Annotated in this window: 36 protein-coding genes (2 of these 36 cut by a window edge); 22 read left to right on the top strand and 14 right to left on the bottom strand. The window is 60.8% G+C overall.

Going from position 1 to position 57,671, the window contains the following annotated elements; genetic code table 11:
* Positions 1 to 863, top strand: the end of a protein-coding gene (locus tag QRN50_RS17950; protein WP_096126591.1) for an Hpt domain-containing protein. The gene continues 5,116 nt to the left of window position 1, outside the view; the window shows 863 of its 5,979 coding nt (coding positions 5,117-5,979); its start codon lies beyond the left edge, outside the window; the stop codon is at positions 861 to 863.
* Complete coding sequence (locus QRN50_RS17955) at positions 856 to 1,326, top strand: chemotaxis protein CheW (RefSeq protein ID WP_003404582.1); 471 nt, start codon at positions 856 to 858, stop codon at positions 1,324 to 1,326. The genes QRN50_RS17950 and QRN50_RS17955 overlap by 8 nt, the downstream gene beginning before the upstream one ends.
* A gap of 121 nt (positions 1,327 to 1,447) precedes the next feature.
* Here QRN50_RS17955 and selO read toward each other — a convergent pair whose 3' ends face one another.
* Both selO and QRN50_RS17965 read right to left on the bottom strand, forming a co-directional pair.
* Positions 1,448 to 2,911: a protein adenylyltransferase SelO gene (gene selO, locus QRN50_RS17960; protein WP_096126592.1), complete on the bottom strand. Its 1,464-nt coding sequence runs from the start codon at positions 2,909 to 2,911 to the stop codon at positions 1,448 to 1,450.
* A 138-nt stretch (positions 2,912 to 3,049) separates the two neighbouring features.
* Positions 3,050 to 3,715 carry a GntR family transcriptional regulator gene (locus QRN50_RS17965; protein WP_080266962.1) on the bottom strand — a complete coding sequence of 222 codons (666 nt, stop codon included), beginning with the start codon at positions 3,713 to 3,715 and terminating at the stop codon, positions 3,050 to 3,052.
* A gap of 253 nt (positions 3,716 to 3,968) precedes the next feature.
* Here QRN50_RS17965 and QRN50_RS17970 point away from each other — a divergent pair, with 253 nt between their 5' ends.
* Genes QRN50_RS17970 through QRN50_RS17990 form a run of 5 tightly spaced genes read left to right on the top strand, consistent with a single transcriptional unit; the run spans position 3,969 to position 10,122 of the window.
* Positions 3,969 to 5,201: an NRAMP family divalent metal transporter gene (locus tag QRN50_RS17970; RefSeq protein WP_011266439.1), complete on the top strand. Its 1,233-nt coding sequence runs from the start codon at positions 3,969 to 3,971 to the stop codon at positions 5,199 to 5,201.
* A gap of 15 nt (positions 5,202 to 5,216) precedes the next feature.
* Positions 5,217 to 5,981, top strand: coding sequence for a LamB/YcsF family protein (locus QRN50_RS17975; protein ID WP_024641081.1), 765 nt, complete (start codon positions 5,217 to 5,219; stop codon positions 5,979 to 5,981).
* 2 nt (positions 5,982 to 5,983) lie between these two features.
* On the top strand, positions 5,984 to 6,778 hold the full coding sequence (locus tag QRN50_RS17980) for a putative hydro-lyase (RefSeq protein ID WP_057456927.1): 795 nt from the start codon (positions 5,984 to 5,986) through the stop codon (positions 6,776 to 6,778).
* A 9-nt stretch (positions 6,779 to 6,787) separates the two neighbouring features.
* Positions 6,788 to 8,392: a 5-oxoprolinase subunit B/C family protein gene (locus QRN50_RS17985; protein WP_096126593.1), complete on the top strand. Its 1,605-nt coding sequence runs from the start codon at positions 6,788 to 6,790 to the stop codon at positions 8,390 to 8,392.
* Entirely contained in the window at positions 8,389 to 10,122 is a 1,734-nt protein-coding gene (locus QRN50_RS17990; protein WP_096126594.1) for an ATP-binding protein, read from the top strand. The genes QRN50_RS17985 and QRN50_RS17990 overlap by 4 nt, the downstream gene beginning before the upstream one ends.
* A gap of 58 nt (positions 10,123 to 10,180) precedes the next feature.
* Here QRN50_RS17990 and mscK read toward each other — a convergent pair whose 3' ends face one another.
* Together mscK and QRN50_RS18000 are read right to left on the bottom strand one after the other, a co-directional pair.
* On the bottom strand, positions 10,181 to 13,570 hold the full coding sequence (gene mscK, locus QRN50_RS17995) for a mechanosensitive channel MscK (RefSeq protein ID WP_003404597.1): 3,390 nt from the start codon (positions 13,568 to 13,570) through the stop codon (positions 10,181 to 10,183).
* 38 nt (positions 13,571 to 13,608) lie between these two features.
* Positions 13,609 to 15,351, bottom strand: a complete 1,743-nt coding sequence (locus tag QRN50_RS18000) for a potassium/proton antiporter (protein WP_003414375.1) — start codon at positions 15,349 to 15,351, stop codon at positions 13,609 to 13,611.
* 249 nt (positions 15,352 to 15,600) lie between these two features.
* On the opposite strand from QRN50_RS18000, the gene QRN50_RS18005 reads away from it, so the two are divergent.
* A complete protein-coding gene (locus QRN50_RS18005; RefSeq protein ID WP_096126595.1) occupies positions 15,601 to 18,735 on the top strand; it encodes a dermonecrotic toxin domain-containing protein in 3,135 nt (1,044 codons plus the stop codon).
* A gap of 99 nt (positions 18,736 to 18,834) precedes the next feature.
* Positions 18,835 to 21,483 (top strand): dermonecrotic toxin domain-containing protein, encoded by a 2,649-nt coding sequence (locus tag QRN50_RS18010; RefSeq protein ID WP_096126596.1) that lies wholly within the window; start codon positions 18,835 to 18,837, stop codon positions 21,481 to 21,483.
* A gap of 22 nt (positions 21,484 to 21,505) precedes the next feature.
* Here the strand turns inward: QRN50_RS18010 and QRN50_RS18015 are convergent, their stop codons facing one another.
* Both QRN50_RS18015 and putA read right to left on the bottom strand, forming a co-directional pair.
* On the bottom strand, positions 21,506 to 23,308 hold the full coding sequence (locus QRN50_RS18015; protein ID WP_032655155.1) for an acyl-CoA dehydrogenase: 1,803 nt from the start codon (positions 23,306 to 23,308) through the stop codon (positions 21,506 to 21,508).
* Positions 23,309 to 23,536: 228 nt separating this feature from the next.
* The gene (gene putA, locus QRN50_RS18020) at positions 23,537 to 27,490 is read right to left on the bottom strand and encodes a trifunctional transcriptional regulator/proline dehydrogenase/L-glutamate gamma-semialdehyde dehydrogenase (RefSeq protein WP_096126597.1); all 3,954 of its coding nucleotides are present in this window, start codon (positions 27,488 to 27,490) and stop codon (positions 23,537 to 23,539) included.
* Between the two features lie 448 nt (positions 27,491 to 27,938).
* Between putA and putP the strand changes: the two genes are divergently transcribed.
* Positions 27,939 to 29,426: a sodium/proline symporter PutP gene (gene putP / locus QRN50_RS18025; RefSeq protein ID WP_024641089.1), complete on the top strand. Its 1,488-nt coding sequence runs from the start codon at positions 27,939 to 27,941 to the stop codon at positions 29,424 to 29,426.
* A gap of 83 nt (positions 29,427 to 29,509) precedes the next feature.
* Here the strand turns inward: putP and QRN50_RS18030 are convergent, their stop codons facing one another.
* Positions 29,510 to 30,181 carry a polysaccharide lyase family 7 protein gene (locus QRN50_RS18030; RefSeq protein ID WP_003404605.1) on the bottom strand — a complete coding sequence of 224 codons (672 nt, stop codon included), beginning with the start codon at positions 30,179 to 30,181 and terminating at the stop codon, positions 29,510 to 29,512.
* 317 nt (positions 30,182 to 30,498) lie between these two features.
* Here QRN50_RS18030 and QRN50_RS18035 point away from each other — a divergent pair, with 317 nt between their 5' ends.
* The 3 genes from QRN50_RS18035 to QRN50_RS18045 are packed head-to-tail and all read left to right on the top strand — an operon-like array spanning position 30,499 to position 33,517.
* The gene (locus QRN50_RS18035; protein WP_024640337.1) at positions 30,499 to 32,637 is read left to right on the top strand and encodes a two-component system response regulator; all 2,139 of its coding nucleotides are present in this window, start codon (positions 30,499 to 30,501) and stop codon (positions 32,635 to 32,637) included.
* 32 nt (positions 32,638 to 32,669) lie between these two features.
* Positions 32,670 to 33,194 carry a M48 metallopeptidase family protein gene (locus tag QRN50_RS18040; RefSeq protein ID WP_003404609.1) on the top strand — a complete coding sequence of 175 codons (525 nt, stop codon included), beginning with the start codon at positions 32,670 to 32,672 and terminating at the stop codon, positions 33,192 to 33,194.
* A gap of 26 nt (positions 33,195 to 33,220) precedes the next feature.
* A complete protein-coding gene (locus tag QRN50_RS18045) occupies positions 33,221 to 33,517 on the top strand; it encodes a winged helix-turn-helix domain-containing protein (RefSeq protein WP_003404612.1) in 297 nt (98 codons plus the stop codon).
* 7 nt (positions 33,518 to 33,524) lie between these two features.
* Here QRN50_RS18045 and QRN50_RS18050 read toward each other — a convergent pair whose 3' ends face one another.
* Positions 33,525 to 33,983: a GNAT family N-acetyltransferase gene (locus QRN50_RS18050; protein WP_003404616.1), complete on the bottom strand. Its 459-nt coding sequence runs from the start codon at positions 33,981 to 33,983 to the stop codon at positions 33,525 to 33,527.
* A 226-nt stretch (positions 33,984 to 34,209) separates the two neighbouring features.
* Between QRN50_RS18050 and QRN50_RS18055 the strand changes: the two genes are divergently transcribed.
* The gene (locus QRN50_RS18055; RefSeq protein ID WP_096126598.1) at positions 34,210 to 34,965 is read left to right on the top strand and encodes a substrate-binding periplasmic protein; all 756 of its coding nucleotides are present in this window, start codon (positions 34,210 to 34,212) and stop codon (positions 34,963 to 34,965) included.
* Here the strand turns inward: QRN50_RS18055 and yccS are convergent.
* The 5 genes from yccS to aceE form a co-directional block, all read right to left on the bottom strand.
* Positions 34,928 to 37,126 (bottom strand): YccS family putative transporter, encoded by a 2,199-nt coding sequence (yccS, locus tag QRN50_RS18060; RefSeq protein WP_011266454.1) that lies wholly within the window; start codon positions 37,124 to 37,126, stop codon positions 34,928 to 34,930. The genes QRN50_RS18055 and yccS overlap by 38 nt on opposite strands.
* A gap of 137 nt (positions 37,127 to 37,263) precedes the next feature.
* On the bottom strand, positions 37,264 to 38,442 hold the full coding sequence (locus QRN50_RS18065) for a BaiN/RdsA family NAD(P)/FAD-dependent oxidoreductase (RefSeq protein WP_096126599.1): 1,179 nt from the start codon (positions 38,440 to 38,442) through the stop codon (positions 37,264 to 37,266).
* A 280-nt stretch (positions 38,443 to 38,722) separates the two neighbouring features.
* Complete coding sequence (dbpA, locus tag QRN50_RS18070) at positions 38,723 to 40,102, bottom strand: ATP-dependent RNA helicase DbpA (RefSeq protein WP_010440122.1); 1,380 nt, start codon at positions 40,100 to 40,102, stop codon at positions 38,723 to 38,725.
* Positions 40,103 to 40,422: 320 nt separating this feature from the next.
* Complete coding sequence (gene aceF / locus QRN50_RS18075) at positions 40,423 to 42,084, bottom strand: dihydrolipoyllysine-residue acetyltransferase (RefSeq protein WP_024640332.1); 1,662 nt, start codon at positions 42,082 to 42,084, stop codon at positions 40,423 to 40,425.
* Positions 42,085 to 42,226: 142 nt separating this feature from the next.
* The gene (aceE, locus tag QRN50_RS18080; protein ID WP_096126600.1) at positions 42,227 to 44,872 is read right to left on the bottom strand and encodes a pyruvate dehydrogenase (acetyl-transferring), homodimeric type; all 2,646 of its coding nucleotides are present in this window, start codon (positions 44,870 to 44,872) and stop codon (positions 42,227 to 42,229) included.
* A gap of 384 nt (positions 44,873 to 45,256) precedes the next feature.
* On the opposite strand from aceE, the gene glnE reads away from it, so the two are divergent.
* The 8 genes from glnE (at position 45,257) to QRN50_RS18120 (ending at position 55,327) form a co-directional block, all read left to right on the top strand.
* Positions 45,257 to 48,214, top strand: a complete 2,958-nt coding sequence (gene glnE / locus QRN50_RS18085) for a bifunctional [glutamate--ammonia ligase]-adenylyl-L-tyrosine phosphorylase/[glutamate--ammonia-ligase] adenylyltransferase (protein WP_096126601.1) — start codon at positions 45,257 to 45,259, stop codon at positions 48,212 to 48,214.
* A 129-nt stretch (positions 48,215 to 48,343) separates the two neighbouring features.
* Positions 48,344 to 49,378 carry a lipopolysaccharide heptosyltransferase II gene (waaF, locus tag QRN50_RS18090; RefSeq protein ID WP_024641054.1) on the top strand — a complete coding sequence of 345 codons (1,035 nt, stop codon included), beginning with the start codon at positions 48,344 to 48,346 and terminating at the stop codon, positions 49,376 to 49,378.
* Positions 49,379 to 49,380: 2 nt separating this feature from the next.
* Entirely contained in the window at positions 49,381 to 50,445 is a 1,065-nt protein-coding gene (waaC, locus tag QRN50_RS18095; protein ID WP_024640329.1) for a lipopolysaccharide heptosyltransferase I, read from the top strand.
* A complete protein-coding gene (locus QRN50_RS18100) occupies positions 50,445 to 51,566 on the top strand; it encodes a glycosyltransferase family 4 protein (protein WP_011266461.1) in 1,122 nt (373 codons plus the stop codon). The genes waaC and QRN50_RS18100 overlap by 1 nt, the downstream gene beginning before the upstream one ends.
* A complete protein-coding gene (gene rfaP, locus QRN50_RS18105; protein WP_096126602.1) occupies positions 51,566 to 52,372 on the top strand; it encodes a lipopolysaccharide core heptose(I) kinase RfaP in 807 nt (268 codons plus the stop codon). Before QRN50_RS18100 ends, rfaP begins: the two co-directional genes overlap by 1 nt.
* The gene (locus QRN50_RS18110; protein ID WP_024659676.1) at positions 52,372 to 53,106 is read left to right on the top strand and encodes a lipopolysaccharide kinase InaA family protein; all 735 of its coding nucleotides are present in this window, start codon (positions 52,372 to 52,374) and stop codon (positions 53,104 to 53,106) included. Before rfaP ends, QRN50_RS18110 begins: the two co-directional genes overlap by 1 nt.
* Positions 53,103 to 53,882 (top strand): lipopolysaccharide kinase InaA family protein, encoded by a 780-nt coding sequence (locus QRN50_RS18115; RefSeq protein WP_060400204.1) that lies wholly within the window; start codon positions 53,103 to 53,105, stop codon positions 53,880 to 53,882. Before QRN50_RS18110 ends, QRN50_RS18115 begins: the two co-directional genes overlap by 4 nt.
* Positions 53,882 to 55,327, top strand: coding sequence for a lipopolysaccharide kinase InaA family protein (locus QRN50_RS18120; RefSeq protein WP_003404658.1), 1,446 nt, complete (start codon positions 53,882 to 53,884; stop codon positions 55,325 to 55,327). Before QRN50_RS18115 ends, QRN50_RS18120 begins: the two co-directional genes overlap by 1 nt.
* Before the next feature lie 127 nt (positions 55,328 to 55,454).
* On the opposite strand, the gene QRN50_RS18125 is transcribed toward QRN50_RS18120, so the two are convergent.
* Positions 55,455 to 57,671, bottom strand: partial view of a membrane-targeted effector domain-containing toxin gene (locus QRN50_RS18125; protein ID WP_096126603.1) — the 3' portion only. Its footprint extends 3,912 nt past the window's final position; the window shows 2,217 of its 6,129 coding nt (coding positions 3,913-6,129); its start codon lies beyond the right edge, outside the window; the stop codon is at positions 55,455 to 55,457.

The following is a 57,671-nucleotide window of genomic DNA, read 5'->3' on the forward strand; positions in this document are numbered from 1 at the left end:
GCCTGCCGATTTCGGTGTCCGTCAACCGGGCGTTGATGGTGACGTGCGGCGAAGAACAGTATGCGGTGCCGCTCAATACCGTCGATGGCATCGTGCGCGTCATGGCCAATGAGCTGGACGGCTATTACCAGACCAGCCCGCCGCGCTATCAATATGGCGGGCGCAGTTACGAGTTGCGCTATCTGGGCGAGTTGCTGGGCAGCAGTCCGCCCAGGCTGGCCGGGCAATTGCAGCCGCTGCCGGTGTTGCTGGTGCATCTGCAGGATCAGTGGGTGGCGGTGCAGGTCGATGCGCTGGCAGGCTCGCGCGAGATCGTGGTCAAGAGTCTTGGCCCGCAGTTCTCCAGGGTGCAGGGCATTTCCGGTGCGACCATTCTGGGTGACGGCCAAGTGGTGCTGATTCTTGATCTGATGGCGCAGATTCGTAACTTGCAGGGCTTGCCTTTCCGAGGGCTTATGGCGCCTGCCTATCACGAAGTCGAGCACGCCAGACCGTTGCTGGTGATGGTGGTGGACGATTCGGTGACGGTGCGCAAAGTTACCAGCCGTCTGCTGGAACGCCACGGTATGCACGTGCTGACCGCCAAGGACGGTGTTGATGCCATGACCCTGTTGCAGGAGCACACCCCCGACATCATGCTGCTCGATATCGAAATGCCGCGCATGGACGGCTTTGAAGTGGCCAGTCAGATCCGCCAGGACGAACAGCTCAAGGACCTGCCCATCATCATGATCACCTCCCGATCGGGCCAGAAGCATCGCGATCGGGCGATGGCGGTAGGCGTCAACGAGTACCTGAGCAAGCCGTATCAGGAAACCGTGTTGCTGGAGAGCATCGCTTACTGGAGTCAGGCGCATGTCTGAAGGCACGTTCCAGACCAGTCGTCTGACCAGCCTGACCGGCTTGCTGGTGCCGTTGAGTGACCGGCATCTGCTGCTGCCCAACGTCGCGGTCGCAGAGTTGATCGATTACCAGGATTGCAGCGCAGAGCCGGGCGCCCCCGAGTGGTATCTGGGGCCGATCATCTGGCGCGAACTGACCTTGCCGCTGCTCAGCTTCGAAGCCGCCTGCGGAGGCCGCACCCGTGTCGGCGGCCGAGCCCGGATCGTGGTGCTCAACGCACTGGGCGGACGCAACGACGTCAGGTTCATCGCCCTGCTGACCCAGGGCATCCCGCGCTCGTGCAAGGTCGACAGCCAGTTGAGCTACGTCGACGTCCCGCTGGCCGAACTGGAACTGGCCGCCGTACAGATCGGCGAAACCATAGCCCGTATTCCCGACCTCGAAGGGCTGGAGCAATGGCTGGTGGATGCAGGGCTGTCGTAGTTAAAGAGGACGCGGAGCGTCCAGAACGGCATGCGACGCGGAGCGTCGCAAGATAGTTACAGGAGAGCGTCCAGAACGGTATGCCTACGCTGGAGCATGGCCACGATAGGGGTCAAATGCCTCACGACGAACAGCTGATTTCCAGGTGCTTGCCCCAGTCCGGCGGGCGTTGGGCGTAGCCTTGCATGCCGGGTTGTTCGGTGAAGGGGGTGCAGAGCACCTGATGCAGGCGGCGGACTTCTGCGTAGTCGCCTTTTTCCGCTGCGGCGATGGCGTTCTGCGCCAGGTAGTTGCGCAGGATGTACAGCGGATTGACCGCATGCATGCGGTTCTGACGCTCCTGCTCGGTGCCGTTGTCCTCAAGGGCAATACGCGCTTGATACGCTTGCGCCCAGCCATCGAAGCCCTTGATCTCGACAAAGTCGTCGCGCAGCGTGCGCAACGCCTCGGCGGCTGGCTGGTCACCCAGGCGGCGGAAGAACAGGGTGTAATCCACGCCACTGTTCTGCATCAATTTCAGCAATTGGCTGACCAGTTGTTCGTCCTGCTCATTCGTGACGGTCAGGCCCAGTCGACGGCGCATCAGGTCCAGGTAGTGCGCCTGATACAGCGGCAGGAACAAACCGATCGCCTCGCGCAACGCGTCCACGCTGATGAAAGGGGTCAGCGCCTGTGCCAGTGCGCTGAGGTTCCATTGCGCGATAGGCACCTGATTGCTGAAGGAATAACGGCCTTCATGGTCGGAGTGATTGCAGATGAAGTGCTCATCGAAATCATCCAGAAACGCGAACGGTCCGAAATCGAAGGTAATACCCAGAATCGACATGTTGTCGGTGTTCATCACACCATGGCAGAAGCCGTAGGCCTGCCACTTGGCAATCAGCTCTGCGTTGCGCTCGACGATTTCCCGGAACATCGCCAGATACGGCTCCGGCTGCTCCTGGCAGTGCGGGTAATGCATCGTCAGCACATGTTCGGCGAGGGTCTTCAACTGCTCTGGCTGCTTGGTGTAGAAGAAGTATTCCAGACTGCCGAAGCGCACATGACTCTGCGCCAGACGCAGCACCATGGCTGCATACTCCTGGGTTTCGCGCCATACCGGCGTGCTGGAGCTGACCACACACCCCGCGCGGCTGCTGGGGATGCCCAGTGCGTGCAGGGCTTCGGAGGCCAGAAACTCGCGGATCGACGAGCGCAGTACGGCGCGCCCGTCCCCCATGCGTGAATACGGCGTGCGGCCGGCGCCCTTGAGGTGCAGGTCCCAGTGCTCACCTGCATCGTTGTAGACCTCGCCGAGCAGCAGCCCGCGACCGTCGCCCAGGCGCGGGTTGTAGGAGCCAAACTGATGCCCGGAATACACCATCGCCCGAGGTTCTGCATCCGACCACAGCTTGTGGCCGCTGAAGATTTTCGCGAACAGCGGCAGATCGGCCTGCTCAGGCGCCAGGTCCAGCAGCGCCAGCGCTGAGTGGCTGGCTACCACCAGCTGCGGCGCATCGATGGGCTCAGGCAGCACGGAAGTGGAGAACGCATCGCCCAGACGGGCAAAGCGGTTGTCGAAAATGAGTTCGTCGAGTGCTTTCAAAGCGTATCGCCTCCAGAGGGGAATTTCAGGCTTTCAACGAAGCGGCGGCCTGCCTGGCTCGTCGGGCGTGTTGCAACGGTCAGAACCCGTAGACCGGGTCCCAGGGTGGTAGTTCTGGTGATCAGGCCTGCGCCCGGACTATCGGTTCCGGCTTCGCTCGAAGGCGGCCAGAATCGTTCGTTCCGATTGCACCAGATAATCCTCGAGCATGCGCGTTGCCTCATCGGTCTTGCCCGCGTCCAGGCGCCCGAGTACCGCAGCATTCATGTCCAGATAGGGCGAATGCAGCAGTTCCGGATTGTTGAGCAAGCCGAAGGCCAGTCGCAACTCTGCCGATATCTGCGCATAAAACGCCACCAGTCGCGGGCTGTCGGACAGCTCGACGATGGCCTTGTGAAACATCATGTTGGCGGTGCCCACGGCAATCCAGTCCTTCGCTTCACGCGCCTGCACGCCCGCCTCGACCGCATTGCGCATGTGCAGCACACCGGGATGCTGTGGGTAAGCCTGGGCAATCGCCCCGCACTCGATGAAGCGCCGAATTCGGTAGATATCGATGATCGACGCCATATCAGGCTTGGCCACGGTGACGCCGCGATTGGGCTCGTGGGTCAGCAGTCCTTCGCGGGTCAGTACTCTGAAGGCTTCTCTCAGGGTATTACGGGAAATATCCAGACTCTCGGCCAGAGCGGCTTCCGAGAGGCGCTGACCAGGCACCAGCTCGCCCTCGACCAGCATTCTGCGAAGCTCAGTGGTGATTGATTCTCCGAGGGTGCGAGGGAGGGTAGAAGCAGCGTCGTTCATAAAAGGTCCAGAGAAAGAAAAGCCAGGTCGATATTCCACGACAGCTGATTGGCTGGCAAGGACGAAGGTCAACAGATGCTTCATCAGGTAGCACACCTGAGTCCCTGCGTAACAACATGGTGCACATGGTTGATCCACACCATCTACATTGTTCAACAATATTATCTTTGTGTATCTACAACTTGGCGCGCTTGAATGACCTTTGGCATGGTCGTTGCTCAAGCAGATTACCTCTCATCTCAGGAATGCCGCCGTGACACAGACTGCCAATGAGTTCACCAAGGCGCGCCGCGCCTCATTGATCGCCGCGATCTTCATGATGGCGACCTCTGCCATCGGCCCTGGCTTTCTGACCCAGACAGCCACGTTCACCGCGACGCTGGGGGCGGCGTTTGCCTTCGGCATCCTGGCTTCGATCCTGATCGACTTCGTGGTACAGCTGAATGTCTGGCGCATCGTCACGCTGACCAGAATGCGCGCGGCCGACCTGGCCAACGCAGCGATCCCCGGCAGCGGTTATCTGCTCGCGGTATTGGTCATCTTCGGCGGCCTGGTATTCAGTCTGGGCAACATCGCCGGTGCGGGCCTGGGCTTGAACGCGTTGACCGGGCTTGATCCCAAATGGGGTGGCGCCTTGAGCGCGTTGATCGCCATCGCGATCTTTTCGTCGCACCGCGCCGGCATCGCCATGGACCGCATCATGATGGTGCTGGGCACCCTGAAGGTCTGCCTGATTCTGTTCGCCGCCTTTGCCTCGCATCCGCCGCTGGGTGAAGCGCTGCGCCAGACCGTCCTGCCGGACATGGTCGATTTCGCGGCCATCACCACCATTGTCGGCGGCACGGTCGGCGGCTATATCACTTACGCCGGTGCTCACCGCTTGCTGGATCGCGGTACCGTCGGGGTCGAGAACATCGATGTAGTGTCCAAGGCGGCGCTCACCGGTATTCTGGTCACCGGGGTTGTTCGTTACATACTCTTTCTGGCGATCCTCGGCGTGGTCGCCAGCGGCGTCGTCATCGACGTGTCCGGTAAGGGCGCAAACCCTGCGGCCCAGGCGTTCACCGCTGCCGCTGGCAACTTCGGCCTGATCATGTTCGGCCTGGTGCTCTGGGCGGCCGGTATCAGCAGCGTGATCGGCGCGTCTTACACGTCGATGTCGTTCATCACGGTGTTTTCCAAGCGCATCACCGAGCGAGCTCGTAACCTCGCCACGGTCGGCTTTATCCTGATCACCGTGGTCGTATACGTCATGTGGGGCAAACCACCGGCCGCGCTGCTGGTCTTTGCCGGGGGCTTCAACGGTTTGATCCTGCCACTGGGCCTGAGCATTTTTATGTACGTCGGCTGGCGCCGGTCCGACATGATGGACGGCTACCACTACCCGCGCTGGCTGCTGGTACTGGGCGTGCTGACCTGTCTGCTGTCGTGGTACATGGCGTTCAAATCAGTCGGTCCTATCTTTGCCTTCATCAATGCAGCCTGATTTCGGAGAATAAAAATGCCTGCAATAGACCTCAACAGTGATCTCGGTGAAAGCTTCGGCGCCTGGAGCATGGGCGATGACGAGGCGATTCTCGATGTGGTCAGCAGCGCCAACGTGGCCTGCGGCTTCCATGCCGGTGACCCGGCCGGGATCCTGCGCACCCTCGAGGCCGCTGCGGCCCGGGGCGTTGCCATCGGCGCGCATGTGGCCTACCCGGACCTGGTAGGGTTTGGCCGCCGCAACATGGACGTCCCGTCCGACCAGCTGACCGCCGATGTCATTTATCAGATCGGTGCGCTTCAGGGCCTGGCCCGCAGCGCCGGGACTAGCGTGAGCTACGTCAAACCCCACGGCGCGCTGTACAACACCATTGCTGGTGATCAGCGTCAGGCCGCGGCGGTCATTCAGGCGCTGCTGCGCATTGATCCCGAGTTGAAGCTGGTGTGCCTGGCTAATTCCCCGCTGCTCGACTGGGCACGCGAAGCCGGGCTTTCCTGCGTCGCCGAAGCGTTCGCCGACCGCGCCTATACCGCTCAAGGCACGCTGGTCTCGCGCTCGCGGCCCGGTGCGGTGCTGCACGACGCCGAACTGATCGCCGAGCGCATGCTGCGCCTGGTGCGCGAAGGCGTCATCGAGGCTGAAGATGGCCGCGAAATCAGCCTGCAGGCCGATTCGATCTGCGTGCATGGCGACAGCCCGGGCGCGGTGAACATCGCCCGCATCCTGAAAAACCGTCTGCACGACGCAGGCGTCACTGTCCGCGCATTCAATCGAGGCTGATCATGAACTCACTGCAACTCGCCCGCGAGGCTGCCAGCGCCGCCCGTGCCCGTTATCGCCAGGGATTCGTCGCGCCGACCGCTGGCGAGGCGCCTGGTCTGACCCAGTGCAACATGATCACCCTGCCACGTGAATGGGCGTATGACTTTCTGCTGTTCGCACAGCGCAACCCGCAAGCCTGCCCGGTGCTGGATGTGACCGAGGCCGGCAGCCACACCACCCTGTTGGCCGAGCAGGCTGATCTGCGCACCGACCTGCCGCTGTACCGGGTCTGGCGTGATGGGCAACTGGCCGAAGAACTGAGTGATGTGAGCCACATCTGGGCGCAGCACACCGATCTGGTCAGCTTTCTGATCGGTTGCAGCTTCACCTTCGAAACCGACCTGATGCACGCCGGCATCGATGTGCGCCACATCAGCGAAGGCTGCAATGTGCCGATGTACCGCAGCAACCGGGTCTGCCGCCCGGCCGGGCGCCTGCAGGGCAACATGGTGGTGTCGATGCGCCCGATCGCGGCGGACCGGGTTGCCGAAGCGGCGCGCATCACCGGGCGCTATCCCGGTGTGCACGGCGCGCCAGTACACGTCGGTGAGCCTGAACTGCTCGGCATCAACGACCTGGCGAACCCTGATTTTGGTGATGCGGTGACGATCAGGCCCGGCGAGATTCCGGTGTTCTGGGCCTGCGGCGTGACCCCGCAGGCAGTGGTGATGGCGTCCCGTGTGCCATTTGCGATTTCCCACGCGCCCGGCCACATGTTCATTACCGATATTCCGGACAGCTACTACCACGTATAGGAGAGGCTCATGCGTTTCTACCCGGCCAACCTGGATGCACTCCTGGTTGAACTGTCGAATCTGGACGAGACCCTGGCCCTGTTCGAATCGTTACAGCAGATGCCCATCGCTGGCGTGGAGGAAATCGTCCCGGCCGCCCGAACGTTGCTGGTGCATTTTCGTCCGTCAGCCATCGGTTTCGAAGCACTGGCCACACAGATCGCCTCGCGCGACATTCGTGGCAAGGCGCGCGAGGCGGGCAAGCTGATCGAAATACCGGTGCATTACAACGGCGAAGACCTGGCCGATGTCGCCCGCGAGCTGGATATCAGCGTCGAGGAAGTCATCAAGCGTCACACTGGCAGCGACTACAACGTTGCGTTCTGCGGCTTTGCGCCCGGATTTGCCTACCTCAGCGGCGGCGCCGGGTTCGTGGTGCCACGGCGCAGCACGCCGCGCACGCGTATTCCGGCTGGCGCAGTGGCACTGGCCGGTGGTTTCAGTGGCATTTATCCACAGGCCAGCCCCGGCGGCTGGCAGATCATCGGGGTGACCACCTCAACCATGTGGGACCTGGGCCGCGACGAGCCCGCCTTGCTCCAGCCCGGCTACCGCGTGCGTTTCCAGGATGCCGGTCCGCTCCCGGAGACTCGTGTGCAGGTTGCCGCACCTGTCCGGCCGCAGGCGACGACGGTCAGCGAAGACTATCTGCAGATCGAGACGCCAGGTCTGCAGACCCTGTTTCAGGACCTGGGGCGTCCCGGTCGCGCGGGGCAGGGTGTTTCCGCATCGGGCGCGCTGGATCGCGGCGCCTTGCGCGCTGCCAACCGCGCGGTGGGTAACGATCCGGCGACGGCGTGCCTGGAAATTCTCATGGGCGGCCTGACGTTCACCTGTCAGGGGCAGACCGTTGTGGCGATTACCGGGGCTCAGGTCAGCGTCGAGGTGCTGACCGCCGAAGGGCAAAAATTGCGGCCGCTGCTTTATGCGCCTTTTTCTCTACAGAACGGCGATCAGGTCAGCATCGGTTCCCCGACTGCCGGCCTGCGCAATTATCTGGCGGTTCGTGGCGGTTTCATTCATGAGCCGGTGCTCGGCAGCCTGTCCACCGACACGCTGGCCCAGGTCGGGCCCGCCGCGTTGGCAGCGGGTGACCGGCTGGGCTTCACGCGCAGAACCGGCGGCCTTTCAGTATCGACTGCCGAACAACCGGCCTTCGAGATGCCGCGTAGCGATGAGGTCATCACTCTGGATGTGGTCATGGGGCCGCGCAGTGACTGGTTCAGCGCCGAAGCACAGCAACTGCTGGCGCAACAGACCTGGCGGGTCACGCCGCAATCCAACCGTATCGGCCTTCGCCTGGCGGGCGAGCAATCGCTGCAACGTGCCGTCGATGGCGAGTTGCCCAGCGAGGGCACCACAGTCGGCGCCATTCAAGTGCCGCCCAGTGGCCAGCCGGTGCTGTTTCTGGCCGATCACCCGTTGACCGGTGGTTATCCGGTCATCGGCGCAGTCGCCACCTACCACCTGGACAAGGCCGGGCAGATTCCGGTCAATGCCCGCATTCGCTTCAACCCGCTGAGCGCCTTCGAGCCAGTGCGCCCCGCCACTTCAGACGAGACCAAGAACAGATGAAAAAGGTTCTGATAGCCAATCGTGGCGAAATTGCCGTTCGTATTGCCCGTGCCTGCCGTGACTACGGAGTCGCCTCGGTGGCGGTGTACGCTGATGCCGATATCGACGCGCTGCACGTGCGTCAGGCCGATGAAGCCTACGGGCTGCAGGGCGAGCGCCCGACCGACACTTACCTGAACATCGAAAAGCTGCTGGCGGTTGCCGCGCGTGCCGGTGCCGACGCGGTTCACCCGGGCTACGGCTTCCTCTCGGAGCGCGCCGAATTCGCCCGCGCGGTGATCGACGCCGGTCTGATCTGGATCGGCCCCGATCCTGCGACCATCGACGCACTGGGCGACAAGGTCCAGGCCCGACGTATCGCCCTGAAAGTCGGCGCACCGCTGGTGGCCGGTACGGAAGACCCGGTAAACGATGCCTCTGAGGTGGTCGCATTTGCCGAGCAGCACGGCCTGCCGATTGCCATCAAGGCTGCCTTTGGCGGCGGTGGGCGCGGCCTGAAAGTCGCCTGGAAGCTCGATGAAGTCAGCGAGCTGTACGAATCTGCAGTGCGTGAGGCGGTGACCGCGTTCGGTCGTGGCGAGTGCTTCGTCGAGCGCTTCCTGGATCGCCCACGGCACATCGAAGCGCAGATCATCGCCGACCGTCATGGCCGGGTGGTTGTGGTCGGCACCCGTGACTGCTCGTTGCAGCGTCGCAACCAGAAGCTGATCGAAGAAGCGCCAGCGCCTTATCTGAATGACGAACTGCGCCAGCGCATTCACGAGTCGGCCCGCGCGGTCTGCGCCGAAGCGGGCTATGTCGGTGCCGGTACGGTGGAGTTCCTGCTCAGCGGCGATGGCACCCTGTCGTTCCTGGAGGTCAACACGCGCTTGCAGGTCGAACACCCGGTGACGGAAGAAACCAGCGGTGTGGACTTGGTCATCGAACAACTTCGCGTCGCCGACGGCCTGCCGCTGTCGTTCGATGGCACGCCTGTGCCGCGCGGTCACAGCTTTGAATTCCGCATCAATGCCGAAGACGCGGGCAACGGCTTTCTGCCGACGCCAGGGTCTATCACTTTATTTCAGCCGCCGTCCGGTCCGGGCGTGCGTCTGGACACCGGCGTGGCAGAAGGCTCACGGGTCTCACCGAACTTCGACTCGATGATCGCCAAGCTGATCGTCACCGGCGCAACCCGCGAACAGGCCATCAGCCGCGCCCGCCGTGCGCTGGCCGAGTTCAAGGTGGAAGGCGTGGCCACCGTGCTGCCGTTCCATCGGGCGGTCATGGACCATGCCGACTTCACCGCGGCCGATACCTTCGCCGTCCACACCCGCTGGATCGAAACCGACTTCGCCGAGCACGTCACCATCGCCCCGCGCAACGCAGAGCCGGTCGATCCCGGCGTGTTGCGCACCTTCGTTGAAATCGACGGCAAACGCCATGAACTGGGCCTGCCTGCTGCGCTGCTGGCCGGCATGAGCCTGAACGCTGCCGCCCCGGCTGACGCCAGCCAGCCAGTCGCCGATGCTCCGGACCCGCACGCAGTGCTGACGCCGGTCGCGGGCAACCTGCATGCCTGGGCGGTTGAAGACGGTGCGACGGTAGAAAAGGGACAGGTGATCGCGATCATGGAGGCGATGAAGATGGAAACATCGATACTGGCGCCGTGTGCCGGAACCGTGCAGATCAGCAAGGAGCCTGGGGGGTATCTGGAGGCGAAGGTGGTGATTGGGCGGGTTGAGGCCTGATTTGATCGTTAATGTGCGTCAGCCGCGTGGGGGCGGCTGACGCATACTGTCAGTCTTCTCAATCCAGCCGCAACTCAGGCGGCTCGGGCGCATCCTTGGTCGCCGGGGTTACGGTAGTGTTCACCGGCTGCAGGGTGGTTTTTCCGGTCGGCGCATTGCCCTTGTCGCTTGGCTCGGCGGGCACCAGTTTGTACTCCAGGCCCTGGGTGTTCTTGAGGTAGATCTCCATCTGGCGGAACGAGATGTTGATGTGCTGCTTCTTGAACTCGCGATTGATGAAGCGGTTGATCTCGTCGAGTACCGGGTTGCGGTCGCCCAGGTCGCGTACGTGCATGCGCAGTTCGTGATCGAGGGTGCTTTCGCCGAAGTTCAGGAAGTACACGATCGGCTCTGGTTCCTTGAGCACCCGCGGGTTTTCCCGGGCGGCTTGTAGCAGCAGGGAGCGGACCAGGTCCAGGTCCGAGCCGTAATCCACGCCCAGCTTGAGGGTTACGCGGGTGACGGTGTCGGTCAGCGACCAGTTGATGAGCTGGCCGGTGATGAAGGTCTTGTTCGGGACGATGATGTCCTTGCGGTCGAAGTCGGTGATGGTCGTGGCGCGGATGCGGATCTTGCTGACCGTCCCCGACAGGGCACCGATGGTGATGGTGTCGCCGATCCGTACCGGACGTTCGAAGAGGATCATGATGCCGGAAATGAAGTTGGCGAAGATTTCCTGCATGCCGAAGCCCAGGCCCACCGACAGCGCCGCGACCAGCCACTGCAATTTGTCCCAGCTCACGCCCAGTGTCGACAACGTGGTGACGAAGCCGACACCGGCGATGGTGTACGACAGCAGTGTGGTCGTCGCGTAGGCACTGCCCTGCGCGAGGTTCATGCGTGACAGCACGAGTACTTCCAGCAGGCCGGGCAGGTTGCCGGCGAGCACGAAGGTGATGACGATGATCACCCCCGCACCGAGGAAGTCGCTCAGGCTGATCGGCACCATGCTCATATTGGCGCCAGTGCCACTGGTGTATTCGTAGAGAATGATGTTGTCCAGGTAGGCGAACACCGTGATCAGCTCGGCCCACACCAGATACAGCGCGCCGACGAATCCGGCCAGCAGGGCCAGACGGATCAGGCGCAGCGACTGCTGGTTGACCTGCTCGATGTCCAGCTTGGGTTCTTCGACCGGAATGTCGCTGTCGCCGTTTTCTCTGGCTGCCTGACGCTTGGCCAGCGCACGCTGATAGGCCAGGCGCCGGGCGGCCACGCTCAGGCCGCGGACGAACGTCGCCTCGACCATCAGCCAGATCATCATCAGGTACAGGGTGTCGATCAGACGGTCGCTGAGCTTGAGCGCGGTGTAGTAGTAGCCAAAGCAGACTGCGAGGAAGAGCGCGACGGGCAACGCCGTGAACAAGACGCCGACGGTTTTGCGGAACAGTGAGGCATTGTGATGCGTGGGGCTGGAGATCAGCAGGCGGCCAAGCAGCCAGGTCATCAGGGCGTAACAGGTCAGCACCACGCCGATTCCCAGCACGTCGTCGGCCAGTGCGGCAGGCTGGTGTTCGGCGACGGCCACTACCGCCACCAGGGCCAGGACCACCAGCCCCAGGCGCCGCACCCAGCCACGCAGGAACTCGACTTGCGCCGTCTCCCAACGGAAGTGCAACTGCGCAACGCCAGACGGGGCAAGCACGCGATAGGCGGTGTAGAACACCAGCCAGGCCAGGGCGATCTGCAGCAAGGCCTCGCCCAGGTTGGCGTTTTGACCGCGGGCGTCGATCTGCAGCGCATAACCGCACAGCGCCAGCCCCAGTGCGACGGGCATGGCCAGCAGCACGTTGATCAGCAGCGCCAGTGGCGTCTTCCATTGGCTGTCCCGCTTGAAGTGACCGATGTCGGCGTGCAGGCGATTGAGCTTCTGGTACAGCGCCTTGCGCCGCCAGGTCAGTATGCCGATCAACAGCAGCAAGGGCAGGAACAGCAGCGGCCGCTGGGTCAGGCCGTCTGACAGTTCGCTGAGGCTGGATGTCCACGGCAGGGTGGCGACCTGCTTTTGCAGGCGCGGCCAGATATTCTGAAACCATTCCACGTCCAGCGGCTTGTTGCTGGGGATCCAGAACATCTGCTCGTCGAGTGTGGCGCGCAGCCCCTGAGCGGTGCTGGTCAGTTGCTTCTGGTTCAGTTGCAGGGTGATGGATTCGTTGAGCAACGCGCTCAGTTCGCGATTGAGGCGCTCCAGCAAGTCACTGCGGGTGATGGCCAGGTCCAGCAGCGTCCGGCGCAGTTGTGGGGTGACGTTTTCAGGCGGCTGGGTAGCGAGCAGCTTTTCGACGTAAGCGGTCGGCGTGCTCATCTGTTCGCGTTGCTGGTTGATGTCGAACTGATACAGGCGAATGTTGGCGATTTCATCGGCCAGACCCTTGTCCAGCTCAAGGTGCGGCAACGCCTGTTTCTGTTTGTAGAGAATCTTGGACAGCAGCAGGCTGCCGCTCAGCACGTTGATCTGCTCGCTGAGGGCTTGGTCGGTTTGGGTCAGGTTGTCGAGCTGCTGTTTGGTCTTGAGGTTCTGCTGGGTCAGTTCGTTGAGGCGATCGGTGCCGCGCAACAGGTAGTCCGAGAGCTTGAGGTTGGCAGCGCTTTCGGTCGCCAGCAGGCTGCTGCCGCCGGACTTCTGCGCTTCCAGGGACAGGTCGGCAACCGTTTTCTGCGACTGGGCGCGGCGCTTGTCGTTGATCAGGGTCTGCAGGTCCTGAATTTCCTGCTCCTGGCGCGCGACTTTTTCGGTTAGCAAGTCATGCTGGCTGTTGCCCAGGTCCTGCAACTGGCTGTTGCCGGCCAGTTCCTGGCGGCGCAGCAGGTTGAGGGCATTGATTGAGGCCAGCTCTGCATTGAGCAGGTTGCGCTGGTCGGCGCTCAGGGTCTTGCCGTTGTCCTTGCCATTCTTGAGGATGGCGTTGATCTGCTGGATGCGCGTCTGGTTGGCGCTGATTTCAGTCTGTGCACGCTCCGGCCGCGTTTGCGCGGTAATGGCCAGGCTGTTGGCGTCGTTGAGTTCGCTCTGCAGATCACTTTGCTGGGTGCTGCGCTGACTGAGCAGTTGCTCCAGCTGCGGCACGTCGAGGCCGCCATAGCGCTGGGCCACAGGCACCACTTTGCTTTCTTTCAGGCGGGCCAGTTCACGCTGGTTTTCCGAAGTCTGTTTTGGCGCTTGGGCGAGCTGCTGTTTGAGCGCTTCGAGTTTCTGTTCGCTGTCCTGCTTGCTGTTCAGAAACGCCAGTGTCTGTTCGAGGACCTGTTGCAGTGCCTTTTGCTCGGCATCAGGCAGCTTGCGGTCGGCAATCTTGTCGAGGCTTTGCTGAACAGCGGCGCTGCTGGGCGGGTCGGCGGCGAGCGCCGGGAAAGAAGACAGGCAGAGCGCAAACAGTGCGGCAGCACAAAAGGAACGCAGGGAAAACATAGACACCGGTCGCATGATGATACGTGTGGGTTGGCAGTTTAAAGGAACAGTCCGGGGCCCGGGCGGGTTCCTTCGGGGAATTTGACGCCCACTTTCTGGATCTTGTTCCCGTCCATGACGGCAACCGTCCAAATAGTTCCATTCCATTCAACCTGGTCGCCGACCACCGGTTCGCCACGGTTCTTCTGCACGATGAACTGGCTGAGCGGCATTCCAGGGTCGATGCCGTCGAGTTTCAGGCCATACAGGGCCGCCACTTCACCCAGCCTTGCGTCGCCTTCGAGCACGAAGTCGCCGAAGAAACGCAGGTCCAGCCCACGCTGCGGCGCCTGGCTGAACAATTTGCCCAGCGCTGGAAGGTCGTGTTCGTGGCCGATCACGCACAGCAGATCACCGACTTCCAGGGTTGTACTGCCGGACGGGTGGAGCAGTTGCTGGCCGCGGAACAGTGCCGCGATACGCGTGCCTTCCGGCATCTTCAGCTCACGCAGCGCCGCGCCGATGCACCACTTTTCAGCGCCCAGGCGGTAGACGAACAACTCCCATTCGCTGGTGACGTGTACCTCCAGCGCGGCCCGGGAAATCGGCGCGGGATCAGGCGGAACCGTCACTTTCAGCAGTTTGGCCATCCACGGCAGGCTGGTGCCTTGCAGCAACAGCGAAACCAGCACGATGAAGAACGCCAGGTTGAAGTACAGCTGCGCATTGGGCAGCCCGGCCATCAGCGGGAACACCGCGAGGATGATCGGTACCGCGCCACGCAGGCCGACCCAAGCGATAAAAGCTTTTTCGCGATCATGGAAAGCCTTGAACGGCAGCAGGCCGACCATCACCGACAGTGGACGTGCCACCAGAATCATCCACAGCGCCAGACCCAGCGCCGGTATCGCAATTGGCAGCAGATCGTGCGGCGTGACCAGCAGGCCCAGTACCAGAAACATGCCGATCTGTGCCAGCCAGGCCATGCCGTCGAGCATGTGCAGGATGCCGTGGCGACTGCGAATCGGCCGGTTGCCGAGCACCAGACCGCACAGGTAGACCGCGAGAAAACCGCTGCCGTGGATGGCGTTGGTCAGGGCGAAGATCGCCAGGCCACCGGCAATCACCAGAATCGGGTAGAGGCCAGCGGCCAGATTGATGCGGTTGACCAGCTGCAGCAGGATCCAGCCGCCGCCCAGACCGATAAAGCTGCCGATCCCGAATTCCTGGATCAGGTGCCCCAGCAGTCCCCAGTGCAAGCCGGTCTGACCGCTGGCGAGCATACCGATCAGGGTGACAGTCAGGAATACCGCCATGGGGTCGTTGCTCCCCGACTCGATCTCGAGGCTGGCGGTAACGCGCTCGTTCAAGCCTTTGCCGCCCAGCAGGGAGAACACCGCCGCGGCGTCTGTGGAGCCGACGATCGCGCCGATCAACAGGCCCTGAATAACGCTGAGATTGAACAGCCACGCAGCCATCATGCCGGTCAATACCGTGGTGATCAGCACGCCCACCGTCGCCAGCGACAAGGCCGGCCACAGTGCAACCCGGAAACTGGCCACCCGCGTTCGCAGCCCGCCGTCGAGCAGGATCACCGCCAGCGCAAGGTTGCCGACCAGGTAGGCGGTCGCGTAGTTGTCGAAGATGATCCCGCCGCCATCGACGCCTGCAACCATGCCTACGGCCAGAATAATGACCAGAATCGGAATGCCCAGGCGCGACGAAAGAGAACTGACCAGGATGCTTGCGGCTACCAGCAACGCGCCGATCAGGAACAGGCTGTTGATGGTGGTGGCGTCCAAGGGCGGTACTCCGTAGAAAACTGAATTGCAACGAGAGGGGCGAAAACTGACCATGCAGTCCGCATGCCAAGCGATTTAACCTGTTGAATTGCTTGGCTGTCAAAGATCAATTCAGGGCGATTGACCCAGAGCGGCGCTCCCGGGCTCACGATTGGTTGCAATCCAGCGGCTGACGCATAGCTATATACCGCAGACCAGACCTTCTTGCTCACTACTGTCGGGGCTCCTACCACCAAGAAGGTTTTCATCATGGATGATGAGTTTGCAGCACATTACGACTTCGACGATGCCGACAGGGCTGGCGATGATGACTCTGACGCAGCGTTCCGGAAACGGGTAGACGAAGACTTTTCGGTCAGCGATTACTTCCGGCTCAACCCGATCAACCTGCAGTCACCTGCCGCCCTGGCTGCGCGGGATGTGGCACAGGAATGCCAGTCGCGGTGGGGCGTCGAGATTGATCCGGACGACACCCTGATCGCCACTCTGTATATCGAAGATCCGAGGCTCTACCCCGCACCTCACCGCGCCAATGTCGTTCACTCGATGACACTGACCCAGGCGCTGCTGCGTAACTGGCAGCAAAAGGGCAATGGCAACTGGTTTGATCACCTCGGGCATTTGCAACCCCACAGTGATGGCGGTTTCGACTGCCAGGTCGTGGACGAGAAGCTGCTCGCTTCCGACTGCGTCGCTTACGAGGCCATCTACCGAAAAACCAGCCCGCAGCGCTATGACGCAACGACACAACTTGGCATCAATGCCGAGGCATTCAAGCAATACATCTGGGATCACAATCTGCAATCAGGGTATATCGCTTATCTGAAGCAGTTCTGGCACGCGCATGGCGAAGACTACAACCTGATGCTAAAGGCCGGGTTGTTCAAGGCAGCCTGGCTGCAAGCCGACGAAAATACCCTCAAGGCCGAGCACAAGGCCATGGTACTTGAGGCGCTTGGCCTGCCCGGCGATCAGGGCTGGAAAACGCTGAGTTTCGACGATTTTGTCGCTGCCCCGATTGCCACCCGTGTGACGATTTCCGAGCTGCTGGTTCACGGTTACAGTGCCGTCGACATCATGGTCATACGCAGCGCCGATTCGCCGACCGTGCTGCTCTATATACCCGGTAATTCGTCACCCATTCATGCCTTCAAGAACGCAGACGAACTCAAGGAATGGGTCGCGCTGATGTGCAGGGACCCCGGCAAGCGCCGTTCTTTGGAGGCGCACTTCAGTGCTGCCGATGACCTGGATGGCTTTTTCTACAGTGGTGTGGCCACTGCCCTGAAAGGCTTTGCCGTCTACCCGAAGCTGCTGGACTCCGCGACGGGGGCATGGAACCCCCGAAAGCTGGTGCAGTTTGGCGAACCTCTGCAGCCCTGGCCGTTCTCGCACTTCAAGACTCGGGTCAGGGCAAAGTCCGAAATCGATGCGCTGCAAAAAATCCGCAGCCATGGCGACTACTGGAAAGAGGAAGCCAGCAGCGGTTTGAGCGAATGCGTGTCCGTTCTGGGTGGCGTTGCCATCGTCTTTCCCGAGCTGATGCCGGTGGTCGCAGGGCTGTCTCTCGCGCTGGTCGGGTTGGGTGTTGACGCCGCCGTGAATGGTCACACGCTGGAGGAGCGTCAGGCTGGGCTTGGGCGGATTGCCTTCGGCGTCTTGAACGCGCTGCCGATTCTCGGCGAGGAGGGTGAGGCGGTCGAGGCCGGAGTTGAAACAGGGCTGGTTGACGAGACGGGTGGCGGCTATGAGGTGCCAGGGGCATCGACTGAGATCGACCCTGTCATCGATATTGAGCCAGCCCCGGTTTTCAGGCCGGAACCCCCGGCACTGCGCTCGCTTGACAAGAAAATGCGCCGCCTGTTGCGCGCGCTTGAAGCGCCTCAGGAACTGCCGGGACTTGCGTCGGGCGAAGTGGCGGGTATCTATCCGCTCGAAGGCAAACGCTACATCGAACTGCATGATCGTGCGTTCCGGGTGGAGTGGGTGCCGCAGGAGAAACAGTACCGAATTCGCTCCGCCGCGGATCCTCGTGTGTGGGGGCCCTATGTGAAGACTGTCGACACCGGCTACTGGGACCTGGACCTCAAGCTGGGGCTGCGCGGCGGGGAAAGTTTCGACGGTACGCAGTTGCCGCCTGCCAGTGAAGCAGAAAGCGTCGTAGTACCGGTGGTGCCCGGCGAGCCGAAAATCGAAGTCCAGCGCTGGGCCCCCAAGCTGCAGGTCGAATTGCCTATGGACGGTATCAGCATCGAGGAGGTACTGAGTCAATCAAGAGGGACCGTCATAGAGAAGTATTTCGTTCAGGTGAGGGGGGAAAAGACGAATGTCTATTACGACCCCGATATTCGTTGCTGGCGAACTGACCCATCTGACAGGGACGGCTTGGTGTGGCTGGATCGCGACGGGGTGTGGAACCGCGGTTCCAAAGACACATTCCAGAAACTTGAGGCAAATCTGCCACAGAGCCAGCGTTTCGAGTTCTATACTTTTCCTCGTGTACCGAGCCTGCCGGCAGACGCCAAACCCATAAGCCGCATCGTTCACCACATCTGGATGGGGGAACGAACGCCGGGTGCAGACCTCCTGGAAAAGATGCTGAGCAACATGCGCACCAGTCCGGATTTGCGCTTTCAACTGCACATAGATATCGATGACCCGGCAGCTGACCAGCAGTTGTTCGATTACTTTTTTGAACAGCCGCAAATGCATATTTCCCGCCTCAAGGAAGAAGCGTTCTATCCAGACTTCCTGAGCGGCGAAAACGGCGAGGCATTCAATTACTTCCGGCACTCGGATAACCGTAATTACGCTGCTGCCTCGGATATTTTGCGCTATCGGCTGATTGACGAGTATGGCGGTATCTATGTCGATTGCGACGACACGATCAACGTCCCTTTCGCAAAATTTCCATTGAAAGCCGGTCCGAATGACGTACTGCTGGGAAGGGAACTGCAGGCGGAGCATCTGGGTTATAAAGGGCCGGGAAACAGTCACTTCGGCAGTCACCCGAACAATCCTGTTTTAAAACAGATGCTCAAGGAGATAAAGGTACGCTTCGACAGCGAGAAGCAGACCAACGAAGCGTTCTTCAGCACCCGCAGGCCCTACATCGACCGTACCGACGACGCCACGAAAGCCGCATCAAAAGCCAGGATGACGCCTTATATGACACGTATTTCGGACTTGACCGGCCCCAAACTGATGTCAGATGTTTTGCGAAGGCTGCGACCTGACTGCTTCGATTTGCTGGCGCGCTCCTATCTTCCGCCTGATCAAGTCCTGTCCGTCATATACGAGGCCTATCTGAAGGATACCGTGGACTTCTATTTCCCCTTCAAGGCCACGGCGAAGATTACTCCAGGCTCTGCGAACGAGTGGTAGCGTTCAGTGGACAGGCCAGTGGCTGAGCCCGAACCATCGACAGGCGCGTGACGGCATAGATAGTTAGTGCCATGAACACTGCGATGGGTGATTACGTGCATGACTTCTCTCACACAGGAAGACGTTATGTCACCCCCACCCTCGCAAGCCTCCAAAACCGATCAGCAACTGCTGCGCGAACGTGCGCAGCAGTTTGTTCTCGACTATCCCGATCTGCACGATCTGGCCTATATCGCAGCCAGCAAGATCATTCTTCAACACACCCACAGGATGTTCAATCCTGAAAAGGTGTACTGGCATCGTTTCGGTTCCGCCAGCAGCAGCCCGCGTACCTTCACCGGCTGGCAGCATTCCGGAAAGCCTGTGCAGTCGATGACGTTGATCGAGCTGCTCATGAAGCACTTCAGCGCCCACGACCAGGAAGCCAGCGATGAGCTCTCCCTGTACGGTGGTTTTTATACCGATGGCCCGGACCACGGGTTTTTCGACGAGCGCAATGAGGTGCCCATGCTGCCTCAGGATGTGCTCAACGACATGTGGACGCTTGATTTCAGTTCGTTGTACAGCCGCCGAATGGAGCGCTTCTGGAACACCCACAGTGACAACTTTTGCATTCTGGCCAAGGCGCAATATCTGGTTGCCGCCGGCCATTGCCTGCGCAAGGGCCAACTGTCACCCGACGACTTCAAACAGGTCACCCGCGTCGTTATTGCCGATCCATTGCAAACGCCTACGCTGAAAGCGTTGCAGGAGCCGCTGCCGTTGCCGCCCGGTGTGTCGGTACATACGCTGGATATCGACGGCATCAAGGCCCACGACCTGCTGCGTATCGTCATTGCCGGTGGGCGGGAGGTGATTTACTGGCCTGATGCCGAACAGCCTTTTATGGCGTTCGACAGCGAGCGCGCCTTGTACCACTGGCTCAAGGAACAGTTCATGGGCGAGCAGGCAGCCAAGGCGATGACAGGCCATTTCCTGCGTGGTGAGGCGTCCCGGACACAAGATGGCGCCAGGTTTGCGCGCGCGGTGAGCGATTTGCTCGCGCACGATTGGCGTGCTGACGTTCGACTCATCAACCAGTCGCAAGCGCCTATTGCAGGGGATCCCTTTGTTTACCTGCGTGACGTTGCCCGGCAGGCAATGAGCGCCGATGCACGCGAGATCCTGACGTCCAATACCGACCTGCTCAAGCAGATATGGATCGGCTATCTGAGCGCATTCCTGCCGGCGTTTGGCGGGCTTGCGCCGCTGAGCTGGCCGGTTGCTTTGACGCTTGTCGGGGCAAGTCTTGCCAATACCGGGTTGAATATTGATCAGGCGGTCAATGGCAAAACCCCTGCGCAACGCAAGGCTGGTGTGCTGGGCGCGATTCTCAACACGCTTTATCTACTCTTCAATCTTCCTCTGCTGATGTCCATACGTGTCGCTCCCCAGCCTTTACAGGTAACGACAACGGACGTCGCATCGATCTCCAGTGAGGCCCTGGAGGGCGGCAGCGTGCTTGCCGACCCGCTGGATAACATGGAAGGCAACCTGCTGCTCGACACCCTCACGCCCTCAGCCGAAGAGGGCAGGTTGCGCGGCGTCTACACGCTGGGTAACGGCGAAACCTGGATCAAGCTGGCGCACTTGCCTTATCGCGTAATGTTCAATGAGCAACAGCAGTGCTGGATGGTCGTCAATCCTGATAACCCGTTTGCGTTCATCGGCAGCAAGCCGGTTCGTCTGAACGCCGAAGGGAAATGGACGCTGATGGCGTCGCCCGGCTTGCAGGGCGGCTCTCCTATGGATGTGCAGATTCCGTCAGGCAGCGCATCTGCCCCGGTTGGCAAACCTTATGCGACAGTAGGTTCCTCGTTCTGGGACCGGTATTTGCAAACTGACATTTTCAATGAGCAGCACTTTGCAGAAACAGCTCTGGCCCGGCAGAAACAGGTCATGTCAATCTGGGACGCGACCCCGGAGGATGTCCTGGAGTCCGATTCTTCGCCCGATGGCAACGAGGTATACAGGGACCCCTGGCAGGGCAAACATCGGGTTTTCAAGCTTGGTGATGACGACTATTACGCCGCCAACATCACGCTGTATACCCAGGATGATGCGCAATTCAACAGGTTCCTGCGTACCGGTGAGAGCCTGGGCCGAAACCAGGTCAGAGCCATCGAACGCCTGGCCGATGACATCCATGTGGTGGGGTACAACAATGATGTCGAGTTGTACCGTGGCGGCAGTGGTGATCGGGGCACCTCGGGTGCCGTGTTCCGCAGCGGGCAGATCAAGGTCGGCGACGTGCTGGTCAATACCGATGTCACCTCGTTCAGCGAAAACCCCTATGTGGTCAGCGCCTTTGCCAGCAGTCGGGCCGGTGCGCCCGCTAGCGCCATGCTTGGGCCGGTCACGTTCGATGACACCTCGGTGGTCTTCGTTTTGCCCAAAGGGCGTTATCTGCGGGCCACGCCTGTTGCGCCATTCTCGGCCTCGCCCGATGAGGCCGAATCGATCTTCTTGCCCGGATGCTACTTTCAGATCGACAGCATCGAAGAAGTGAGCGGTGAGTTTTATCGCATCATGAAAGTCCAGATGCAGGAGGTCGATCGTCCAATCCAGGGGCGGGCGCTTTACGATATGCGCACGGGCGAGCCATTCAGTCGAGAGCAGTACGCGCTTAAGCTGGGGACAGATGCCAAGGTACTGGTCGACCGGTTTTTTCCGCAGAATCCAATGACAGACCTGTTCAGCCCGCGCTGATCAACAGCCAGCCTGGTTTTGATCAGAACCAGTCATCGCGCATTGCCAGACAGGTGTCATCGCGGTTTTCCAGAATCGTCAGTTCATGATGGCAGCCCGGTACTTCCCACGTCAGGAAATACCGGGCAGCTTGCAGTTTGCCGTGGTAGAAGTCGCTGTCGGCCGAATTGCCCTTGCCCAGGCCTTCCTCGGCGCGGATTGCCTGTTCCAGCCAGCGCCAGCCGATTACCGTGTGACCGAATGCCTTGAGGTACAGCGCCGAGTTGGCCAGTGTGCTGGTGATCCTGCCTTGCGCCAGATCGCCCAGCAGCCCCAGAGTGACAGCCTGCAAGCGAGCAATCAATTGCTCCAGAGGCTGGCGCAGTTCAACGAGTGACTCGTGAGCCTGTGCGCGCTCGCAGGTGTTGGCGATCAGGCGCAGCAGTTGCTTGAGGCCGGTGCCACCGTTCTGCGCCAGCTTGCGCCCGAGCAGGTCCAGTGACTGGATGCCGTGAGTGCCTTCATGAATCGGATTGAGCCGGTTGTCACGGTAGTACTGCTCAACGGGGTACTCGCGGGTGTAACCATGACCGCCGAGCACCTGAATCGCCAGTTCATTGGCCTTCAGGCAGAACTCCGAAGGCCAGGATTTGACGACGGGGGTCAGCAGGTCCAGCAGCTCATGGGCGTGCTTGCGGACGTCTTCGGTTTCTCCGGTCTGGGTGTCGTCGAACAGCCGTGAGGCATACAGACACAGGTCGAACGCGCCCTCTACGTAAGCCTTCTGGGTCAGCAGCATGCGCCGCACGTCAGCGTGCTGAATGATCGGCACGGGCGTGCTCTCGGGGCTTTTGCTGTCGGGCAGGCGACCCTGAGGTCGATCCCGGGCGTAATCCAGCGAATACAGATAACCGGCGTAGCCCAACATGACAGCGCCCAGGCCAACGCCGATACGCGCTTCGTTCATCATCTGGAACATGTAACTCAAACCGTGATGAGGCTTGCCGACCAGATAGCCAACGCACTCGCCGTTATCGCCGAAATTCAGCGCTGTAGAGGTCGTACCTTTCCAGCCCATCTTGTGAAACAGACCTGCCAGCAGCACATCATTGCGTTTGCCGAGGCTGCCGTCGTCGTGGACCAGAAACTTGGGCACGATGAACAGCGAGATACCTTTGACCCCGGCTGGCGCATCTGGCAGTTTCGCCAGCACCAGGTGCACGATATTTTCCGACAGCGAATGATCGCCCCCGGAAATGAATATCTTGTTGCCGCGCAGCCGATACGTACCGTTATCTGCCGGTTCGGCGCGTGTGCGGATGTCTGACAATGATGAACCCGCATGGGGCTCGGTCAGCGCCATGGTGCCAAAAAAGCGCCCCTCGATCATCGGTTGCAGAAAGCGTTGCTTCTGCTCGTCACTGCCAAAACTTTCGATCAGGTTTGCGGCGCCCATGGTCAGAAACGGATAGGACGTGGTCCCGACGTTGGCGGCCTGGAAGTGGGCAAAGCAGGCTTGCGACAGCAGGGTAGGCAACTGCATGCCACCCACGTCGAAATCACGCGATGCGTTGAGAAAGCCCGCCGCAATAAACGCATCCACCGCAGGCTTGACCTCCGGGATCAGAATCGCCTCGCCCTTTTCATAGCGCGGCTCGTTTTCGTCAGCCTTGCGGTTGTGCGGTGCAAAGTACTTTTCTGCAATGACGCGCGCCGTCCCCAGCGCCGCATCAAAGGTTTCCCGCGAATGCTCGGCAAAGCGCTCGCGACGCGTCAGACCTTCGGCGTCCAGCACTTCATACAGCTCGAAAGCCAGATTTCGGGAACTGAGCAGCGACTCGGACATGATGGCGTACCTGTTCTTGGAATGGCTCAAGTCTAGGTCGGGTTGAGGGGCGAGGGTAGCAAGATTGATTCGGGTGATGGTCGAGCGTGGGTGAGGGTGCATCGAGAGCGGACGCAGAGCGTCCAGAGCATGGGAACGGGCGGTGTCTTTCAGACACCTCTCGTTGCGCACGCTCCAGCGTGGGAATGCCCGTTCTTGACGCTCTGCGTCATCTGTTACCGCGCGGCATCAGCCGATCGTCATCAGGCTCGCATTGCCACCCGCCGCCGCAGTGTTGACGCTCAATGCCCGCTCGATCACCAGACGTTCCAGCGGTACGTTGGTTTCGCCGTGGGACAGGCCGTTGACGCCGACGATGGCACCGCTGCGTTGTGCGATCTGCTGGCAGATGGCACGTAGCTGATCGGAGTCGCCATGGTGCAGGACGGCGTCGAAGGTGACGTCGTCCTTGGCCCAGTCAGGTATCAGTTTGATGCGCGCCTGAACGTCCTTTGGCAGGCGAGCACGCAGCGGTTTGCTGATGTCGGTTTCCGGCCACACGGCAGAGCTGCCGACCGCCAGTACGGCTGCCAGTTGAATCAGCAGGTCGTTCTCGTCGTCAGCCAGGCAAAGTACGTGTTCACGCGGCAGGATCGCGTAGCTGTTGCGTTCGCCGGTCGGGCCTGCCAACTGGCGGGTGATGCCGCTTTGCGATTGCTCGGCGTATTGACTGCACAGCGCGTCCAGGTCGCTTTGCTGGTTGCTGGCAGCCCAGGCCTTCAATGCCTGCAACGGCTTGCCGAGGGCTTCACGCAGGCGGGTATCCGGCGCAGACAGCGCGTCGCTGCGGACGAACGATTTCTCGATAGCATCCTGCGGACGCGTCGACAGCAGGCGATACAGGTACAACGGGCCACCCGCTTTGGGGCCGGTGCCGGACAAGCCTTCGCCGCCGAATGGCTGAACACCCACCACGGCGCCGACGATGTTGCGGTTGACGTAGACGTTGCCGGCATTGACGTTGTCGATGACCTTGGCGATGGTCTCGTCGATGCGCGTGTGCACGCCCAGGGTCAGGCCATAACCGGAGGCATTGATCTGATCGATCAGCAGGCCAAGCTCCTTGCGCTTGTAGCGCACCACGTGCAGCACTGGGCCGAATATTTCGCGTTGCAGCTCATCGAAGCTTTCCAGTTCGATCAAGGTCGGCATCACATAAGTGCCACGCTTGAGTTCGGTGCTGTCGGCGATGGCCACCTGATAGACCGTGCGGCCCTTGTCGCGCATGGCCTGGATGTGTTTTTCGATACCGGCCTTGGCCTCTGCGTCGATCACCGGGCCGATGTCTACCGACAGGCGCTCCGGATTGCCGAGGCGGTTCTCGGCCATCGCGCCCTTGAGCATTTCGATGACGCGGTCGGCAGAATCTTCCTGCAGGCACAGCACGCGCAGTGCCGAGCAGCGCTGACCGGCGCTGTCGAACGCCGAAGACACTACGTCGATCACCACCTGTTCGGTCAGCGCCGAAGAGTCGACGATCATCGCGTTCTGGCCACCGGTTTCGGCGATCAGCGGAATGGGGCGACCCTGTGAGTCGAGGCGACCTGCCACGTTGCGCTGCAGCAGGCGGGCGACCTCGGTGGAGCCGGTGAACATGACGCCTTTGACACGCTCGTCGCCGACCAGCCCGGCACCTACGGTTTCGCCGCGACCCGGCAGCAATTGCACTACGCCTTCCGGAATGCCCGCTTCAAGCAGCAGGCGCACGGCCTGTGCGGCGATCAGCGGCGTCTGCTCGGCAGGTTTGGCCAGCACCGGGTTACCCGCAGCCAGTGCAGCAGCCACCTGGCCACTGAAAATCGCCAGCGGGAAGTTCCACGGACTGATGCAGACCACCGGACCCAGCGGACGATGGCCGTCGTTGGTGAAGTCGTTGCGCGCCTGCACGGCGTAGTAACGCAGGAAGTCCACGGCTTCGCGCACTTCGGCGATAGCGTTGGCGAAGGTCTTGCCCGCTTCACGGACCAGCAGGCCCATCAACGGCTGGATTTCAGCCTCCATCAAGTCAGCGGCACGCTCCAGAATCGCAGCGCGCTCGACAGGCGGAGTGGCCTGCCAGATCGGGCCAGCGCTCAAGGCGCACTGGATGGCGTTATCGACATCTGGCAGGGACGCTTCCTGCACATGACCGACCACGTCACGCAGGTCCGATGGGTTCAGCGCAGCACTCAACGTGCCTGCGCTGGCCGGGCAGCCCAGCATCGGGGCGGCTTTCCAGTCGTTGTGCGCGGTAGCCAGCAGGGCCGAAGACAGCGAAGCCAGACGATGTTCGTTGGCCATGTCGATGCCGCTGGAGTTGGCGCGTTCGGTTCCGTACAGATCACGCGGCAGCGGAATGCGCGGATGCGGCAGGCCGAAACCGCCTTCCTGGGTCGCCATGCGTTCGATCTGGCTGACCGGATCGGCGACCAGTTCCTGAATCGAGATCGAGTGGTCGGCAATCCGGTTGACGAACGAGGTGTTGGCGCCGTTTTCGAGCAGGCGACGCACCAGATAGGCCAGCAGCGTTTCATGTGTGCCAACCGGGGCGTACACGCGGCAAGGACGATTCAGTTTGCCGTCGGCGACTTTGCCTACAACCTGCTCATACAACGGCTCGCCCATGCCGTGCAGGCACTGGAATTCATACTGGCCGGGGTAATAATTCTGACCGGCAATCTGGTAGATGGCCGCCAGGGTGTGGGCGTTGTGTGTGGCAAATTGTGGATAGATGACTTCCGGTGCCGCCAGCAACTTGCGGGCGCAGGCGATGTAGGACACGTCGGTGTACACCTTGCGCGTGTACACCGGATAGCCTTCCAGGCCTTCGACCTGGGCGCGCTTGATCTCGCTGTCCCAGTACGCGCCCTTGACCAGACGGATCATCAGACGATGGCGGCTGCGGCGCGCCAGGTCGATCACGTAATCGATCACATAAGGGCAGCGCTTCTGATACGCCTGAATCACGAAGCCGATGCCGTTCCAGCCGGTGAGCTGTGGTTCGAAACACAGGCGCTCGAGCAGATCCAGCGACAGCTCCAGGCGATCGGCTTCTTCGGCGTCGATGTTCAGGCCGATGTCGTACTGCTTGGCGAGCAGCGTCAGCGACAGCAGGCGCGGGTACAGTTCATCCATCACCCGCTCGTACTGGGCGCGGCTGTAGCGCGGGTGCAGCGCCGACAGCTTGATGGAAATCCCCGGACCTTCGTAGATGCCGCGACCGTGCGAGGCTTTGCCGATGGAGTGGATAGCCTGCTCGTAGGACGCCAGGTACTTCTGCGCGTCATGTTCGGTCAGCGCCGCTTCACCCAGCATGTCGTAGGAGTAGCGAAAGCCCTTGGCTTCGAAGCGACTGGCATTGGCCAGGGCTTCACCGATGGTTTCGCCGGTGACGAACTGCTCGCCCATCAGGCGCATGGCCATGTCGACGCCCTTGCGGATCATCGGTTCGCCGCTTTTGCCGATGATGCGGCTCAGCGAGGATGTAAGGCCCGCTTCATTGTGAGTGGCGACCAGCCTGCCTGTCAGCAGCAGGCCCCAGGTGGCGGCGTTGACGAACAGCGACGGGCTGTTGCCCAGGTGCGGCTGCCAGTTGCCGTTGCTGATCTTGTCGCGAATCAAGGCATCGCGGGTGCCCTTGTCCGGAATACGCAGCAGCGCTTCGGCCAGGCACATCAGCGCGACGCCCTCCTGGGACGACAGTGAAAACTCCTGCAGCAGGCCCTGAACGATGCCCGCGCGACCACCGGCGCTTTTCTGGTTACGCAGTTTCTCCGCAATCGACGCGGCCATCTTGTTGGTGGCCTCGGCAACCGGCGCGCTCAGGCGTGCCTGCTCGAGCAGCATAGGCACCACTTCCGGCTCGGGGCGGCGGTAGGCGGAGGTGATGGCTGCACGTAACACGGACTGCGGTTGAATGCTCTCGGCAAAATCCAGAAAGCATTGCAGCCCCGCCTCTTCTGCCAGCTCGCCGCGGTCTTCGTTGTCCTTGCCGGCAGCACCGTCGAGCTCCAGCAGGGTTGCACCACTCTCGAGCTTTTCCAGGTAATTGAAAATCGCCTGCTTGATCAACCAGTGCGGCGTACGGTCGATGGAGTGAGCTGCGGCTTTCAAACGCTCGCGGGTCGGGTCGTCAAGTTTGACGCCCAGAGTGGTGGTGGCCATGTGTTGTCCTCTTTATAGCCACGTGGAAGTGGCATCGGCTTTGGCGCAGATTAGCCTCGGGACAGGGTGGGGTGCAACCGGGTGCAACCCGATTTGCAGAATATTTTGTGAGGTTCCCGGTGAGCGGCTGATAAAAATGGCGCTACGCTCAGTGCTGGTGCGTGATTTTTTGTAGATTGCGTTGAAAACGCCCTAAAATGGCGCGTAAATGCATATGTCACGAGTTTTTTGTAACAGGTGCAACTTGCAGGATGAAATGGGTTGCACCTTGTTTGGATTGTTTAATAGGATTCGTTCCCGCGGTGCAACCGCCAGTCATTGATTGCCAATCCTTGCGGAGCGATCAGTCAACGCGGTGTCGGGTGCAAAAGCAGGGATGTGCCGAATATCGGTCGCTATTCCCTTTGGCATCGGGTGCCAACATAAAAACAATGCCAAGGCAGAACTCATGAGTGTCAGCAACCCTACCTTGATCACGTTCGTGATCTATATAGCGGCAATGGTATTGATCGGCCTGATGGCCTATCGCTCTACCAACAACCTTTCGGATTACATTCTCGGCGGACGCAGCCTCGGCAGCGTGGTCACCGCTCTTTCAGCAGGAGCCTCGGACATGAGCGGCTGGCTGTTGATGGGGTTGCCCGGTGCCATCTATATGTCCGGCCTGTCGGAAAGCTGGATCGCCATCGGCCTGATCATCGGCGCCTACCTGAACTGGCTGTTCGTGGCCGGCCGTCTGCGTGTGCAGACAGAGCACAACGGTGACGCACTGACGCTGCCGGATTACTTCAGCAGCCGTTTCGAAGACAACAGTGGCCTGCTGCGCATCATTTCGGCCATCGTGATTCTGGTGTTCTTCACCATTTATTGCGCCTCTGGCATCGTTGCGGGCGCGCGTCTGTTTGAAAGCACCTTCGGCATGTCCTACGAAACCGCCCTGTGGGCCGGCGCTGCGGCGACCATCGCCTACACCTTCGTCGGTGGTTTTCTGGCGGTGAGCTGGACAGACACCGTGCAGGCCACGCTGATGATCTTCGCCCTTATCCTGACGCCGGTCATCGTTCTGCTGGCAACGGGCGGCGTCGACACCACCTTTCTGGCGATCGAAGCGAAAGACCCGACCAGCTTCGACATGTTCAAGAACACCACATTCATCGGCATCATTTCCCTGCTCGGCTGGGGCCTGGGTTATTTCGGTCAGCCACATATCCTGGCGCGCTTCATGGCGGCCGATTCGGTCAAGTCGATTGCCAGCGCCCGACGCATCTCCATGGCCTGGATGATCCTGTGCCTGGGCGGCACCGTGGCGGTGGGTTTCTTCGGCATCGCTTATTTTTCCGCGCACCCTGAGGTCGCCGGGCCGGTTACCGAGAACCCGGAGCGGGTGTTCATCGAGCTGGCCAAGCTGCTGTTCAATCCGTGGATTGCCGGCGTGCTGTTGTCGGCCATTCTGGCTGCGGTGATGAGTACGCTGAGCTGCCAGTTGCTGGTGTGCTCCAGCGCGTTGACCGAGGACTTCTACAAGGCTTATCTGCGCAAGGGCGCTTCGCAGGTCGAGCTGGTCTGGGTAGGTCGGGCAATGGTGCTGCTGATCGCGATCATTGCCATTCTGCTGGCGGCCAATCCTGAAAACCGCGTGCTGGGCCTGGTGAGTTACGCCTGGGCCGGTTTCGGCGCAGCCTTCGGCCCTGTGGTACTGATTTCGGTACTGTGGAAGGGCATGACTCGCAACGGCGCTCTGGCCGGGGTCATTATGGGTGCGGCCACCGTGGTGCTCTGGAAGCAATTCAGTACCATGGGGCTGTATGAAATCATCCCCGGGTTCATCCTGGCCAGCATCGCCATCGTGGTATTCAGCCTGATCGGCAAGCCTGCTTCTGCGTCCATGCAGACCCGTTTCCTGGCCGCCGAACAGGATTTCAAAGCCAACCGCTGACAGGTCTGACTGAAACACAAACGGCCCGTTCTTCTTCGTGAAGCGCGGGCCGTTGTGTATTCAGGCTGAGAGCTGCGTGCCGCTCAGCTCTGGTTGTGATCGATGTCGAGGTTGTAGAACGTCGCCTTGCCACCCTCCGAGGTGTACCCGGTATTGTCCTGGGTATACACCCCCGCCTTGAAGTACAGAGGCTTGTCGCGCCAGGTCTCACTGATGCGCGTGCTCCAGTCCTGATCCTTGGCGCTGACGGACAGTTTTCCGCCCTTGCTCAGGTGAATGACGTAATTGAATGTCTCATTGAGCTTCACACCCTCTACGATGGTGTAAACCTTGCTTTCATCGTCGTCATAGCGGTTGCGGACTTTTGCAACGATATCGCCGGTCTTGGTGTCTTCCTTGTATTGAAACTCGACTTTCAGGAGCGGCTCTGTGCTCTCGTATGCGTGTATTTGTCCGATGACAATCTTGCCTGAGGAAGGTACTTGGTCGACTTCCAGTTTGGCATTCAGAAAGTTGTCGGCATCCGGGTACACCCAATTATGCAGCGAACCATCGGACCACGTTTCCCGAAGTTCGCTTCGGGAATATTTGGCGTTCTCGGTTTTAGTGCCGGTGACGGGCGACCAGAACACAATGGCGTCGGTTTTGGATTTGAAATATTTACCGTCGTAGCCTTTTACTAACTGAGCGGTTTCGATGGTCTTGGGGGGCGACCCCACCGGGATGCTGAGATTCCACGATCCAAGATCTACCATTTTGTCTCCGTCCGTAAATGTCTTTGTATCGCTCATAGAGAAAGCCTCTGGCACGAGGCTTCAGCCAGCTTTTATACGGCTTGTAGGACAATTTGTTAATAAAAAAATGTCGAACGGATGGCGTCAAAGTGCTGTCACTTCTTCTGCAGGGCAGAGCCTGTAAGGGGTGCAGAGAATGACCGTTAGTCGGCTAGATCGAACTTTGACAGTAGGGAAGAGGCGCCTTGCTTCTGCTTTTGGCGAGACGAGGCTAGAGTTATTCCAAAGTATGACGGTCGTCCTGAGTCTCAGGCGTCATGCCCACACAGAGAAGCAGCATGGAACGCGTGCCAAACCAGCCAGATGATGGCTCTTCAGTTTTACTTGTTGTAGACGATTACCCGGAAAATCTGGTGACGATGTGCGCTGTTCTGCAAAGAACGGACTGGCACATTGTGACTGCAAGTTCCGGAATAGAAGCATTGACCGTACTTCTCGAGCAGGAAGTCGACCTGGTTTTGCTGGATGTGCAGATGCCGGGTATGGACGGCTTCGAGGTCGCGCGACTGATGCGTGGCAGTCAGCGCACCCGCCTTACGCCGATTATTTTTCTCACCGCCAATGAGCAGACCCAGGATGCGGTGCAAAAGGGCTATGCGAATGGTGCGACGGACTATCTGTTCAAACCCTTCGACCCGAATGTGCTCAAGCCCAAGGTGCAGACCCTGCTTGAGCAACAGCGCAATCGTCGTGCGCTGCAACAGCTGTCACTGGAGCTGGAGTCGGCCCGTGCGTTCAACGCATCGGTGCTGGCCAACGTCGCCGAAGGCATTCTGGTCGTTGACGAAGCAGGCACCATCAGCTTTGCCAACCCGGCTATCTGTCAGTTATTGAACACCTCCGTCGATCACCTGCGCGGCACCCAGGTGCTGGACTACATCATCGAACCGAAGGTAGGCCACTGGCTGGATTCGGGCTTTTACCAGCACTATCGCAAGTCCGACACCTATCGGGTGCACGACGCCATTCTGCGTACGGCGCAAGGCACGCAACTGCCAGTGGCGTTGTCCTGCGCGGCGCTGCCCGCCGAACAGAAGGCAATGGTGCTGACGGTTCTCGATATGTCGGTGGTTCGTGATCTTTATCAGCAGCTGGAAAAACAGGCCGTCACCGATGCGTTGACAGGCCTGCTCAATCGCCGGGGACTTTATCAGGCCGTTGAAAGCATGCTGTTGCGCAACGAGCGGGCGGATAAATACCTGGTCGTGCTGTTCATGGATCTGGATGGTTTCAAGCAGATCAACGACACGCTGGGCCACGAGGCCGGTGATCAGGTATTGCTCTGGGTCGCCGAGCAGTTCAAGGACAGCATGCGCCCCTATGATGTGCTGGCACGCATCGGCGGCGACGAGTTCACCGTCGTAATCGACGGGCTTGATTACCCCGAACAGGCGGCCAAGATCGCCGAAAAGCTCATCGAGCGGGTATCCGGAAGACGCCAGGTCGACGGTGTCGAGATCACCCTGGGTGCCAGCGTCGGCATTGCGACCTTTCCGGATTGCGGCTCGAATCTGGACGGTCTGCTGCGCGCGGCAGATATCGCCATGTACGAGGCCAAGCGTGCAGGGCGGCAACAATACCGGTTTTACGATCAGAACATGAACGGGCGCGCCCGCTCGCGACTGATGCTTGAGGAAAGCGTGCGTACGGCCATCGACGGTCGGGATTTTTCAGTGGTGTACCAGCCCCAGATTCACGTGGCGGATGGTCGCTTGCGTGGTTTCGAGGCCTTGCTGCGTTGGCAGCATCCAGCGGTCGGAGAGGTCCCGCCTGCGCTGTTCATTCCGTTGCTGGAAGAGACCAGACTGATCAATCGGCTCGGCAGCTGGATCTTTGATCAGGGCGCCGAGCAGCGTCAGGCATGGAGCCACATCTTCGCGCCCGACATGGTGTTGAGTGTCTGTGTCAGCCCCACACAATTCTGCCTGCCCAATCTGGCCTCGGAATTGAAACGCGCCATGGATCGCTTCGAGCTGAAACCGGGGCAGATAGAGGTGGAAATCACTGAAACCGCCCTGGTCAACAACCTGACGCACAGCCACAAACAGCTGAAGTTGTTGCATGAGGTCGGTGTGCGCATTGCGCTCGACGACTTTGGTACCGGCGAATGCTCGCTGTCGCACCTGCGCAATCTGCAACTCGACACCTTGAAGCTGGACAGGCGTTTTGTGGCCAATATTGCAGGGTCAAAGCGCGAGGCGGCGATGGCCAGCAGTATCATCGACCTGAGCCGCAACCTCGATATGCTGGTTATTGCCGAAGGGGTCGAGACTGCCGAGCAATACCAGTGGCTGGCAGACAACGGCTGTCAGGTCATGCAGGGCTTTTTGATCGCTCATCCGATGTTGCCTGAAGATGCGTTGCGCTTTCCCGGGCACTTTGATGTGGCGGGCTTCAGGCAAACCAGATTGTTGTAGAATGGCGTTTTTCGATCTCATGCAAAGGCCCCATGACTGCATCCAGCCCTGCTCCGCTCAAATACCTGCAGGCCTATCCGCAGGCCCTGCAGGATCAGGTGCAGCAGCTGATTGCCGAGGATCGTCTGGCGGATTACCTTGAGCAGCGCTACCCCGCGCGGCATCAGGTCCAGAGCGACAAGGCCCTTTACGCCTATGCGCTGGCGCTCAAGCAGGATCACCTGCGCAACGCGCCAGCCATCAAGAAGGTTCTTTTCGACAATCGTCTCGACCTGACCCACCGCGCGCTGGGCCTGCACACCAAGATATCCAGAGTGCAGGGCGGCAAACTCAAGGCCAGTAACGAGATCCGTGTGGCCGCGCTGTTCAAGGAAGCGCCGCCAGAGTTTCTGAAAATGATCGTCGTGCACGAGCTGGCTCACTTTCGTGAGTCGGATCACAACAAGGCCTTCTACCAGTTGTGCGAGCACATGTTGCCCGGTTATCACCAATTGGAGTTCGATTTGCGCGTGTACCTGACGTACCGCGATCTGCAGGCCGCGCGAGCGCCATGCTGAGCCAGGCACTGAAAAAGGATTCGACGATGCAGGTCAGCAAGACCAAAAGCAGTTTCTATCGCCGCCTGTACGTGGCGTATCTGATAGATTCACAGATCGCCAGCAGTGTTCCGGAGCTGATAGCGGCAACCGGCATGCCGCGTCGGACCGCGCAGGACACTATCAGTGCGCTTGCCGATCTGGACATTGTGTGTGATTTCGAGCAGCTCGAAGGCGGCCGCAATCACGCCGGCAGCTACCGGATCCGTGACTGGGGCGCCGTTGACAAGGGTTGGATTGCCGAGAATCTGCCGCGCATCAAGGCCGTGCTGGAGTATCCCTGAGCGGCTTTCAGTCCAGATCGCGACGCATGCCGATATGCGGAATGTCGTCTTCCAGGTAGACCTCGCCCACCGGATTGAAGCCGTAGCGGCTGTAATAGCCTTGCAGATGGGCCTGGGCCGATAGGTAGATGGGCTGGTCGGGCCATTTGCGTTCGGCGTTTTCCAGGGCCTGCTCCATCAGTTCATGGCCGATGCCCCTGCTGCGGATCGAAGGCGCAGTCACCACCCGGCCGATGGTCACGTCGCCGCCTTGCTGGATCGGGTCGAGCAAACGCAGGTAGGCGACCAGCTTGTCTTCCTGCCAGGCCATCAGGTGGCAGGTGTCGCCCATCAGGTCCTGTCCGTCGACGTCCAGGTACACGCATTGCTGCTCGACCACAAACACCTCGGCACGCAGTTGCAGCACGGCATAGAGTTGCTCGATGCTCAGCTCGGTGTGATGTTTGCAGATCCATTTGATAGACATGTCGCAGACTCGCAGGGAAACCAGAAGCGAAGTCTAAACGTATCCGCCGACATTCCCAATAAACGCCGTCAACGATATGAATGCTGCGCCGGTTGAGCATGTTGCCTGCCCGGCTTGTCTACTGCCTGCTTGAGGTCTTCAATTAGAATGCAGGCGCCCTCACGGGCGAGCGTTTTCCTGCCGATAGGATTAAATCGGGCATGCCGCCCCTTTCAGGAACCTGAGCATGTCGCAGTTGCTTCGAGCGGTGGGGGTGCTGGTCTTTCTGCTGATGGCGCACGTCAACGCAGCTGAAAAGTTGCGTCTTGTCGCCGATCCCTGGCCACCTTTTACCGACGCGCTGCTGCTCAACGGCGGGCTGGCAACCGATATCGTCAATACGGCGCTGCGCCGTGCCGGGTACACCACGCTGTATGAGCAAGTGCCCTGGGCACGGGCGATGCTGGGCTTGAGCCAAGGGCGTCATGATGTGCTGATCAATGCGTGGTTCAGCGATGAACGTACGAAAATTGGCCAGTTTTCTGCGCAATACCTGCTCAACCGGATACGTTTCATCAAGCGCAAGGAGTCGCCCATTGGCACCCTGACCCATGAGCAGCTCCACCAATACGTGATCGCGGTGGTCAGGGGTTATGCTTATGCCCCTGCGTTTGACAGCGACAGCCAGTTGCAGAGGGTCCCTGTGCAGAACTTCTCCACCGCCATACGCATGCTCGCCGCCGAGCGTGTCGACCTGACCCTGGAAGATGAGTACGTAGCCCGTTACAACCTGGCGATGGAACCGGATGAGGTGCGTGACCGGGTCGAGTTTCTACCGGGCTCGTTGAGCGAGAACAGCCTGCATATTCTGGTCAGCCTGAAAAATCCCCACCACGACAAGATCGTCGCCGACTTTGATCGCGAAATTGCCGCCATGAAAGCCGACGGCACCTACGATGAGCTGCTCAGACTGCATGGGTTGCAGCAACCTCCGGAGCTTTGATCAAGTGCGCGGCGAGGGTGCGCAGCGGAGCCAGCTGGCGGCAGATCAGCGCCAGCTGGGCTTGCACCAGTCGCTGACTTTCGTCCATGTCTTCGGGCAGTTGCTCCAGTTGCGCGGCCAGCCCTTCCTCGGCATCGCTCTGCACCGCAACCGGCTTCTTCTCGGCCAGCCCTGCAGCGATTTCGTCGATGCTGGCGGCCAGTGTGGCACCGACGTTATCGATCAGGTGTTCGCGGACATCACTCGGTAACTGCGTATCACGGTGCGCGCCGAGGCCGGAAAGGTAGCTCAGCAGCGTGTGTGACAGCACCAGAAAGCGGAAGCCGACGTCGGCCTCCTTGCGAAAGTGGCCGGGCTCCATGAGCATGTTCGCCAGCGTGGTCGACAGCGCGGCGTCGGCGTTGTGGGCGTTGCGCCGCGCCAGTCGATAGGCCAGGTCGTCACTCTTGCCCTTGGCGTACTGTTGCATGATCTGCCGCAGGTAGATGCTGTTGCAGGTCAGGGTATTGGCCAGCACCTTGTTCAGGCGTCGTCCCTGCCAGTCCGGCAGAAACAGGAACACGGCGAGACCGGCGATAAGGCTGCCCAGCAATGTATCGAACAGCCGCGGCAGGAACAGGCCATAACCATCACCGACCTGATTGAAGCAGAACAGCACCATCACCGTGATGGCGGCGGTCGACAGGGTGTAGCGCGTGGTCCGATTGACGAAGAACACCACCCCGGCCAGCACGGCGCACATCGATTGCAGGATCGGGCTGGTAACCAGATCGAACAGCACCCAGCCGACCGTCAGGCCGATCGCGGTGCCGATGATCCGCTGGCCGAGCTTGAGCCGGGTGGCGCCGTAGCTGGGCTGGCAGACGAACACCGTGGTCAGGATGATCCAGTAGCCCTGTGACGGGTGGATCAGGTGCACCATCGCGTAACCGATGGTCAATGCCAGCGGCAGGCGCAGGGCGTGACGAAACAGCAGCGAGGTCGGGGTCATCTGCAGGCGCAGGCGCGTCCAGACATCCTTGAGGTTGCGCGGCGAGCGGTCCAGCAGGCTGCTGTCGGTGGCATCGGCCACGGCGTCCGGGTTGCTGGCGTCGCTGATCAGGCGATCCAGGGTGCCAAGGTTGGCGGCCAGCGCGCGCAGCGAACGCAGCAGGCCGCGCCACGCAGGGTTGCTCTGGATGCGCAGATGTTCAAGGGACGCGTGCAGGTCTTCCATGGCTTCGGCGAAGCTTGGGTCATACACGAATGGTTGACGTAACTGGATGGATTCCGACAGCGCCTGGCAGGCGACGCCCTGTTGACGCAGCAGGCGCTGGCAGCGGAACAGCACGTCGCTGTGGAAAAACGCATCGGCCAGTGAGTTGTAGGGGTAATGCGACGAGCTGGCGCGCTCGTGGATGTCCTGGGCGATGAAGTACAACTTCAGGTAGCGGCTGACTTTGGAGCCGGGGCGGCCGCTGCCGACGCGGTGCAGGATGATTTCCTTGGTGGAGTTCAGCGCGGCGACGACTTTGCCGTTCTGCTGCGCCAGCTCCAGGCGACGGGCCTCCACGTTGAGCGTGCGAATCGGTTCGAACAGGGTCGACTTGAGCTTCAGGTACTGGCCCAGCTCACGAAACAGTCGCGCCAGCGCCTGTTGCACCGGCTGGTTGGAAAACAGCATCTGCCACAGCACCGACAGCAGGCCGTACCAGGCTGCGCCCGCCACCAGCAGCATCGGTTCATGCCAGAAGTCCAGTACTTCACCGCCACGCTGATCGACGCCGATCATGGTGTAGACCGAAAGGATCAACGTGCCGTAGGCAATCGCGCCATAGCGCTCACCCAGCGCGCCGAGCATGGTCAGGCAGAAGCTGGCCAGCGCCAGTGAACAGACAAACAGGATGGGGTAGGGGAAGAGCAATTCGACGGCAAGGGCGGCGATGCTGAAACACACCAGCGTCACCGCCAGTGCGTTGAGTCGGCCTTGCCAGCTGTCGTCGGTCTCGGCCAGGGCGCAGGCGATAATCCCCAGAAACAGCGGGATCAGTAACGCCATTTCATTTTGATACCAGCACAGTGCCATGCTGCCGGTCAGTGCGATAAAGACTCGAACGCTATAGCTGAATTTATCCAGCGCCCACAATCGACGGAATGTATGACGGAGAGATTTCGATGCCATGGGTTAGCTTGACGGCCCTGTTCGCAATTGATCGATCGTGCAGGGGGATATGTACAGACCAAATGACTGGCTGTACATCCGCCTCGCAAAATTTATACCGGTTTGCCGTGTCGTGATGTTGCATATCAGCGACCAGGTCACACGTACTGTGCGGCAGCATAGGCCGACGCCCACGCCCACTGAAAGTTGAAGCCGCCCAGATGACCGCTCACGTCGAGCACTTCGCCCACGAAATAAAGACCGGGGGATTTCAGCGATTCCATGGTCTTGGACGACACTTCGCGGGTGTCGATACCGCCCAGCGTCACTTCGGCCGTGCGATAACCCTCGGTGCCCGCCGGGACCACCTGCCAGCTCGCCAGCTTTTCGGCGATCTCGGCCAGTTCGGCGTGGGTGTACTGCTTCATCGGTCTGGATACGAACCAGTGTTCGGCGATCAGGTTGGCCATCTTCTTGGTGAAAATCTCGCCCAGCAGGGTTTTCAGTTCACTGTTGGGGCGCTCGGCCTGCTGCTGGTTGAGCCAGGCGGGCACGTCATGATCGGGCAGCAGGTTGATTTCCACTGTGTCGCCGGGCTGCCAGAACGAGGAAATCTGCAGGATCGCCGGGCCACTGAGGCCGCGGTGGGTGAACAGGATGTTTTCGCGGAAGCTGGTGTCGTTGCAGCTCACCAGGCAATCCACCGAGGTGCCTGACAGCTCGGTGCACAGCTCCTTGAGCTGATCGGTGATGGTGAACGGCACCAGCCCGGCGCGGGTCGGCAGCAGCGTGTGGCCGAACTGCTTGCCGACCTGATAGCCAAAGCCGGTGGCGCCCAGCGTCGGAATCGACAGCCCGCCTGTGGCAATCACCAGCGACTGGCAGTTCAGGGTGCCCAGCGTGGTCTGCAGGCTGTAGCCGGCGTCAGTCTTTTCGATCTGCTGCACGGCGGTGTCCATGTGCAGGCTGACACCGGCGTGGCGGCACTCGTCCAGAAGCATTTCCAGAATGTCGCTGGACTTGTTGTCGCAAAACAGCTGGCCGAGCTTTTTCTCGTGATAAGGCACGCCATGTTTGGCGACCATCGCGATGAAATCCCATTGGGTGTAGCGGGCCAGGGCCGATTTGCAGAAATGCGGGTTCTGCGACAGGAAGTTGGCCGGCTCGGTGTACATATTGGTGAAGTTGCACCGCCCGCCACCGGACATCAGGATCTTCTTGCCGGGTTTGTTGGCGTGGTCGATCAACATCACCTTGCGCCCGCGAGCGGCAGCGGTGAACGCACACATCAGACCGGCAGCGCCGGCGCCAATCATTACAACGTCAGTAACGGGCACAGCGTGGTTCCTCGATCTTCAGGTCACGATCGTTCCCATGCTCCGCGCCAAGCTATAACAAGCCTGTTTTTGATTCTGGCCGAAGGCCGTGGGAGCGAACTTGTTCGCGAAAGGGCCGGTATGTTCTCCGAAGATTTATCGTCTGAACTACCGTCTTCACGAACACGTTCGCTCCCACGCCCTACGGGCAGAGGCCTGAAAACCGCGTTTTCAGGACCTTCGGGGCCTGTATATGACGCTCGGCGCGGCGTGTAGGGACTATCAGGGTCAACGATAAACTTTACAAAATCCGCACGCGCAGCGACTTGCCCTTGATCTTGCCATTGTTCAAACGCTCCAGGGCCTGTTTGGCCATGCTGCGCTCGACGGCAACGTAGGCCTGGAAGTCGAAAATCGCGATCTTGCCGACCTGAGTGCCCGCAATGCCTGCCTCGCCGGTCAGTGCGCCGAGGATGTCGCCCGGACGCAGCTTGTCCTTGCGGCCCGAGCCGATGCACAGGGTGGTCATGGCGGGCAGCAGCTTGCCGCCTTCCTTGATGCTCAGTCTGTCGTATTGCTGCCAGTTCAACGGCGCTTTCTGCAATTCTTCGATGGCACGGGCGCGCTGGCTTTCCGACGGGGCCACGAGGCTGACCGCGATGCCTTTCTCGCCTGCACGACCGGTACGGCCGACACGGTGGATGTGGATTTCCGAATCACGCGCCAGCTCGACGTTGATCACCATGTCCAGCGCGTCGATATCCAGACCGCGCGCGGCTACGTCCGTGGCGACCAGTACCGAGGTACTGCGGTTGGCGAACATCGCCAGTACCTGATCACGGTCACGCTGTTCCAGATCACCATGCAGGCCGACGGCAGACATGCCCTTGGCGGTCAGGTGATCGACCACTTCCTGGACCTGCTGCTTGGTGAAGCAGAACGCCACGCAGGACGTCGGACGGAAATGGCCGAGTACCTTGACCACCGCTTCCAGGCGCTGCTCCGGGGAGATCTCGTAGAAAATCTGCTCGATCTGGCTGTCGGCGTGCAGCGCTTCGACCTTGACGGTCTGCGGATCACGCATGAACTTCGAGGACAACTGCTTGATGCCGACCGGGTAGGTGGCGGAGAACAGCAGGGTCTGACGGCGCTGCGGAGTCTGCTCGATGATGTCGGCGATGGCGTCGTAGAAGCCCATGTCCAGCATGCGGTCGGCTTCATCGAGAATCAGCGTGTTCAGGCCGTCCAGGACCAGAGAGCCCTTGCGCAAGTGCTGCTGTATACGACCCGGAGTGCCGACGATGATGTGTGCGCCATGTTCCAGCGAGCCGATCTGCGGGCCAAAGGACACGCCGCCACACAGGGTCAGGACCTTGATGTTGTCCTCGGAACGCGCCAGACGGCGGATTTCCTTGGCCACCTGATCCGCCAGTTCGCGGGTCGGACACATGACCAGTGCCTGACAACCGAAGAAACGCGGGTTGATCGGGTTGAGCAGGCCGATGCCGAACGCAGCGGTCTTGCCGCTGCCGGTCTTGGCTTGCGCGATCAGGTCCATGCCCTTGAGGATCACCGGCAGGCTCTGCGCCTGAATCGGTGTCATTTCGGCATAACCAAGCGACTCCAGGTTAGCCAGCATGGCAGCGGACAGAGGCAGGGAATTGAAAGCGGTGTTAGTCACGACGGTGGACCTGCAAAACAAAAATGTCGCGTAGTGTATCACCCGCCAGTCAGACCTGGCACCGACGATAAAGGTCGTGGGAGCGAGCTTGCTCGCGAAGGGGCCCTTACAGTCCCAGAAGATGGGGCGTCTGGACCATGGTCTTCGTGAGCAATGCGGATCGCCGCCCCGGTCACTCCCACAGGATCCAGCAATGAGCGCGGAGCATGGGCGCGATATCCAGGGCAAAAAAATCCCCGCTGGAGGGCGGGGTTGAGGTTCGAGCGTGGCAGCTCGCAAGGGTGTACAGCAAGGCCCGTCCGGGGACGGGCCGGCAGGGCTTACAGCAGGATTGTGCGGATGTCCGCCAGCAATTCGCTCAAGCGCTTGGTGAAGCGGGCAGCAGCTGCGCCGTTGATCACGCGGTGATCATAGGACAGCGACAGCGGCAGCATCAGTTTCGGCTGGAAGGCTTTGCCGTCCCAGACGGGCTGGATGGTTGCCTTGGAAACACCGAGGATCGCCACTTCCGGCGCGTTGACGATCGGCGTGAAGCCGGTGCCGCCAATGTGGCCGAGGCTGGAGATGGTGAAGCACGCGCCCTGCATGTCGTTCGCCGTCAGTTTCTTGTTGCGCGCCTTTTCCGCCAGTGCGGCGGCTTCGGCGGCCAGTTGCAACAGGCTCTTCTGGTCGACGTCGCGGATGACCGGGACCAGCAGGCCGTCCGGGGTGTCCACGGCAAAGCCGATGTGCACGTACTTCTTGCGAATCACGGCCTTGCCGCTAGGCGCCAGCGAAGCGTTGAAGTCCGGCAGCTCCTTGAGCAGGTGGGCGCAGGATTTGAGCAGCAGCGGCAGGACGGTCAGCTTGACGCCAGCCTTCTCGGCAGCGCCTTTCTGCGCCACACGGAAAGCTTCCAGGTCGGTAATGTCGGCCTGGTCGAACTGCGTGACGTGCGGAATGTTCAGCCAGCTGCGGTGCAGACCGGAAGCGCCGAGTTGCATCAGGCGCGTCATCGGTACTTCTTCGATCTCGCCGAAACGGCTGAAATCGACTTCCGGAATCGGCGGGATGCCCGAGCCGCCGCTTGCGCCGCCAGCTGGAGCTTCCTTGGCCTTCTGCATCATGGTTTTGACGTAAGCCTGAACGTCTTCTTTCAGCACACGGCCGTGCGGGCCGGTGGCGCTGACAGCGTTCAGCTCGACGCCAAATTCGCGGGCCAGCTGACGAACGGCCGGGCCGGCATGAACCTTGGCACCGTCTTTGGCCGGAGCCGCTGGAGCCGCTGGCGCAGGTGCTGCTTCTGCTTTGGGAGCAGGGGCAGCTGGAGCCGCGGCCTCAGCCTTGGCCGGGGCCGCGGCGGGTGCGCTGGCGGCAGGCGCCGGAGCAGCGGCAGGCGCGGCGCCTTCGACTTTCAGTTTCAGGATCAGGTCGCCGGTACCGACTTCCTGGTCCAGCTTGACTTCGATGCTCTCGACAACGCCTGCTGCCGGAGAAGGGATCTCCATGCTGGCCTTGTCGGATTCCAGGGTGATCAGCGACTGATCGGCCTGGATGCTGTCACCGACCTTGACCATCAGTTCGATGATCTTGGCCTTGCCCGACGAACCGATGTCCGGTACGTGGATGTCCTGAACGCTGGCGCTGGCTGCCGGAGCAGGCTCGGCGGCCGCCGCAGGTGCAGGTGCCGCTTCAGCCGGCTTTTCGGCAGCAGCAGGGGCAGGGGCAGCGGCAGGTTCGGCAGCAGGTGCCGGGGCCGCAGCCGCTTCGCCTTCCACTTCCAGTTCGAACAGCTCGTCGCCTTCTTTCAGACGGTCGCCCAGCTTGACCTTCATGGTCTTGATGACGCCAGCCTTGGGAGCAGGGATTTCCATGCTCGCCTTGTCCGACTCAAGCGTCAGAACGCTCTGGTCGGCTTCGATGCGATCACCGACCTTGACCATCAATTCAATGACTTCGCCTTCACCGTTGCCGATGTCGGGTACACGAATTAACTCACTCACTATGTCTCTCCTTAGGAGAACCTGTTCACTCACGAATACGCTGGTTCAGTTACAACGAAACAGCGTTGGATGCTCATTTACGTCGAGTAAATTCCGCATCCTCGGCTGTTTACGCTCTGATCAGCGCTCTTGAAGCAGACTCTTAGCAGTCCAGTGGATTGCGTTTTTCAGGATCGATACCGAACTTGGCGATGGCTTCCGCCACGACTTTAGGTTCGATATCGCCACGATCAGCCAAGGCTTCCAGGGCTGCCAGCACCACGAAGTGACGATCGACTTCAAAGAAGTGACGCAGCTTCTTGCGGCTGTCGCTACGGCCGAAACCGTCGGTGCCCAGGACTTTGTATTCCTTGGTTGGAACCCACTGACGAATCTGATCAGCGAACAGCTTCATGTAATCCGTCGATGCGATGACCGGACCTTTGCGACCGTTCAGGCATTCCTCGACATAGCTCAGCTGCGGCTTCTGGCCAGGGTGCAGGCGGTTGTTGCGCTCTGCAGCCAGACCGTCGCGACGCAGCTCGTTGAAGCTGGTGACGCTCCACACGTCGGCACCGATGTTGAACTCGTCACGGAGAATCTTCGCTGCTTCGCGGACTTCACGCAGGATGGTGCCCGAGCCCAGCAACTGGACGTGGTGCGCCGCTTCCTTGGTGTCTTCTTCGAGCAGGTACATGCCCTTGACGATGCCTTCTTCCACACCGGCCGGCATGGCTGGCTGGGCGTAGGACTCGTTCATCACGGTCAGGTAGTAGAAAACGTCCTGCTGCTCTTCGAACATCCGGCGCATGCCGTCCTGGATGATCACTGCCAGTTCATAACCGTAAGTCGGGTCGAAGGTGCGGCAGTTCGGGATGGTCGATGCCAGGATGTGGCTGTGACCGTCTTCGTGCTGCAGGCCTTCACCGTTCAGCGTGGTACGGCCGGCGGTGCCGCCAATCAGGAAGCCACGGGTACGGCTGTCGCCAGCGGCCCAGGCCAGGTCGCCGATACGCTGGAAACCGAACATCGAGTAGAAGATGTAGAACGGAATCATCGGCTGGTTGTGGCTGGAATACGAAGTACCGGCAGCGATGAAGGAGGACATGGCGCCCGCTTCGTTGATGCCTTCTTCGAGGATCTGGCCTTTCTTGTCTTCGCGATAGAACATCACCTGTTCTTTATCGACTGGCTCGTAGAGCTGGCCGACCGACGAGTAGATGCCCAGTTGGCGGAACATGCCTTCCATACCGAAGGTACGCGCTTCGTCCGGGATGATCGGCACGATGCGCGGACCGATTTCCTTGTCCTTGACCAGTTGCGTCAGGATGCGCACGAAGGCCATGGTGGTGGAGATTTCGCGATCGCCCGAGCCATCCAGGATGGCCTTGAGGGTCTCGAGTGGCGGGGTCGGCAGGCTGAAGCTCTGCGCACGACGCTGCGGCACGAAACCACCCAGCGCAGCACGACGCTCGCTCAGGTAACGGGCTTCGGCGCTGCCTTCTTCCGGCTTGTAGAACGGCAGGGCTTCGAGTTCGGAGTCCTTGACCGGGATGTCGAAGCGGTCACGGAAGTGACGCAGGCTGTCGACATCGACCTTTTTGGTGTTGTGCGCAGTGTTTTTCGCTTCACCGGCGCCGGTGCCATAACCCTTGATGGTCTTGGCCAGAACCACGGTCGGTTGACCCTTGTGGTTGACGGCTTCGTGGTAGGCCGCATAGACCTTGTACGGGTCGTGGCCGCCACGGTTGAGTTTCCAGATCTCGTCGTCGGACAGATCGGCAACCATGGCCTTGAGTTCAGGCGAGTTGAAGAAGTGCTCGCGGACGAACGCGCCGTCCTTGGCCTTGTAGTTCTGGTATTCGCCGTCGATGACTTCGTCCATGCGACGTTGCAGGATACCGTCGACGTCCTTGGCCAGCAGTGGGTCCCAGAAACGGCCCCAGATGACTTTGGTGACGTTCCATTGAGCGCCACGGAACACGCCTTCGAGTTCCTGGATGATCTTGGCGTTGCCGCGAACCGGGCCGTCGAGGCGCTGCAGGTTGCAGTTGACGACGAAGATCAGGTTGTCGAGCTTCTCGCGACCGGCCAGGGCGATGGCGCCCAGGGATTCCGGCTCGTCGGTCTCGCCGTCACCCAGGAAGCACCAGACTTTCTGCTTGCCTTCCGGGATGTAACCGCGGTGTTCCAGGTACTTCATGAAGCGCGCCTGGTAGATCGCCTGGATCGGGCCAAGGCCCATCGATACAGTCGGGAACTGCCAGAAATCCTTCATCAGCCACGGGTGTGGGTAAGAAGACAGGCCATTGCCGTCGACTTCCTGACGGAAGTTGGTCATTTGCTCTTCGGTGATGCGGCCTTCCATGAACGCACGGGCGTAAACGCCTGGCGATGCGTGACCCTGGAAGTAGATCAGGTCGCCGCCGTGTTCGTCGGTCGGGGCCTGGAAGAAGTAGTTGAAGCCGATGTCGTACAGCGTGGCGCTGGAGGCGAAGCTGGAGATGTGGCCGCCCAGATCCGGGTCGCCGATGTTGGTTTTGACAACCATGGCCAATGCGTTCCAGCGCACCAGCGAGCGAATGCGGCGTTCCATGAACAGGTCGCCAGGCATGCGTGCTTCGTGGGTGACAGGAATGGTGTTGCGATATGGCGTGGTGATGGCGTACGGCAGCTGCGAACCACTACGGGTGGCCAGCTCGCCCAAACGGGTCATCAGGTAGTGAGCGCGGTCTTCGCCTTCTTTGTCGAGAACCGATTCCAGGGCGTCCAGCCATTCCTGGGTTTCGACGGGATCGAGGTCTTGCATGGCTTGCTCCAGGGCGGAAAGGCTTCCAGAATCGGTTGCCTGAGTTTGCGACTGGCCTTGTGGGCAGACGACATAAATTCTTGGATTTCCGGAGGGTGGGATCCGGCGGCGTGTAGTTTTACTACAAATCGACGACGATTTCAGCCCTCCGAGTATCGGACCCAGTAGTAAAACTACAGAGAAGCGACTCAATCGCTCCTGTTGTCGTGTAGCTTAAAACGTTACTGTTGATCGCTATTGAACATCTTGCAGGGAAAAAGCGGATTTTTATGCTTCTAATTTGATTTTTCCAGCAATTTATAACCTTTGTTCGACAAGCGGTGCTGGCAGACGCGTCTCGCCGTAACGACGGACGGGCGTCTGCACGCCGATCAAGGATAGACCATGAGCCTACCTTTACTGGCCGAATTTCCGGCCATTCTGCTGCCATCGATCAGCCGCGCCCGCCAGATGTTTCAGGCTGCGCTGACTGCCCTGTCCGAGGACGCGCTGGCTTCTTTCCAGGCCTGGCCCGAGGCGCGACAGGCAGCCTTCGACCGGGTCTGCGCCGCCAGTGATTTTGTAACCGAACAAGTCTGCCGTGATCCGCAGATGCTCCTGCAGCTGGCCGATTCGGGCGAGCTGGAGCGTAGCTTCTCTGCCGGCCAATTGCGTGGTCAGCTTGCCGACGCGCTGTCGAGCGTCGCCAGCGAGGATGAATTGGGGCGTAATCTACGTCGACAGCGCGCGCGCCAGCAAGTACGGATTATCTGGCGCGACCTGAGCCGTCAGGCAAACCTGATCGAAACCTGCCGTGACCTGTCGGACATGGCCGATGCGTCGATCGATCTGGCTTACCAATGGTTGTACGCCCGGCATTGCCAGCAGTTCGGCACCCCGACCGGTCGTCATTCCGGAAAGCCGCAGCACATGGTCATCCTGGGTATGGGCAAGCTCGGCGCGGTGGAACTGAACCTGTCCTCGGACATTGACCTGATCTTCGGCTACCCGGAGGGCGGCGAAACCGTCGGTACCAAGCGTGCGCTGGACAATCAGGAGTTTTTCATTCGTCTGGGCCAGCGGCTGATCAAGGCGCTCGACCCGGTGACCGTCGACGGGTTCGTGTTCCGGGTCGACATGCGTCTGCGCCCCTACGGTTCGTCCGGAGCACTGGTGCTCAGCTTCAATGCGCTGGAGCAGTATTACCAGGACCAGGGCCGTGACTGGGAACGTTACGCGATGATCAAGGCGCGCGTGGTCGGGGGCGATCAGGCGGCCGGTGCCGAATTGCTGGCGATGCTGCGTCCGTTCGTCTATCGCCGCTATCTGGACTTCTCGGCCATCGAAGCGCTGCGCACCATGAAGCAGCTCATTCAGCAGGAAGTGAAGCGCAAGGGCATGGCGGAAAACATCAAGCTGGGTGCCGGCGGCATTCGCGAGGTGGAGTTCATCGCCCAGGCCTTTCAACTGATTCACGGCGGCCGCGACCTGAGTCTGCAGCAGCGACCGCTGTTCAAAGTGCTGAAAACCCTTGAGGGGCAGGGCTATCTGCCCTCGGCGGTGACCGAAGAGTTGCGCGAGGGCTACGAGTTTCTGCGCTACACCGAGCATGCCATTCAGGCGATTGCCGACCGTCAGACGCAGATGCTCCCGGACAACGAACAGGATCAGGCGCGTGTTGCCTTGATCATGGGCTTCGCTGACTGGGCTGCCTTTCATGAACGGCTGATGTACTGGCGTGGCCGTGTGGCCTGGCATTTCCGCCAGGTCATTGCTGACCCCGACGCCGATCCGGATGACGAGCAAGATGAAGATGGCGAAGTGGTGGTTGGAGGCGAATGGCTGCCGTTGTGGGAAGAGTCCCAGGACGAAGAAGCCGCAGGTCGCCAACTGTTGCAGGCCGGCTTCGTCGATGCCGAGAGGGCGCTGAAAAATCTGGCCAACCTGCGCAGCAGCCCCAACCTGCGTTCGATGCAGCGTCTGAGCCGTGAGCGACTGGACGCGTTCATCCCCCGTCTGCTGGCTCAGGCGGTGGAGCATGAGAAGCCCGACCTGGTCCTGGAGCGCGTGCTGCCGCTGGTAGAAGCCGTCGCGCGGCGCTCGGCGTACTTGGTACTGCTCACGGAAAACCCCGACGCGCTGCGACAGCTGCTGACCCTGTGCGCCGCCAGCCCGTGGATTGCCGAACAGATCGCGCGTTTCCCGTTGCTGCTCGATGAGTTGCTCAACGAGGGACGGCTGTTCAATCCGCCGCTGGCCCCGGAACTCGCCGCCGAGCTGCGCGAACGGCTGATTCGTATCCCCGAGGACGATCTCGAGCAACAGATGGAAGCCCTGCGGCATTTCAAGCTGGCGCACAGCCTGCGGGTCGCGGCATCCGAGATATCCGGCAGCCTGCCATTGATGAAAGTCAGTGATTACCTGACCTGGCTGGCCGAGGCGATTCTCGATCAGGTGCTCGCGCTGGCCTGGCGCTACAGCGTGGCCCGCCACGGTACGCCGTTACGCCCGGATGGCTCGTTGTGCGATCCGGGCTTCGTGATCGTCGGCTACGGCAAGGTCGGCGGCATCGAACTGGGGCACGGCTCCGATCTGGATCTGGTGTTCATTCATAATGGCGATCTGGAAGCCGAGACCGACGGTGCCAAACCGATCGACACCGCGCAGTTCTTCACCCGGCTGGGGCAGCGGGTGATCCATTTGCTGACCACGCAAACCAACTCCGGTCAGCTGTATGAGGTCGACATGCGCCTGCGGCCTTCGGGGGCGTCCGGCCTGTTGGTCAGCTCTTTGGGCGCTTTCGCCCGTTATCAGGCCAGTGAAGCCTGGACCTGGGAGCATCAGGCACTGGTCCGGGCGCGGGTCATGACCGGCAGCCGGGATGTCGGCGAGCAATTCGAGAAAGTCCGTGCCGATGTGCTGGGGCGCGAACGCGATCTGGACAAGCTGCGCGCCGAAGTCAGCGAAATGCGCGCCAAGATGCGTGACAACCTCGGGACCCGCGCGACGGCGGCCGGCAGGGCGGCCAATGCCTTCGAGGCGGCGGTGCCATTCGACCTCAAGCAGGACGCCGGAGGTATCGTCGATATCGAATTTATGGTGCAATACGCCGCCTTGGCGTGGTCCAGAGAGCATCCCGCGCTGCTGCAATACACCGACAACATCCGGATTCTCGAAGGGCTGGAAGAGGCAGGGCTGCTGCCGGATACGGATGCCGGCCTGTTGCGCGAAGCCTATAAGGCGTATCGCTCGGCGGCACATCGCCAGGCCTTGCAGAAGCAGGCGGGCGTGGTCAGCGGCGATCAGTTTCATGCCCAGCGGCGTGAGGTGATGCGGATCTGGACGCAGATGGGGTTGAGCTGAGCCTCACGGCAACGCCACATTCCGCTGCAACACTCTATAAAGCTATGACAGGGAGGCGACAGGTTGTGTGGGAACGTCACGCAGTCTGATCGGCCTCCCTGATCGTTTCTGGTCGTTTTTGGATAGAACATGAAAATTCTGATCGTTGGGCCTAGCTGGGTCGGTGACATGGTGATGGCACAAACGCTGTTCCAGTGTCTGAAACAGCGTCATCCCGAGTGCGAAATCGACGTGTTGGCCCCTGAATGGAGCCGTCCGATACTGGAGCGCATGCCGCAGGTTCGCGCTGCGCTGAGTTTTCCGCTGGGGCACGGTGCCCTGGAACTGGCGACCCGTCGCCGGATCGGCAAGTCCCTGGCTGGCCAATACGATCAGGCTATCCTGCTGCCCAATTCGCTGAAATCCGCGCTGGTGCCGTTTTTTGCCGGTATCCCGAAGCGCACCGGCTGGCGCGGCGAGTTTCGCTACGGCCTGCTCAACGACGTGCGGACCCTCGACAAACAGCGTTACCCGCTGATGATCGAACGTTTCATGGCCCTGGCCTTCGACAAGGGCGCCGAGTTGCCGCGTCCTTACCCGCGACCGAGCCTGCGCATCGACCCGGCCACGCGCGATGCCGCACTGAGCAAATTCGGCCTCACCCTGGATCGCCCGGTACTGGCGCTGTGCCCCGGCGCAGAGTTCGGCGAGTCCAAGCGCTGGCCTGCCGAACATTACGCACAGGTCGCTGACGCGAGCATTCGCGAAGGCTGGCAGGTCTGGCTGTTTGGCTCGAAAAAGGATCATCCGGTCGGTGAGAGCATTCGCCAGGAGCTGATTCCCGGCCTGCGTGAGGAGTCCGTCAACCTCAGTGGCGAGACCTCGCTGGCCGAAGCCATTGACCTGCTGTCGTGCGCCGACGCGGTGGTCTCCAACGATTCCGGCCTGATGCATGTGGCCGCCGCGCTGAACCGTCCGCTGGTGGCTGTCTACGGCTCGACCTCGCCGGGCTTCACGCCGCCGCTGGCCGACGCAGTGGAGGTGGTGCGACTCGGCATCGAGTGCAGCCCGTGCTTTGAGCGCACCTGCCGTTTCGGCCATTACAACTGCATGCGTCTGCTTGAGCCGGACGCCGTGACTCAGGCGCTGAGCCGTCTGAGTAGCACGCCGGTGGAGGTTGCCTGATTTTGCGGGTACTGCTGATCAAGACGTCTTCACTGGGTGATGTGATCCATGCCTTGCCCGCGCTGACCGACGCGGCGCGCGCGCTGCCCGGTATTCGCTTCGACTGGGTGGTCGAGGAAGGCTTCGCGGAAATTCCCGCCTGGCATCCGGCGGTCGACAGGGTCATCCCGGTGGCGATCCGCCGCTGGCGCAAGCACCTCTGGCAGACCTTCAGGTCCGGCGAATGGCGGCGCTTCAAGCAGCAGGTGCGCGAACAGCGTTATGATCTGGTGATTGATGCGCAGGGCCTGTTCAAAAGTGCCTGGCTGACACGCTATGTCGAGGCACCGGTGGCCGGTCTGGACCGCGATTCGGCACGCGAGCCGGTCGCCAGTCGCTTTTATGATCGCGCTTTTCCAGTGGCACGCGGGCAGCATGCGGTCGAGCGGCTGCGTCAGTTGTTCGCTCAGGCACTGGGCTATCCACAGCCGTCCGGCATGGGCGATTACGGTCTCAAGCCGCTGGCGACGCTGGATGACAGTTTGCAGGCCCCGTTCGTGCTGTTCTTGCATGGCACGACCTGGGACACCAAGCACTGGCCCGAGCTGTACTGGCGGCAACTGGCTGAATTGATGGCTGCGCGCGGTCTGCAGGTGCAGTTGCCGTGGGGCAACCCGGCAGAGAAGGCCCGCGCCGAGCGTATTGCCGAGGGTCTGAGCAGTGCGCACGTGCTGCCCAAGCTCAATCTGGCAGGGGTTGCGCGGGTGCTGGCCAGCGCGCAGGCGTGCGTCGCGGTAGACACCGGCATCGGGCACCTGGCCGCGGCACTGGATGTGCCGACCATTTCCCTGTTCGGCCCGACCAATCCGGGCCTGACCGGAGCCTACGGCAAGTCGCAGGTGCATCTGGCCAGCGACTACCCGGGCTGCACGCCATGCCTGCAAAAGAAATGCACGTACCAACCGAGCGCCGACGATCAGCGCCGGTTCGACCTTAAGCGCGAGTGGCCGATGTGCTTCACTCGTTTGAATCCCGAGCGAGTAGCGAGCCAATTGGGCGCGCTGTTGCTGGCAAAGGAACCTGGCTGATGCAACTGGCTTTTGTACTCTACAAATACTTCCCGTTCGGTGGCCTGCAACGCGACTTCATGCGCATCGCGCTGGAGTGTCAGCAGCGCGGTCATCAGGTCCGTGTCTATACCCTGATCTGGGAAGGCGATGTGCCGCCCGGTTTCGAGGTGCTGGTGGCGCCGGTCAAGGCGTTCTTCAACCATCGGCGCAACGAAAAGCTCAGTGCCTGGATGGAGGCGGACCTGGCCAAACGCCCGGTGGACCGCCTGATCGGTTTCAACAAGATGCCCGGTCTGGATGTGTATTACGCCGCCGACGGCTGCTTCGAGGACAAGGCGCAGAACCTGCGCAGCCCGCTCTATCGCAAGTGGGGCCGTTACCGCCACTTTGCCGACTACGAGCGCGCAGTGTTTGCCAGGGACTCGAAAACCCAGGTGTTGATGATCTCCGAAGTGCAGCAGCCGCTGTTCATCAAGCATTACGACACCCCGCCGTCGCGCTTCCATTTGCTGCCGCCGGGTATTTCCCAGGATCGCCGCGCGCCGCCGGATGCACCTGACATTCGTGCAGGCTTTCGCAAGGAATTCGGCCTTGCCGACGATGACCTGTTATTGGTGCAGATCGGCTCCGGTTTCAAGACCAAGGGCGTGGATCGCAGCCTCAAGGCGCTCGCGGCTCTGCCCGCCGAACTGAAGAAGCGCACGCGGCTTTTTGTAATCGGTCAGGACGACCCCAAAGTATTCCAACTGCAGAGCGCGGCGCTCGGCCTGGGTGATCAGGTGACCTTTATGAAAGGGCGCAGCGATATTCCGCGTTTTCTGCTGGGCTCCGACCTGCTGATTCATCCGGCCTACAACGAAAACACCGGGACCGTGCTGCTCGAAGCGCTGGTTGCCGGTTTGCCGGTCCTAGTCAGCGCGGTCTGTGGTTACGCTCACTATATTGCCGAGGCCGATTGCGGGCGGGTGCTGGATGAGCCGTTCGATCAGGCGCAGCTCAATCGCTACCTGTCGGAGATGCTTCTGGACAACGCCGCACGCAGCGCGTGGTCGCGCAATGGCCTGACCTTTGCCGACACGGCAGACCTTTACAGCATGCCGCAACACGCTGCGGATGTGATTCTGGCGGAGCACTACTGATGAAGCTGTTCCTTGCTGAGCCGTTCAAGAGCCTGTGGGCGGGGCGCGATGCGTTCGTCGAGGTCGAAGGCCTGAGCGGTGAGGTCTACCGCGAACTGGAAGGGCGCCGCACGCTGCGCACCGAGGTCGACGGGCGCGGTTACTTCGTCAAGATCCACCGCGGCATCGGCTGGGGCGAGATCGCCAAGAACCTGGCAACCGCCAAGCTGCCGGTACTGGGCGCGGGCAAGGAATGGGACGCCATCGAGCGTCTGCATGAAGCCGGCGTCCCGACCATGACGGCCGTGGCCTATGGTGAGCGTGGCAGCAACCCTGCCGCGCAGCACTCGTTCATCGTCACTGAAGAACTGGCACCGACCATCAGCCTTGAAGACATCAGCCTCAACTGGCGCAGCGAGCCGCCCGAGCCGCGTCTGAAAAGAGCCTTCATTGCCGAAGTCGCCCGCATGGTCGGCATGATGCACCGCGCAGGCGTCAATCATCGCGACTGCTACATCTGCCATTTTCTGCTGCACACCGACAAGCCAGTGACCGCTGACGATTTCAAACTGTCGGTCATCGACCTGCACCGTGCCCAGACCCGCCGTGCGATCACGCCGCGCTGGCGCAACAAGGACCTGGCCGCGCTGTATTTCTCCGCGCTGGACATCGGCCTGACCCGCCGCGACAAACTGCGTTTTCTCAAGGGTTATTTCCAGAAGCCGTTGCGCGAAATCCTGCTCAAGGAAGCGACGTTGCTGACCTGGCTGGATAAAAAAGCCGACAAGTTGTATCAGCGCAAAGTGCGCTACGGAGACGCTCTCTGATGGCGGGCTGGAAGCTCGAGCCCGAGTACGCGTTCCTGGAACAGGAATTCGGTAGCCTGGATGCCGTATTTGCCCTGCAGGGACAGCAGTTGACCCGCGACCCGCTGTCCGACGTCATTCGCGTCGAGCGCGGCGGGGTTTACTACTACGTCAAACGCTACGTGGGCGCGGGCAAGGGCCTGCGTCGCTACATGGGCAAGCCGAGGGTCAAGTCCGAGTGGCAGAACCTCAAGCGCTTTGCCAAATGGGGCATCCCCACCGCAGAAGTCGTGGCCTGGGGGCTGGAGCGTAATGGCGCGGCGTATGATCGTGGCGCATTGATCACGCGTGGCTTGCCGAACACCGAAGACTTGTCGGCACTGGCGCAACGCAAGGATCCGCGACTGGCCGACCGCCACTGGGTCGATGCAGTCAGTCGCCAACTGGCTGCCTTTACCCGGATCATGCACGACAACCATTTCACGCATAACGATTTGAAATGGCGCAACCTGTTGGTCGATAACGAGGGCAAGCTGTTTTTCATCGATTGCCCCAATGGTGCATTCTGGTGGAGCTTCATGCTGCGCTATCGGATCACCAAAGATCTGGCCTGCCTGGACAAGGTCGCCAAGTATCATTTGTCAGCCACCCAGCGCCTGCGCTTCTACCTGCAATACCGCCAGCGAACGCGTTTGAACGCCTCCGACAAAAAACGTATTCGACATATCGTCAGCTTTTTCGAGGGCCGTGAATGAGCGTTTTTATTGCCAGTGCCGACCAGCCTTTACTGGCGCGTCACAACCTGGCTGATTTTGAATCGCTTTGGAACATCAGACTCGATGCGGTCGACGAACCCAATACCGGGCGCGGCGGCTGGAGCAGTGTGTTCCGCCTCGATCTGGACGGTCAGGGTTTTTACCTCAAGCGTCAGAGCAACTACCTGACTCACACGTTGCATCACCCGTTTGGCGAACCGTCGTTTTCGCGCGAGTTTCGTAACATCAGTCGCTATCGCAAGCTGGGGATTCCGGCGTTGCAGGCGGTGTTCTATGGCGAGCGCAAGGTCGACGGCGAACGCCGGGCTATCCTGATGACGCGTGCGCTGGACGGCTGGACCGATCTTGACGAGCTGTTGCAGCAGTGGAACCAGATGGAGGCCCCTCAGCGTCAGGCAATACTGCATGCCTGCGGCCAGCTGGCGCGCACGCTGCACGGCGCCGGACAGGTGCATGGCTGCTTCTACCCCAAGCATATTTTTCTTCAGGCAGCCGCTACGGGGTATCAGGCGCAACTGATCGACCTGGAAAAAACCCGCCCGGTGATCTTCGGCAAGCGTGACCTTGCCCGCGACCTCGAACCGCTGCTGCGCCGTGCGCCGATGTGGAATGAGGCCGATCGGCGCGAGCTGCTGGCGGCTTATCTGCACGCCACGCCGAACAGCCTGCTGGTCGACGCCTGGAGTGCGCGCCTGGGCAAGCGCGGCGCTCACAAACGAGACCTTCAACACCGCGATGATAAAGAGACCCGTTGATGCGCCTGTCTGAACTCAAGACCGCCGGACGTACCCCCGAGTTGCCGATGAGCCTGACGCTGGCCGATGCTGCCGGATCGGCTGAACTGCAATTGCTGACCCTGCTGCGTGTCTTGCCGGGGCAACGCTATGTCGGGGCCGGTGTCTGGCGAGGCCGAACGGTGCTGGCAAAACTGCTGGTGGGCGACAAGGCGGCCCGACACTTTCAGCGTGAGCTGGCCGGGGTAAGGCTGCTTGCCGAACAGGGCCTGACCACACCGCTGCTGCTGGCCGACGGTCTGCAGGACGGCGAGGGTGGCTGGCTGTTGTTCGAGTTTCTGGAACAGGCACCCAGCCTGGGCGATGCGTGGAACGCTGTTCAGCACCTGGCACCGCTGGCAGACGAGCAGCAAGCGGTGCTCGGCGAGGCACTATCGGCCATTGCCCTGCAGCATGCAAAGGGCCTGTGGCAGGAAGACCTGCACCTGGACAACCTGCTGCGCCACAAGGGGCAGCTGTACCTGATCGATGGCGCCGGCATTCGTGCTGAACAGGCTGGTACGCCGTTGTCGCGGCAAAAGGTGCTGGAAAATCTCGGCGTGTTCTTTGCCCAGTTGCCCAGGTCTTTCGAACCGTTTACTGAAGAGCTGTTGGTGCATTACCTGTTGAGCAATGCCGAACATGGTTTGCCGATGGAAGCGCTGCAAAAGCAGATCGACAAGGTTCGCAGCTGGCGGCTCAAGGACTTCATGAGCAAGACCGTGCGCGACTGCAGTCTGTTCAGTGTCGAGGACAGCGCTTCGGTGTTCCGCGCCATTCGTCGCGAGGAAGAACCCGCGATGCTGCCGGTGCTGAGTCAGGCGGATGCCTTGCTCGACAAGGGCCATCTGTACAAGACCGGAGGGGCTGCGAGTGTCGGGCGGGTTGAGGTCAATGGTCGTCCGCTGGTCATCAAGCGCTACAACATCAAGAATTTCAGCCACTGGCTCAAGCGCTTCTGGCGCCCCAGCCGGGCCTGGCATTCGTGGCGCGAAGGCAACCGGCTGATGTTCCTCGGTATCGCCACACCCAAACCGCTGGCCGTGCAGGAAAAGCGCTTTCTTGGCTTGCGCAGCAAGGCCTGGCTGGTGACCGAGTTCATCGATGGGCCGGACATCATCGAACGCTTCGCTCCCTATGTGGAAAATGGTGATGCGCCAGAGGTCGAACTGTTGGCGCTGGACCGGCTTTTCGCGCAGCTTATCCAGGCGCGCATCAGCCATGGCGATTTCAAGGGGCATAACCTGTTCTGGCACGTCGATCGCTGGGCGATGATCGACCTGGACGCCATGCAGCAGCACAGCTCGCAGTCGTCATTCGCGGCGGCCTACGCCCGTGACCGGGCCCGCTTCATGCGTAACTGGCCCGCGCACAGCGCGCTGCACCAGTTGCTGGAACAGCGCTTGCCGAAGCTCGCGTCAGACTGAATCCACCTGACTCTCGTGCCAGCGCGGAGCGCTCATCGGTAGGTGCAGGTTATCGTGCCAATGCTCCGCGTTGGCATGCAGTTCCGGACGCTCCGCGTCCTCTGTGTGACGCGGAGCGTCTGCATCCTCAGGTAGCGCGCGTGAGGTTCATCGCTTCGAGTGCCGCCACCAGTGCATCGATATCGTCGAAGGGTTTGAGGTGGATGCGCGGCCAGCGCAGGCGTTCGATGTACAGCTTGCCTTCGGCATTGCGCAGCACTGGCGTGCGGTGAATCCAGGTGTCGCGTGCGCGATGGACGATGGTTTGCAGGTTGCCTTCACCCTCCTGCACCAGAAACATGCCTGGACGGGAGAGGCGTTTCTCGATGCTCGGCAGCCGGGCCGGCTGTGGACGCGGCACCTCCATCTCCACTCGATAATCAGCTTTGATGTAGACCTTGTCATCCGCTATGCCACCCGAGACGAGCTCTCCCTGATCCAGCGTTATACCCCTCGAATGGCCCGGAGCCACATCGACGACCCGCAGGCCGATTCCTCCTTGCAGTTCGGCAATGCCAGGCACGACGCCTTGGTAGGTATTGGAATGGCTGTTGCCAACCAGCGCGATCCACTTGTGCGAGCCCATCACGTCCTGATGCCTGCGGATCGTGCGCGAGGCAAAGTAATTCATCATTTGCTGACGGGTAATGGACTCTTCCCCGGCGACACCTTTGAGGTGGTAACTGCTTGCGCAATCGATGGCGCGAATCTCCAGGCCCTGCTGGCGCGCCCTGATGACCAGCTGTTCGAACGTGTAGACGCCGTTCGGGTCGGTGTGATGCCCGCGGTCCAGGGTTTTCAGGTCATGCAGCAGGGTTTTGCTCATCCGCCCGGTTTCGAGGAAACGATCCAGGTCCGCCTGATGCAGATCGCTCAGCAGGTGCTCCATGTACAGCGTTTTGACGTTCTGCTGCGACAGCAACGGCAGGTTGTCGATGATCAGCTTTTTGCTGGCGACCGAAGAGTGTGACTCGCCAATGACGAGGCCTTCGGTATGGCGATACAGGGTTTCAAGCAGCCCGGCAGTGCTTGTCTGGGGTTCAATGGCTGGCAATGTCGGGCGAGGCGGCAGTTGCGCGGCACTGATGCTGGCGGCGTCCTTTTGCAGATTCTTGCGCCGCAGGTCGAACGTATTGCGCACAGTGTCGAGTTCGATGTCTTCAAAAAAATACTCCATATCGAGCCCCTTCTTTTCGAAGTTCGCCAGGCGATGCAGCGTGGTTCTGGTATCCGGCGGCATTTCGTAGGTAGCATCGGTCAGCGATTGCTGGATGGCCGTCATCGACCTGTCAACGCTCCAGTCATCGGCTTCCACGCGCAGCCAGGTATGGTTTTCGTCAAGGACGAACCCGTACTCGCCCGCCCAGCGCTCACCCTCGGCAATCGCGGTCGGGTCGCCCAGCTCGCGGATCAACGTGTTATCCAGAGCAGTGGCAGGGGGCAGCGGCCTGGCGGGCAGCGTCGGGTCGGCAAACGCTATGCTGAAGTCGCAGTGAGACGGCGTGTTTTCATGCGCCTCACCAGCGCCTTGCCTGATGCGGGTCGGACGTCCGGCGGGGATGTCCTGGACCTGCACACTGACGGCGCCCTGCATTTCAGCGATGCCGGGCACTTGATCGTGCGTCGTGGCCAGCTTCTGGTCGAGCAGCGCTACCCAACGCCTGGCAGAGGCCGGCTCGATGTCGTGGTTGATGAGCCTGTGCCCGAAGAAGTTGCTCATTTTCATGGCGGCTGCCGGGTCATCGGCAGCGCTCAGCACTGTATGGCCGAGAAACGGATAGCTGATCGACGAACTGAACGGGCGCACCTCGATCCCGTAACGGTGGGCTGCCTTGATCAGGTGGTAGTAATCGAATTCGCTGCTGGCGTTGTTCAGGGCGCCGCGATTGGTCTCTTGCAGGTAATACTTGAGTTCATGAGAGCCGGAGCGACTCTTTTTGCCCAGTTGGCGATACCTGGCCAGCTTGCGCAGGTGTTTGTCGGTCAGCAGGTGCTCGATGTACAGCACCTCGACACGCTGCTCTGCGAGCAAGGGCATGTTGAGCAGCAGCAGACGCTTGCTGGCCACCGATTTCGGGGCTTCGCTGAACACCAGTCCGTTACTGTGACTGAAGATGTGCTTGATGAGCGTGTCGACGCTGCCGGGCAGGCCATAGGCGGGCAGGGTCGGCCTGGGTGGAGGCGTGAATCGGGCAAAAAAGGCCTGGGCGTCCTGATAGAGTTGTTCCCGACGCGCCGTGAAGGTCTGGCGCACCTCGGTGAAATACGTTTCGAAATAGACGTCCAGGCCTGCGCCGGTCGGGTC

This window comes from Pseudomonas sp. MEJ108, assembly GCF_030208985.1.
Taxonomy (GTDB): domain Bacteria; phylum Pseudomonadota; class Gammaproteobacteria; order Pseudomonadales; family Pseudomonadaceae; genus Aquipseudomonas; species Aquipseudomonas fragariae.

Excerpts from the sequence above, each read along its gene's own strand:
- QRN50_RS18035 (WP_024640337.1), top strand. The coding sequence starts at position 30,499 with ATGGAACGCGTGCCAAACCAGCCAGATGATGGCTCTTCAGTTTTACTT.
- glnE (WP_096126601.1), top strand. The coding sequence starts at position 45,257 with ATGAGCCTACCTTTACTGGCCGAATTTCCGGCCATTCTGCTGCCATCG.
- rfaP (WP_096126602.1), top strand. The coding sequence starts at position 51,566 with ATGAAGCTGTTCCTTGCTGAGCCGTTCAAGAGCCTGTGGGCGGGGCGC.
- QRN50_RS17965 (WP_080266962.1), bottom strand. The coding sequence starts at position 3,715 with ATGAACGACGCTGCTTCTACCCTCCCTCGCACCCTCGGAGAATCAATC.
- putP (WP_024641089.1), top strand. The coding sequence starts at position 27,939 with ATGAGTGTCAGCAACCCTACCTTGATCACGTTCGTGATCTATATAGCG.
- QRN50_RS18015 (WP_032655155.1), bottom strand. The coding sequence starts at position 23,308 with ATGTCCGAGTCGCTGCTCAGTTCCCGAAATCTGGCTTTCGAGCTGTAT.
- QRN50_RS18010 (WP_096126596.1), top strand. The coding sequence starts at position 18,835 with ATGACTTCTCTCACACAGGAAGACGTTATGTCACCCCCACCCTCGCAA.
- putA (WP_096126597.1), bottom strand. The coding sequence starts at position 27,490 with ATGGCCACCACCACTCTGGGCGTCAAACTTGACGACCCGACCCGCGAG.
- QRN50_RS18050 (WP_003404616.1), bottom strand. The coding sequence starts at position 33,983 with ATGTCTATCAAATGGATCTGCAAACATCACACCGAGCTGAGCATCGAG.
- aceE (WP_096126600.1), bottom strand. The coding sequence starts at position 44,872 with ATGCAAGACCTCGATCCCGTCGAAACCCAGGAATGGCTGGACGCCCTG.
- waaF (WP_024641054.1), top strand. The coding sequence starts at position 48,344 with ATGAAAATTCTGATCGTTGGGCCTAGCTGGGTCGGTGACATGGTGATG.
- QRN50_RS17975 (WP_024641081.1), top strand. The coding sequence starts at position 5,217 with ATGCCTGCAATAGACCTCAACAGTGATCTCGGTGAAAGCTTCGGCGCC.
- QRN50_RS17980 (WP_057456927.1), top strand. The coding sequence starts at position 5,984 with ATGAACTCACTGCAACTCGCCCGCGAGGCTGCCAGCGCCGCCCGTGCC.
- QRN50_RS17985 (WP_096126593.1), top strand. The coding sequence starts at position 6,788 with ATGCGTTTCTACCCGGCCAACCTGGATGCACTCCTGGTTGAACTGTCG.
- QRN50_RS18030 (WP_003404605.1), bottom strand. The coding sequence starts at position 30,181 with ATGGTAGATCTTGGATCGTGGAATCTCAGCATCCCGGTGGGGTCGCCC.
- QRN50_RS18045 (WP_003404612.1), top strand. The coding sequence starts at position 33,221 with ATGCAGGTCAGCAAGACCAAAAGCAGTTTCTATCGCCGCCTGTACGTG.
- QRN50_RS17955 (WP_003404582.1), top strand. The coding sequence starts at position 856 with ATGTCTGAAGGCACGTTCCAGACCAGTCGTCTGACCAGCCTGACCGGC.
- QRN50_RS18100 (WP_011266461.1), top strand. The coding sequence starts at position 50,445 with ATGCAACTGGCTTTTGTACTCTACAAATACTTCCCGTTCGGTGGCCTG.
- QRN50_RS18005 (WP_096126595.1), top strand. The coding sequence starts at position 15,601 with ATGGATGATGAGTTTGCAGCACATTACGACTTCGACGATGCCGACAGG.
- QRN50_RS18040 (WP_003404609.1), top strand. The coding sequence starts at position 32,670 with ATGACTGCATCCAGCCCTGCTCCGCTCAAATACCTGCAGGCCTATCCG.
- yccS (WP_011266454.1), bottom strand. The coding sequence starts at position 37,126 with ATGGCATCGAAATCTCTCCGTCATACATTCCGTCGATTGTGGGCGCTG.
- QRN50_RS17990 (WP_096126594.1), top strand. The coding sequence starts at position 8,389 with ATGAAAAAGGTTCTGATAGCCAATCGTGGCGAAATTGCCGTTCGTATT.
- mscK (WP_003404597.1), bottom strand. The coding sequence starts at position 13,570 with ATGTTTTCCCTGCGTTCCTTTTGTGCTGCCGCACTGTTTGCGCTCTGC.
- QRN50_RS18120 (WP_003404658.1), top strand. The coding sequence starts at position 53,882 with ATGCGCCTGTCTGAACTCAAGACCGCCGGACGTACCCCCGAGTTGCCG.
- QRN50_RS18115 (WP_060400204.1), top strand. The coding sequence starts at position 53,103 with ATGAGCGTTTTTATTGCCAGTGCCGACCAGCCTTTACTGGCGCGTCAC.
- QRN50_RS18110 (WP_024659676.1), top strand. The coding sequence starts at position 52,372 with ATGGCGGGCTGGAAGCTCGAGCCCGAGTACGCGTTCCTGGAACAGGAA.
- QRN50_RS18055 (WP_096126598.1), top strand. The coding sequence starts at position 34,210 with ATGTCGCAGTTGCTTCGAGCGGTGGGGGTGCTGGTCTTTCTGCTGATG.